The organism is uncultured Kocuria sp. (assembly GCF_947500125.1).
GTDB lineage: Bacteria > Actinomycetota > Actinomycetes > Actinomycetales > Micrococcaceae > Kocuria.
On sequence record NZ_CANMRA010000002.1, the window covers coordinates 225,401 to 273,463 of the forward strand.

General features: G+C 73.6%; 39 protein-coding genes and 3 tRNA genes (1 of these 42 running past the window's edge). 26 read left to right on the plus strand and 16 right to left on the minus strand.

All coding sequences use genetic code 11. The features are described from left to right. Positions 1-84 carry the 5' portion of a lipopolysaccharide biosynthesis protein gene (locus tag Q0817_RS02325; protein WP_298583461.1) on the minus strand. It extends 1,374 nt beyond the left edge of the window, so only the first 84 of its 1,458 coding nucleotides appear in the window; the start codon lies at positions 82-84; its stop codon lies beyond the left edge, outside the window. A 107-nt stretch (positions 85-191) separates the two neighbouring features. Between Q0817_RS02325 and Q0817_RS02330 the strand changes: the two genes are divergently transcribed. From Q0817_RS02330 to Q0817_RS02350, 5 genes are all read left to right on the plus strand, one after another. Next, positions 192-314, plus strand: coding sequence for a hypothetical protein (locus Q0817_RS02330; protein ID WP_298583462.1), 123 nt, complete (start codon positions 192-194; stop codon positions 312-314). 11 nt (positions 315-325) lie between these two features. Beyond that, positions 326-1,426 (plus strand): glycosyltransferase, encoded by a 1,101-nt coding sequence (locus tag Q0817_RS02335; RefSeq protein ID WP_298583464.1) that lies wholly within the window; start codon positions 326-328, stop codon positions 1,424-1,426. A gap of 62 nt (positions 1,427-1,488) precedes the next feature. Continuing rightward, positions 1,489-1,577: transfer RNA gene (locus tag Q0817_RS02340), tRNA-Ser, on the plus strand. Positions 1,578-1,769: 192 nt separating this feature from the next. Further along, positions 1,770-2,189, plus strand: coding sequence for a spore germination protein GerW family protein (locus Q0817_RS02345; protein ID WP_298583467.1), 420 nt, complete (start codon positions 1,770-1,772; stop codon positions 2,187-2,189). 50 nt (positions 2,190-2,239) lie between these two features. After that, entirely contained in the window at positions 2,240-2,650 is a 411-nt protein-coding gene (locus Q0817_RS02350) for a phage holin family protein (protein ID WP_298583468.1), read from the plus strand. Positions 2,651-2,663: 13 nt separating this feature from the next. Here the strand turns inward: Q0817_RS02350 and Q0817_RS02355 are convergent, their stop codons facing one another. Further along, positions 2,664-4,781 (minus strand): prolyl oligopeptidase family protein, encoded by a 2,118-nt coding sequence (locus Q0817_RS02355; protein ID WP_298583470.1) that lies wholly within the window; start codon positions 4,779-4,781, stop codon positions 2,664-2,666. Positions 4,782-4,863: 82 nt separating this feature from the next. On the opposite strand from Q0817_RS02355, the gene Q0817_RS02360 reads away from it, so the two are divergent. Beyond that, positions 4,864-6,834, plus strand: a complete 1,971-nt coding sequence (locus Q0817_RS02360; RefSeq protein ID WP_298583472.1) for an FAD/NAD(P)-binding domain-containing protein — start codon at positions 4,864-4,866, stop codon at positions 6,832-6,834. 69 nt (positions 6,835-6,903) lie between these two features. On the opposite strand, the gene Q0817_RS02365 is transcribed toward Q0817_RS02360, so the two are convergent. Beyond that, positions 6,904-6,991, minus strand: a tRNA-Ser gene (locus tag Q0817_RS02365). Between the two features lie 95 nt (positions 6,992-7,086). Here Q0817_RS02365 and Q0817_RS02370 point away from each other — a divergent pair. The 4 genes from Q0817_RS02370 to Q0817_RS02385 all read left to right on the plus strand — a co-directional run bounded on the left by Q0817_RS02370 (position 7,087) and on the right by Q0817_RS02385 (position 10,640). Next, on the plus strand, positions 7,087-8,520 hold the full coding sequence (locus Q0817_RS02370) for a deoxyribodipyrimidine photo-lyase (RefSeq protein ID WP_298583474.1): 1,434 nt from the start codon (positions 7,087-7,089) through the stop codon (positions 8,518-8,520). A 136-nt stretch (positions 8,521-8,656) separates the two neighbouring features. After that, positions 8,657-9,640: an NAD(P)H-quinone oxidoreductase gene (locus tag Q0817_RS02375; protein ID WP_298583476.1), complete on the plus strand. Its 984-nt coding sequence runs from the start codon at positions 8,657-8,659 to the stop codon at positions 9,638-9,640. A 151-nt stretch (positions 9,641-9,791) separates the two neighbouring features. Further along, positions 9,792-10,256, plus strand: a complete 465-nt coding sequence (locus Q0817_RS02380) for a hypothetical protein (protein ID WP_298583478.1) — start codon at positions 9,792-9,794, stop codon at positions 10,254-10,256. 63 nt (positions 10,257-10,319) lie between these two features. Then, a complete protein-coding gene (locus Q0817_RS02385; protein ID WP_298583480.1) occupies positions 10,320-10,640 on the plus strand; it encodes a hypothetical protein in 321 nt (106 codons plus the stop codon). 25 nt (positions 10,641-10,665) lie between these two features. Here the strand turns inward: Q0817_RS02385 and Q0817_RS02390 are convergent, their stop codons facing one another. The 5 genes from Q0817_RS02390 to Q0817_RS02410 all read right to left on the minus strand — a co-directional run bounded on the left by Q0817_RS02390 (position 10,666) and on the right by Q0817_RS02410 (position 15,289). Further along, positions 10,666-11,256, minus strand: coding sequence for a glycosyltransferase family 2 protein (locus tag Q0817_RS02390; RefSeq protein ID WP_298583482.1), 591 nt, complete (start codon positions 11,254-11,256; stop codon positions 10,666-10,668). 243 nt (positions 11,257-11,499) lie between these two features. Next, complete coding sequence (locus tag Q0817_RS02395) at positions 11,500-11,931, minus strand: ATP-binding protein (protein ID WP_298583484.1); 432 nt, start codon at positions 11,929-11,931, stop codon at positions 11,500-11,502. Further along, the gene (locus Q0817_RS02400) at positions 11,924-12,256 is read right to left on the minus strand and encodes an STAS domain-containing protein (RefSeq protein ID WP_298583486.1); all 333 of its coding nucleotides are present in this window, start codon (positions 12,254-12,256) and stop codon (positions 11,924-11,926) included. The genes Q0817_RS02395 and Q0817_RS02400 overlap by 8 nt, the downstream gene beginning before the upstream one ends. Further along, positions 12,240-14,195, minus strand: coding sequence for a glycosyltransferase family 2 protein (locus Q0817_RS02405; protein WP_298583488.1), 1,956 nt, complete (start codon positions 14,193-14,195; stop codon positions 12,240-12,242). Before Q0817_RS02405 ends, Q0817_RS02400 begins: the two co-directional genes overlap by 17 nt. Then, positions 14,192-15,289: a PP2C family protein-serine/threonine phosphatase gene (locus Q0817_RS02410; protein WP_298583490.1), complete on the minus strand. Its 1,098-nt coding sequence runs from the start codon at positions 15,287-15,289 to the stop codon at positions 14,192-14,194. The genes Q0817_RS02405 and Q0817_RS02410 overlap by 4 nt, the downstream gene beginning before the upstream one ends. A gap of 79 nt (positions 15,290-15,368) precedes the next feature. On the opposite strand from Q0817_RS02410, the gene Q0817_RS02415 reads away from it, so the two are divergent. Continuing rightward, complete coding sequence (locus Q0817_RS02415) at positions 15,369-17,186, plus strand: cell wall metabolism sensor histidine kinase WalK (RefSeq protein ID WP_298583492.1); 1,818 nt, start codon at positions 15,369-15,371, stop codon at positions 17,184-17,186. A gap of 761 nt (positions 17,187-17,947) precedes the next feature. Here the strand turns inward: Q0817_RS02415 and Q0817_RS02420 are convergent. Beyond that, positions 17,948-18,922, minus strand: a complete 975-nt coding sequence (locus tag Q0817_RS02420) for a hypothetical protein (protein ID WP_298583493.1) — start codon at positions 18,920-18,922, stop codon at positions 17,948-17,950. A gap of 199 nt (positions 18,923-19,121) precedes the next feature. Continuing rightward, positions 19,122-19,197, minus strand: a tRNA-Thr gene (locus tag Q0817_RS02425). Between the two features lie 221 nt (positions 19,198-19,418). Here Q0817_RS02425 and Q0817_RS02430 point away from each other — a divergent pair. Then, positions 19,419-20,138 (plus strand): HAD-IA family hydrolase, encoded by a 720-nt coding sequence (locus Q0817_RS02430; RefSeq protein ID WP_298583495.1) that lies wholly within the window; start codon positions 19,419-19,421, stop codon positions 20,136-20,138. A gap of 66 nt (positions 20,139-20,204) precedes the next feature. On the opposite strand, the gene Q0817_RS02435 is transcribed toward Q0817_RS02430, so the two are convergent. Genes Q0817_RS02435 through tmk form a run of 3 tightly spaced genes read right to left on the minus strand, consistent with a single transcriptional unit; the run spans position 20,205 to position 23,686 of the window. After that, positions 20,205-21,794 (minus strand): alpha/beta hydrolase, encoded by a 1,590-nt coding sequence (locus Q0817_RS02435; RefSeq protein WP_298583497.1) that lies wholly within the window; start codon positions 21,792-21,794, stop codon positions 20,205-20,207. A 36-nt stretch (positions 21,795-21,830) separates the two neighbouring features. Continuing rightward, entirely contained in the window at positions 21,831-22,970 is a 1,140-nt protein-coding gene (locus Q0817_RS02440; RefSeq protein ID WP_298583499.1) for a DNA polymerase III subunit delta', read from the minus strand. Further along, positions 22,967-23,686: a dTMP kinase gene (gene tmk, locus Q0817_RS02445; RefSeq protein WP_298583500.1), complete on the minus strand. Its 720-nt coding sequence runs from the start codon at positions 23,684-23,686 to the stop codon at positions 22,967-22,969. The genes Q0817_RS02440 and tmk overlap by 4 nt, the downstream gene beginning before the upstream one ends. Before the next feature lie 82 nt (positions 23,687-23,768). On the opposite strand from tmk, the gene Q0817_RS02450 reads away from it, so the two are divergent. The 3 genes from Q0817_RS02450 (at position 23,769) to Q0817_RS02460 (ending at position 26,112) form a co-directional block, all read left to right on the plus strand. Next, positions 23,769-24,938 carry a PLP-dependent aspartate aminotransferase family protein gene (locus Q0817_RS02450; RefSeq protein ID WP_298583502.1) on the plus strand — a complete coding sequence of 390 codons (1,170 nt, stop codon included), beginning with the start codon at positions 23,769-23,771 and terminating at the stop codon, positions 24,936-24,938. A gap of 10 nt (positions 24,939-24,948) precedes the next feature. Next, entirely contained in the window at positions 24,949-25,260 is a 312-nt protein-coding gene (locus Q0817_RS02455) for a DUF2516 family protein (RefSeq protein ID WP_298583504.1), read from the plus strand. 93 nt (positions 25,261-25,353) lie between these two features. Beyond that, positions 25,354-26,112: a phosphoglyceromutase gene (locus Q0817_RS02460; protein ID WP_298583505.1), complete on the plus strand. Its 759-nt coding sequence runs from the start codon at positions 25,354-25,356 to the stop codon at positions 26,110-26,112. Between the two features lie 109 nt (positions 26,113-26,221). On the opposite strand, the gene phoU is transcribed toward Q0817_RS02460, so the two are convergent. Then, the gene (gene phoU / locus Q0817_RS02465; RefSeq protein ID WP_298583507.1) at positions 26,222-26,920 is read right to left on the minus strand and encodes a phosphate signaling complex protein PhoU; all 699 of its coding nucleotides are present in this window, start codon (positions 26,918-26,920) and stop codon (positions 26,222-26,224) included. Positions 26,921-27,140: 220 nt separating this feature from the next. Between phoU and Q0817_RS02470 the strand changes: the two genes are divergently transcribed. Continuing rightward, entirely contained in the window at positions 27,141-28,409 is a 1,269-nt protein-coding gene (locus Q0817_RS02470) for a cell wall metabolism sensor histidine kinase WalK (RefSeq protein ID WP_298583509.1), read from the plus strand. After that, complete coding sequence (locus Q0817_RS02475; RefSeq protein WP_298583510.1) at positions 28,406-29,086, plus strand: response regulator transcription factor; 681 nt, start codon at positions 28,406-28,408, stop codon at positions 29,084-29,086. Before Q0817_RS02470 ends, Q0817_RS02475 begins: the two co-directional genes overlap by 4 nt. Before the next feature lie 85 nt (positions 29,087-29,171). Here the strand turns inward: Q0817_RS02475 and Q0817_RS02480 are convergent, their stop codons facing one another. Then, positions 29,172-29,720 (minus strand): hypothetical protein, encoded by a 549-nt coding sequence (locus tag Q0817_RS02480; RefSeq protein WP_298583513.1) that lies wholly within the window; start codon positions 29,718-29,720, stop codon positions 29,172-29,174. A 155-nt stretch (positions 29,721-29,875) separates the two neighbouring features. On the opposite strand from Q0817_RS02480, the gene Q0817_RS02485 reads away from it, so the two are divergent. From Q0817_RS02485 to glgX, 6 genes are read left to right on the plus strand one after another with little or no spacing between them, the layout of a single operon-like run. Then, on the plus strand, positions 29,876-30,358 hold the full coding sequence (locus Q0817_RS02485) for a CarD family transcriptional regulator (protein ID WP_017831963.1): 483 nt from the start codon (positions 29,876-29,878) through the stop codon (positions 30,356-30,358). A gap of 7 nt (positions 30,359-30,365) precedes the next feature. After that, the gene (ispD, locus tag Q0817_RS02490; RefSeq protein WP_298583524.1) at positions 30,366-31,205 is read left to right on the plus strand and encodes a 2-C-methyl-D-erythritol 4-phosphate cytidylyltransferase; all 840 of its coding nucleotides are present in this window, start codon (positions 30,366-30,368) and stop codon (positions 31,203-31,205) included. Positions 31,206-31,209: 4 nt separating this feature from the next. Then, entirely contained in the window at positions 31,210-31,701 is a 492-nt protein-coding gene (gene ispF, locus Q0817_RS02495; RefSeq protein ID WP_298583526.1) for a 2-C-methyl-D-erythritol 2,4-cyclodiphosphate synthase, read from the plus strand. A 35-nt stretch (positions 31,702-31,736) separates the two neighbouring features. Beyond that, on the plus strand, positions 31,737-33,167 hold the full coding sequence (gene cysS, locus Q0817_RS02500; protein WP_298583528.1) for a cysteine--tRNA ligase: 1,431 nt from the start codon (positions 31,737-31,739) through the stop codon (positions 33,165-33,167). A 35-nt stretch (positions 33,168-33,202) separates the two neighbouring features. Then, positions 33,203-34,180, plus strand: coding sequence for a 23S rRNA (guanosine(2251)-2'-O)-methyltransferase RlmB (gene rlmB / locus Q0817_RS02505; RefSeq protein WP_298583530.1), 978 nt, complete (start codon positions 33,203-33,205; stop codon positions 34,178-34,180). Next, positions 34,167-36,386 carry a glycogen debranching protein GlgX gene (gene glgX / locus Q0817_RS02510; protein ID WP_298583532.1) on the plus strand — a complete coding sequence of 740 codons (2,220 nt, stop codon included), beginning with the start codon at positions 34,167-34,169 and terminating at the stop codon, positions 36,384-36,386. Before rlmB ends, glgX begins: the two co-directional genes overlap by 14 nt. Positions 36,387-36,479: 93 nt before the next feature. Here the strand turns inward: glgX and glgP are convergent, their stop codons facing one another. Further along, positions 36,480-39,077 carry an alpha-glucan family phosphorylase gene (gene glgP / locus Q0817_RS02515; RefSeq protein WP_298583533.1) on the minus strand — a complete coding sequence of 866 codons (2,598 nt, stop codon included), beginning with the start codon at positions 39,075-39,077 and terminating at the stop codon, positions 36,480-36,482. Positions 39,078-39,232: 155 nt separating this feature from the next. On the opposite strand from glgP, the gene Q0817_RS02520 reads away from it, so the two are divergent. The 3 genes from Q0817_RS02520 (at position 39,233) to glgB (ending at position 47,559) form a co-directional block, all read left to right on the plus strand. After that, a complete protein-coding gene (locus Q0817_RS02520; RefSeq protein ID WP_298583535.1) occupies positions 39,233-41,689 on the plus strand; it encodes an alpha-1,4-glucan--maltose-1-phosphate maltosyltransferase in 2,457 nt (818 codons plus the stop codon). Positions 41,690-41,797: 108 nt separating this feature from the next. Then, complete coding sequence (treS, locus tag Q0817_RS02525; RefSeq protein WP_298583537.1) at positions 41,798-43,567, plus strand: maltose alpha-D-glucosyltransferase; 1,770 nt, start codon at positions 41,798-41,800, stop codon at positions 43,565-43,567. Positions 43,568-43,620: 53 nt separating this feature from the next. Then, positions 43,621-47,559, plus strand: a complete 3,939-nt coding sequence (glgB, locus tag Q0817_RS02530) for a 1,4-alpha-glucan branching protein GlgB (protein WP_298583538.1) — start codon at positions 43,621-43,623, stop codon at positions 47,557-47,559. Positions 47,560-48,063: the final 504 nt, after the last annotated feature.

Genomic DNA, 48,063 nt, shown 5'->3' on the forward strand with positions numbered 1-48,063 from the left:
GGTCAGCGCGAAGGCCGACCCCAGGGGGTTGTCGGTGTTCGCGTGGTTGGGCGGCGGGAAGAGGATCGAGCGCAGCCGGGACATCAGGCGGCCGACCCGGGGGCTGGGCTGGTCATCGCGCCCGAGTCTACTCGCGCCCCGGCGCCCTCCCGGGACGTCCGGGGGCGCGGCCCCGCCGCTAGGCTGGCCCCATGATCGCCGCCCCCACCTCGTTCAGCACCCGGTCCAGCGCCGGGTTCACGACCGCGTTCGGCGCCGCCCCGCGCACCGCGCCCGACGACGCCTCCGGCCGCCCCGGCGCGGGACGGGGCTGATCGCCGTGCGCGTGCTCGTCGTCAGCACCTGGTACCCGTCCGCGGAACGGCCCGGGGAGACGCCGTTCGTCCCCCGGCACGTGCGCGCCGCCGCCCGTCACCACGACGTCCGGGTGCTGCACGTGCGGCTGCTGCGCACGGGGCGGCCCGTCCAGGAGCAGTGGGACGGGGTGCCCGTGCTCCGGCTCCCCTTCCACCCCCTGCACCCGGCCACCGTGCTGCGGGCGGGCGCCGCGGTCCGCCGCCACCTGACCGGTGCCGACGTCCTGCACACCATGCCCTTCTCGGCCGCGCTCGTCTGCCTGCCCTTCGCGGGCCGCCGCCCGTGGGTGCACACGGAGCACTGGAACGGCGTGCTCACCCCCGAGCAGAACGGTCCCGTGTGGCGGCGCCTCGCCGGGCTCCGCCGGATCCTGCGCGTGCCCGACCGCGTCACCGGCGTGAGCACCATGATGTGCGACGTGCTGCGCCGCTTCGCCCCGGCCGAGAAGGTCGAGCGGATCGGCAACGTGGTCGACCACGCCGAGCACGTCACGGCCCCGCCGCGGGAGCCCACCCTCGAGCTCGTCGCGGTCGGCGCCCTGCGCGCCATCAAGGACCCCCTCCTGGCGGTCGACACCGTGGCGTGGCTGCGCGACGCCGGCCACGACGTCCGCCTCACCTGGTGCGGCACCGGCGGCCTCGAGCAGGACGTCCGGGACCGTGTGCGGGAGCGGGGGATCGAGGAGCGCGTGCGGCTCCTGGGCGACGTCGGCGCGGACGAGGTGCAGCGGCGCCTGGCCGCCGCCGACGTGTTCCTGCTGCCCAGCCGTTCCGAGACGTTCTGCGTGGCGGCGGCCGAGGCCCTCGCCGCGGGGCGGCCGGTGGTCATGGGCGCCCTCGGCGGGCAGGCGGACTTCGTCCACCCCCGCAACGGGCGCCTCGTGGCCGAGCGCACCCCCGAGGCCTTCGGCCGTGCCGTGCTCGGCGTCGTGGCGGATCCGGGCCTGCTCGGCCCGGAGGCCATGGCGGAGGAGATCCGCTCTCGCTACGGGGCCGCGCGGATCGCCGCGGACCTCGACCGGCTCTACCGGAGCGTGGCCGCCGGCCGGCGCGGGCGCCGTCGGCTTTGACCCCGTGCCCGGTCCTCCCTTAAGCTGGCCTGTGTTGTCCACCGGCGTGGTGGGCCACGGATGGAGACGTGCCAGAGCGGCCGAATGGACTTCACTGCTAATGAAGGGTCGGGGTTAAACTCGACCGGGGGTTCAAATCCCCCCGTCTCCGCGCTCACGATGTCCCAGGACGTCGGAAACACCCCGGACCGGACGGTCCGGGGTGTTTCGCGTTCCGGAGGGCCCGACCCGCAGCCGGAGCCCGGTGCCGCCCGTCATCTACGCCGGCTCCGGTGACCGCGGACGGGCGGCTGCCTAGACTGGGGCCAGCGCGCCGCCGGCGCCCGAGCGCAGGGGGAAGACCATGTCCGAGCAGCAGCAGCCCACCGTCCCGTCCGGCCCGCCCTCCGGGGGGACCGCCCCGCTGTGGGACTCCGGCGCTCCCGACCGCTCCGTGCTGGAACGGGCCCTCGACGCGGTGACGGTGCGCCGGGTGTTCGGCGAGGCCTACGACCTCGACGGCGCCACGATCGTGCCCGTGGCCCACGTCCGGGGCTGGGGCGGCGGAGGTGGCGGCGCCGGCGAGCAGCACGGCGAGTCCGGCAGCGGCTCCGGCCTGGGCTACGGGGTCAACGCCGGCCCGGCCGGGGTGTACGTGCTCCGGGACGGCGCCGTGACGTGGCAGCCGGCCGTCGAGCCGGTCCGGATCGCGCTGCCCGTGGGCCTGGCCTTCGTCGCGGCCCTCGGCGCGGTCGGCTGGGCCGTCGCGACGCGCCGCTCCTGAACCCCGGCCCGCCCTGTCGCCGTGCCCCCGCGGCCTGACAGGATGGGACCATGTCCTTCCTGCTCCGCGTCCTCGTCAACGCGCTCGCCATCTGGGTGGCCGCCTGGATCCTGCCCGGGATGCAGCTCACGGCCGACCCGTCGGTCGTCTCGGCCGTCGGGGGCGAGACCGCGGCGTCGGTCCTGGCCTACCTGTTCATCGGGCTGGTCTTCGGCGTCGTGAACGCGATCGTGCGGCCCGTGCTGACGATCCTGTCCCTGCCGATCACCTGCCTGACGCTGGGCCTGTTCGCCATCGTGGTCAACGCGGCGATGCTGTGGCTGACCTCCTGGCTGAGCTCCTTCACGCCGCTGCGGCTCGAGATCGACTCCTTCCTCTGGACGGCGGTGCTCGCCACCCTGATCATCGGGGTGGTCTCCATCGTGATGGGCTGGATCGTCCCCGACCGCGAGAAGGGCTGAGCCGCGCCGGGGCTCAGCCCCGGTGCAGCGCCGTCCACAGGAACTCGTGGGAGAGCGCGTGCAGGCGGGCGGCCTGCTTGTTGTCGCCCGCGCCCGCGTGCCCGCCCTCGGTGGCCTCGTAGAACCACACGTCCTCGTAGCCCATCGCGAGCATCCGCGCCGCCGCCTTGCGCGCCTGGACGGGACCCACGCGGTCGTCGCTCGTGGCGGTCCAGAACAGGACCGCCGGGTAGTCCCGTCCCTCCTCCAGGAGGTGGTACGGCGAGAACGTGCGGACGGACTCCCACTGCTCGGGGTCGTCCGGGTCGCCGTACTCCGCGATCCACGAGTAGCCCGCCGACAGCTTCGTGTAGCGGCGCATGTCCAGCAGGGGCACCCCGCAGGAGACCGCGCCGAACAGCTCGGGGTACGTGGTGAGCATGTTGCCCACGAGCAGCCCGCCGTTGGAGCCGCCCGAGCACGCGAGCGTCGACCGGGAGCACACCCCGCGGGCCTGCAGGTCCGCCGCGACGGCCGCGAAGTCCTCGTACGCCCGGTGCCGCTCCCCCCGCAGCGCGGCCCGGTGCCACGCCGGACCGTACTCCCCGCCGCCGCGGATGTTGGCGAGGACGTAGACCCCGGAGCGCCCGGCGTCGTCGGTGCGGGTCAGCCAGGACCGCCCGAGGGCCCCGGAGTAGGCGGGGGTCCGGGAGACCTCGAAGCCCCCGTAGCCGGAGAGCAGGGTGGGGTTCCTCCCGTCGAGGACCAGGTCCGAGGGGCCCACCTGGAAGTAGGGCACGCGGGTGCCGTCCGCGGAGACCGCGAAGTGCTGCTCGACCGACAGCCCGGCCGCGTCGAAGAACGCCGGCGCGGTCCTCGCCACGCGGGGCGGGGCCGTCGCCCCGCCGTCGGCCGGGACGGTGCCGCGGGAGACGGTGGTGGGGGTGAGGAAGCCGGTGGCCACGAGCCAGTAGTCGTTGCCCGCCTCCGGGTCCTCGTCGTCGACGGCGTAGGCGTCCACGCTGGACAGCGCCGGCGCCCCGGGGAGCTCGGCGGAGGTCCACGGGCCCGGCTCGGCGACCCGCACCACCGAGGAGACGTCCCGCAGCAGGTTGAGGACCAGCCGGTCGGCCGTCCAGGACCAGGACTGCAGGGAGGTGCGCTCGTCCGGGACGAACACGGCGGTCACGGAGCGGTCCCCGGCCAGGAACGCCTCGAGCTCGGCCGCCAGCAGGGACCCGGCCGGGTGCACGGCGCCGTCCAGCTCCAGCTCCTCCTGCGGGCGCAGCAGCAGCCACTGCCGGTGCAGGTCCACCGTCACCGAGTCGGGGACGTCGACGTGCACGAGTTCCCCGTCCCGCAGCAGGTAGGTGCGGGACGCGAAGAAGTCCACGACGTCCACGGCCACGTCCCGGACGAAGCCCGGGGTGTGGTCGCGCACGAGCACCGCCTGCACGTGGTCCTCGGCGACCTCGAACGCCTGCCGCGCCGCGGCCAGGTCCCGGCCGCGGCGCAGGACGCGGACCGTGCGGGGATAGGAGGACGTGGTCATCGAGCCGGGACCGAAGTCGGTGCCCACGTGCACGGTGTCGGCGTCCACCCACGTCACGCTCGACTTCGCCGTAGGGACGTCGAAGCCGCCGGGCACGAACCGGCGCTCGTCGAGGTCGAACTCGCGCACGCGCTTCGCGTCGCCGCCGTCGGGGGAGAGGCTCAGCAGCACCCGCCGGTGCCGGCCGCCGGTGTACTGCGGGCGCAGCAGCCGGGCCCCGCCCCAGACCCAGTCGACGCCCTCCGCGGCGGCCAGCGCGTCGACGTCGAGCAGGACCTCCCACTCAGTGTCCTCGCTCAGCCAGGACTCCCACGTGGTGCGGCGGAAGACGCCGCGCGGGTGCTCGGCGTCGCGCCAGAAGTTGTAGTAGTGCGGCCCGTGCTTGGAGACCATGGGGATCCGCTCGGTCGAGTCCATGACCGCCAGCACGTCGGCCTCGAGACGGCGCAGCCGCGGGCCCTCGAGCGCCGCCAGGGTGCGCGCGTTCTGCCCGGCGACCCACTCCAGGGGCGCGTCCCCCGTGATCTCCTCGAGCCACAGGTTCTCGTCGTGCGGCTGCTCGGCGGTCGGGCGGGCGGCGGTCTGCGCGGTCTCGGTCATGACCGCCATCGTAGGCGCAGCCTCGTGCCCGTGCCCGTGGCCCGGCGCGCGGGGCGATGTGCGGGTCGATATCCTGGGGGCCATGAGCGCAACGGGCAGGCCAGGCGGCGAACGACGGGTCACGGTGATCGGGGCGGGCCCCCGCGGGCTGTCGGTGGTGGAGCGCCTCGTAGCGCGCGCGGCGGCCTCGGGCACCCGGGTGCGCGTCGACGTCGTCGACCCCTTCCCGCCCGGGCCGGGGCACGTGTGGCGCACCAACCAGTCCCCGCTGTACCTCATGAACACGCCCTCGGTGTTCCCCACGGTGATCGCCGACGACGGCGTGCTGCCCGTGGATCCGCTCGAGCCGCTGCGGAACATGAGCTTCGAGCACTGGCGGCTCGCCGCCGTGGCGGGGACCATCGCCGTGGACCCCGACGACGCCGCGCACCTGACCCGGATGACGCCGCAGTCCTATCCCTCCCGGCGGATGTACGGCGTCTACCTCGCCTGGGTCTTCCGCGCGCTGCAGGACGCCCTCCCGGCCTCGGTGCAGCTGGTCGTGCACCGGGCGGAGGCCGTGGGCGTGCACGTGCGGGAGCAGGCCCGGCACCGCTACGACGTGGAGATCAGCGGCGGGCAGAACCTCCCGGCGGACGCCGTGGTGCTCGCCCTGGGCCACCTCGACGCCGATCTGCGCCCGGACCAGCGGGAGCTGGTGGACGGCGCCGCCGAGCTCGGGCTGACCTACTGGCCGCCCGCGGTGCCCGCCGACGTGCACTGGGAGGACCTGCCCGCCGGGCGCACCGTGCTGGTGCGCGGCATGGGCCTGAATTTCTGCGACGTCCTGGCCCAGGTCACGGAGGGCCGCGGCGGGATCTACACCCAGGAGGGGGAGCGCTACGTCTACCACCCGTCCGGACGGGAGCCCGTGATCGTGGCGGGCTCCCGGCGCGGCGCCCCGTACCGCTCCAAGGCGGTGCTCGAGGGCTACTACGCGTCCTCCCTCGTCACCCGGTTCTTCACCCTCGACACCGTGCGGGCGCTCGCGGCGCGGACGGAGGGACCGCTGTCCTTCGAGACGGACCTCTACCCGCTGATCCGCAAGGACGCCCAGTGGAACTACTACACCGTCCTGGCGCGGACCGCCCCGGACGCCTTCGAGACCGACCCGCAGGAGTTCCTGGCGCGCCTCGACGCCGTGCTCGGCAGCGAGGACGACCACCCCGAGGGGCCGTGGACGTCCCGGGCGGAACGGCTCATCGCGTCCGCGGTGGTCCCGGGCCGGCAGCTCAACGCCATCCGGCTCGCCCGCCCGTTCGAGGGGATCAGCTTCGGCTCCCACGACGAGTACGCGGCGGCCGTGGTGCACCACCTGGACCGGGACGTGCACGGCGCGCTGGCCGGTGAGGACGACCCGCTGCAGATGGCGGTCGCCTCCCTCAACGCCGCTCGCACCGTGCTCAAGGCCGTGCTCGCGGACCTCGGGATCAGCGACCCGTCCTGGACCGACGAGCTGCGGCGCACGTTCGAGCCGTTCGTGGAGGGCCTCGCCTCCGGCCCGCCGGTGCTGCGGACCCAGCAGCTGGCGGCGCTGGCGCGGGCCGGTGTGGTGCGCTTCCTGGGCCCGGACCCGCAGTTCCTCGTGGACGAGGAGGAGGGCCGGTTCGTGGCGAGCTCCCCCTGGGTCAAGGACGAGCCCTTCCGTGCCGAGCACCTCGTGGAGGCCATGTCCCCGCCCAACGACGTCCGGCGCAACATCTCCCCGCTGCTGTCCGCGATGCACCGGGAGGGCCTGGCGCGGGTCCGGGCGATGGAGACCCGGGACGGCGTGGCGACCGTGCCCGGCGGCGGGCTGGACGTGACCCGCCCTCCGTACCGGGCCGTGCGCGTCGACGGCGGCGTCGAGCCCGGCGTGCTCGTGCTCGGCCTGCAGCTCTCGGCCGTCCAGTGGGGCGTGGCGATCGCCGCGGAGGCCGGCGCGTCCGCGGAACTGGGCGCCCGGACCCTGGCGGACGCCGACCGCATCGCCGAGGCGGTGCTGGACGCGCACCCCGCCCCCGCCGCGTCCTGAGACCTGCGGCCCCGGGCCGGGACGCGCGGAGACCCCCACCGGCTGGTGCGGCGGGGGCCTCGGGCGGGGCGGAAGGTAAGGGATTCGAACCCTTGGTACGGGGTCACCGCACACCGGTTTTCAAGACCGGCTCCTTAGGCCGCTCGGACAACCTTCCCCGCACTCGTCCGGTCCCCGGCGGGGCGGCGGAGCGCGCCGCCCATTCTTCCACGGCGCCTGGAACGCCGCCAAAGCCCCGGCTAGGGTGAGCGCGTGGACGCACCCGAGAGCCCGGACCGCGGGACGACGACGATCGTGTGGTTCCGGGACGATCTGCGCGTCACGGACCACCCCGCCCTCGACGCCGCGTGCCGGCGCGGCGCGGTGGTCGCCCTCTACGTCCTGGACGAGGAGTCCGAGGGGGTCCGGCCCCTCGGCGCGGCCGCGAAGTGGTGGCTGGACGGGTCCCTGCGGTCCCTGCGGGAGTCCCTCGGGGAGCTGGGCATCCCCCTCGTGCTCCGCCGCGGCGCCGCGGCGGAGGTGCTCCCCGAGGTCCTCGAGCGCACGGAGGCGGGTGGCGTCACGTGGAACCGCCGCTACGGCGGGCCCGAGCTCGCCGTGGACGCCGGGGTGAAGCAGTGGTGCGCCGCGCACGGGGTGGAGGCGCACTCGTTCCAGGCCGCGCTGCTGCACGAGCCGTGGACCCTGCGCACCGGGGCCGGGGGCCCGTACAAGGTGTTCACCCCGTTCTGGAAGGCGCTGCGGACGCTGGAGATCCGGCAGCCGCTGCCCGTGCCCGGCGCGGGCCGGGGCGCGTCCGCCGGGGTCGGGGCGATCGCCGGCGCCGAGGACCTGGACGACTGGGCCCTGCCGTCCGCGGAGCACGCGGCCGGGCTGGCCGCGACGTGGACGCCCGGGGAGGCCACCGCGTGGGAGCGGCTGGACGACTTCCTGGACCGCGTGGAGGACTACGCCGAGGGGCACGACCGGCCCGACCGGGACGGCACGAGCCGGCTCTCCCCGCACCTGCGGTGGGGCGAGATCAGCCCGTTCGCGGTGTGGGACGCGGCCGTCCGGCACCGGTCCGAGCGTGGGAGCAGCCCGGGGCTGGAGCAGTTCCTGGCCGAGCTGGGGTGGCGGGAGTTCAACTGGCACCTGCTCCACCAGGTGCCGGACCTGCACGTGCGCCACGTCCGCCCGGCCTTCGACGCGTTCCCGTGGCGGGACCCGGCGGAGGCGGCCGCCGACGTCCGGGCCTGGCAGGAGGGACGCACCGGCTTCCCGCTCGTGGACGCGGGCATGCGGCAGCTGCGGGCCACGGGGTGGATGCACAACCGGGTCCGGATGGTCGCCGGGTCCCTGCTCACCAAGAACCTGCTGGTCGACTGGCGGGCCGGGGAGCAGTGGTTCTGGGAGACGCTCGTGGACGCCGAGCCCGCGTGCGGTCCCGGGAACTGGCAGTGGGTCGCCGGCTCCGGCGCGGACGCGAGCCCGTTCTTCCGGATCTTCAACCCGCTGACCCAGGGCCGGAAGTTCGACCCCGACGCCCGCTACATCCGCCGCTGGGTCCCGGAGCTGGCCGGCGACGAGGGCGTGGACCCGCACGAGCCCGGTCTGCTCGGCCCGTCGGTGGGCTACCCGGAGCCGATCGTGGACCTGCCGGCCAGCCGCGGCCGGGCCCTGGACGCCTACGCCTCGATCCGCTGAGCGCCCCGATCCGCTGCACGAGGCGGAGCGCCGAGCGCGGCGGAGCGCTGTTCGCCACGGGCCGACGCCGGGTGACCGGGTCCCCGCCCCGCGACACAATGGGAGCGCACGTCGTCCCCGACCGGAAGGCCCCACCATGCGCGCAGTGCTCGACACCACCCCCGGCGGACCGGAGGTCCTCACCGTCGCCGAGGTCCCCGCCCCGGAGCTCACGCCCGACGGCGTGCGGATCCGGGTCCGCGCCGCCGGGATCAACCGGGCCGACGTCATGCAGCGGCAGGGCAAGTACCCGGTCCCGCCCGGCGCGTCGGACGTCTTCGGCCTCGAGGTCTCGGGCACGGTGCAGGAGCTCGGCCCCGAGGTGCCCGCCGGCGCCGGGTTCGCGCTCGGGGACGAGGTCGTCGCCCTCCTGGACTCCGGCGGCTACGCCGAGGAGGTCGTGGTCCCGGCCGGTCAGGTCCTGCCGGCGCCCGCCGGGGTGGACCTCGCGGCCGCAGCCGGGCTGCCGGAGGTGTGCGCCACGGTGTTCTCCAACGTCTTCATGGCCGCCGCCGCCCGCGAGGGCGAGACGATCCTGGTGCACGGCGGCACGGGCGGGATCGGCACCAACGCCATCCAGATGTGCCGCGCGCTGGGACTGCGCGTGCTCACCACGGTCGGCAGCCCCGAGAAGGCCGACGCCGCACGGCAGCTCGGCGCGGAGCCGATCGACTACCGGCAGGAGGATTTCGTGGAGCGCGTGCGGGAGCTCACGGACGGACGCGGCGCCGACATCGTGCTCGACGTCGTGGGCGGGTCCTACCTCGGGCGCAACCTGGACGCGCTGGCCACCAACGGGCGCATCGCGGTCATCGCCACCCAGGGCGGGCGGACGGGGGAGCTGGACCTCGGCAAGCTCATGGCCAAGCGGGCCGCCGTGATCGGCACCACGCTGCGCCCGCGGCCCGTCGCGGAGAAGACCCGGATCATGGCCGCCGTGCGGGAGCACGTGTGGCCGCACGTCGAGTCCGGAGCCGTCCGCCCGGTCCTCGACCGCACCTTCCCCCTGGACGAGGTCGCCCGGGCCCACGAGTACTTCGACTCCGGAACGCACATCGGCAAGGTCCTCCTCGTCCCCTGAGTGCACCCCGGCCCGGCAGCGCACCCCGGCCCGGGGCCGGCCGGCCACCCCGGCCCCGGGCCGTCGTCGTGGCCGGGCCGCCGTCCCCGTGCGCGCGGGAGGCGGACCGCAGCGCCGTAGGATGGACTGTCCCCTCTCGAAAGGACCGCCCGTGGCATTCCTGCGCGACTACCGCGCCGCTCGCCGTGACGAGGCCGAGCTCGGTCTGGGCGTGTGGCGCCGCGCCCACGACCGGTTCCGCCGGGGTCTGGACCGTTTCCACCAGATCCTCGAGACCCTCCCGGACAAGTCGCTCGCGCAGTCCGTGGTGCCCACCGCCAACGCGCTCGCCGATCTGCTGCCGGAGGTGCGCGCCGTGTGCGCCGCGGCGCAGCGCACGGCGCCGAGCCGCAGCTACGACATCCCGGCCTCCCCGGGCGGCTACCTCAACGACGTCCACCGTGAGCTCTCCCGTGCCGGCAACGCGATGGCCCAGGCCGCGGAGGCCCTCACCATGGCCCGGTTCATGCGCGCCGACGACGAGACCGCGGCCCACCGGCTGGACGCGGTCGTCCGCCGGTCCGAGGCGGTGCGGGAGCACGTGGAGCGCGCGGGGGAGCTGCTGCAGCGCGGCTGAACCCGCCGCCCGCCGCCCGCTGCGGGGTGGACCCGACAGCCTGCTGATGGTTTGATGGGCGGCATGAACGCTTCCGGTTTCGACTACCGCGCGGCCGACGGCGAGTTCGACGCCCGCTGGTCCCGCTCGCGCCTCGGCTGGCCCGGCCGCGGGGGGCCCGGCCGCTTCGGTCCCGGCTACGACCTGCCCGGCCGCCGGGGCGGGGCGTCCGGACGCCGTTCCGGCTTCCGGATGCTCCCCTTCCCCGGCTGGTCCACCCGGACCCGCCGCGGCACCGACGTCACGGTGGGCGGATGTTGCCTGCCCCTGCCGATCGGATGCCTGACCACGACGGTCCTGGCGGGCGCGGCGGCCGTCGTCGTGGGCCGCGCCGTCCGCGACTGAGCGGCACGGCGGGGCCGGCGGCGGCTCACGCGGCCGCCGGCTCCGCCCGGACGACCCCGACCGGCACGGGCGCGATGTGCTCGACCGGGACGGGGGCGTCCTCCTCGGCCTCCACCGGCGGGCAGAGGCGCCAGCCGACGGCCTCGAGGTCCAGGGCCAGGCGCATCTGGCCGGTCACGGGCCCCTCGTCGCAGTAGCGGCCGAACGACCGGTGGACGTCCTCGAGGGCCCGCCAGCGGATCAGGGCCGCGGCGCCGCCGACGGCGGTGGACCGGGCGGAGACGGCCCCCACGTTGCGGTCCCGGAGGGCCGCCAGGGCGCGGGCCAGGAAGCCCGGCGGCAGCCGGACCCCCGGGTCGACGAGCAGCACCAGGTCGTCCGGCTCCATCCGGACGGTGCTCAGGGCCTGGTTCAGCGCCCCGGCCCGGTGGTGACGGTTGTCGACGGTGAGCAGGACCTCGGCGCCGGCGTGCAGCGCGACCTCGACGGTGGCGTCGGTGGAGTCGTCCGACATCACCAGGATGCGCTCCGGCGGACGGGTCTGGCGGTGGAGGGAGGTGACCGCGTGCTGGACGCGCGACGCCTCGTCGTGGGCGGGAATGATCGCGGCGATCATGACGACGTCTCCCGGTGTGCTCGGCGTGCGCCCCGCCCCTGATGTCCCCCCGCGGCGAGGCGCTGAACCGGTCCCTGATCGAGTGTTCTCGGTGACAACGTGAGCCCCCTGACGTGTTGTCCTGGACCAAAGTCTAGGCACCACGACCGACAGTTCACATCCGCAAATCAGGGGACGTCCGCCCCGGCAGGACGGGGTGTCCGGGGCTCCCGCGGCGGCTCCGGAGGAACCGCCGCGGGAGCGCTAGGCCTCGTCCCGGCCGCACTCCCGGCACAGCTTCCAGACGTTCGTGTCGCCGTGGCGCTCGAACACCACCCGGCTGACCAGAGCCTGGATCAGGGCGAGCCCGCGCCCGGACTCGTGGTGCTCCTGCGCCATCGGTCCGGTGAGGTCCACGTGCGCCGGCGCGGCACCGATCTCGTAGATCCTCGCCTCCAGCCGCTGCGGGTCCGCGGCCAGCTCCACCGCGAGCTCGATCGGCTCCTCCGCGGCGGGCACCGCGTGGACCACCACGTTGCCGGCCGCCTCCACGACCGCGAGCGTGAAGGCCATCCGGTCGGAATCGGGCACGAACCCGGCCTCGGCCCACAGCGCGTCCAGGTCCTCGTGCAGGGCGTCCACCGTCCGGGCGTCGGCCGGGCCCCGGCGCGAGCGGCGGGACCCGGGCTCAGTCATCGGCGAAGGCCGCGTCGGCGGTGTCGTAGGGGTTCAGGACACGGTGCATGCTGGTGAGCTCGAGGACCATGCGCACCTGGGGGCGGACGTTCGCGATCCGCAGGTCGCCGCCGGCCTGGCGCGCCAGCTTGAGGCACCCGATGAGGGCGCCCAGGCCGGAGGAGTCCATGAACTCGGTCCCGCCGAGGTCGATCACCACGTGGTTGCTGCCCTCGTCGACGACCTTCGACACGACCTCCCGGAGCCGGGGCGCTCCCACCATGTTGAGCCGTCCGGTACCCGTGATGTGGGCGTACCTCGGCTTCTGCTCAACCGTGAACTGCATCGGCACTCCTCTCCTCGGGCTCGAAGCCCGGATATCTCGCGGCGGTGACGAGCACGCTCAGCACCACCAGGTCGAAGGCGACCCAGGCCACGTTGACCAGGGTTCCCACCGGTTCGTTCAGCCCCGCCGCCAGCCGGACGGTCCCCACCACGAGGGCCGCGGCCAGCAGCCCCATCACCACCAGCTGCGGTCTGATGAGGTGCCAGGCGGGACCGGCGTCCTGCCGCACCTTGGGCGTGACCGCGAAGCCGAGGGGCCGGCCGAACCACACGTTGCGCGCGGCCGTGGTGCACGCCCTGATCCAGATGGGGAACAGGGCCAGGCTGTACTGCTGGCCCCGCCAGGTGGGGATGCCCCGGCCCACCACCAGGAACAGCAGCTGGTTCACCACCATGAACGGGATGAACCGGACGAAGAAGTCCCAGCTGAGGCTCGTGACCGGCAGGATGCCCAGGACCAGGTACACGATCGGGGCGGCGAAGTAGACGACGGCCGCGAAGCCGCTCAGGTAGCTCCACATCGTGGCGAAGTACATGAGCCGCTGCCCCCAGCCGAGCCGGCGCTGCAGCAGCGGGTTCTCCCGGAGCAGGACCTGCACCGTGCCCTGCGCCCAGCGCAGGCGCTGGGTGAGCATGGTCTTCAGGTCCTCGGGAGCCAGTCCGTGGGCGAGGATCTCGTGGTGGTAGACGCTGCGCCAGCCCAGGCCGTGCAGGCGCATCGCGGTGGCCATGTCCTCGGTGACCGAGATCGTCGCCAGCGGCATCACCGGCTGGGCCTCGCCGGGCCGGTCCACGGAGACGGCCTCGAGCACCTCCCGCACCGGCTCCACGGCGGCCAGCGGGGAGAGGTCGCGGCGGGACATCCGGTCCACGGCGGAGGCGAGCTCGTCCGGCCACACCATGCCGTCCTCGGGGGGCAGCTCCAGGGCGGCGATCGAGGCGAGGTCGGCCTCGATCTGCGAGAAGTCGCGGGTGACCGTCCGCCGGGCCGCCGCGTCCACCTCCCGCTGCAGCCGGTAGGTCAGCTCGGTCAGGGGGGCCCCGGCCTTCAGCTCGGCGCGGGCCCGCTCGGTGGCGGCCTCGACGTCGTCGAGCATCCCGGCGACGACGGGGTTCGCGGCCTCCGGGGACCGTCGCGCCTTCCGCAGGGCCGCCCGCGTGCGGGCGAGGGCGTCCTTGACGTCGTGCTCGACCTCGCGGACGTACCCGGAGAGCCCGAGCTGCATGAGCGCCTCGCGGCGCAGGATCGCGTTGGAGCCGCAGAAGAAGGCGGCGTTCCAGCCGTCCTTGCCCTGCTGGATGGGACCGTAGAACAGGGGGGCCTGGCTGCCGAGCGGGTCGTGGCGGGGCACGTTGACGAACCACTGCGGCGTCTGGACGAGCGCCACCTTCCGGTCGTTGAACCAGCCCAGGGTGCGGTCCAGGATCCCCGGGTCCGGGACCTGGTCGGCGTCGAGGATCAGGAGGAACTCGCCCTGGGTCGTCATCAGGGCGTTGTTGAGGTTGCCGGCCTTGGCGTGGCGCGGCCGGTCGGCCCAGTCCTCGCTGCGCGTCAGGTAGCCCAGTCCGTGCTCGGCGGCGAGCGCCTCCAGCTCGGGTCGGGCCCCGTCGTCGAGGATCCACGTGCTGTGCGGGTGACGGATCGCCTGCGCCGCCAGGGCGGTGCCCATCACGAGGTCGAGGGGCTCGTCGTAGGTGGTGATGAAGACGTCGACCGTGGCGCCCGGGGGCGGGGCGCCGGCCTTGCCGCGGCGCCTCAGCCGCCACACGGTGAGCCCGAAGAGCGAGACGTCGATGAGGCTGTACGTCTCGGCGAGCACGAGGGGCACGGCGATCCACCACGCGGACCAGTTCAGCGACTCGAGCCAGCGCCAGGCGATGTAGTTGACCCCGAGCAGGAGGGTCAGGACGACCAGCAGCCGGACGAGGAAGCGGTTCACGGGGCGGCCCGGCGCCGGACGACCACGGCGGTGACGTCGTCGGAGAGGGCGTCCCCGCTGGCCAGGTCGAGGACCGCGGTGCAGACGGCCTGGGCGTCCTCGTGCCGGGAGACCACGTCCGCGACCGCCCGCACGGCGTCGTCGACGTCCTCGTAGGCGTCGAGGAGGCCGTCGCTGACGACGACGAGCGCGTCGCCGGGCGCGAGCACGATCCGGCCGGGCACCCACCGGGTCCCGGGCACCGCCCCCACCGGGGGGCCTCCCGGGCGCAGCCGGTCGATCCCGTCCGCGCGCACGTGCAGCCCCAGCCCGTGGCCCGCGTCGACGTACTCCACGACCCCGCCGGCCGTGGCCAGGCGGGCGTGGAAGAGCGTGACGAAGGAGTCGGAGTGGGCGAGGTCGTGCTCGAGGTGCCGGCACGTGTCGCGGAAGGCCTGGTCCATGTCCGGCTGCCCGGCCGCGGAGCGCAGCACGGCGCGCACGGTGGCGGCGATGAGCGCGGCGCCCATGCCCTTGCCCATGGCGTCGGCCAGCGAGACCTGGAGCCCGCCCTCGGTCGTGTACCAGTCGAAGAAGTCCCCGCCCACGCTGCGGGAGGGCCGGCACGCGCCGGCCACGTCGTAGCCGGGCACGGACGGTGCGGCGGCGGGCAGCAGGCTGCGCTGGACCTCGGCCGCGCGGCGCAGCTCCTCGGCGTCGGCCTGCTCGGCCCGGGCGCGCGGCCGGCGGAACATCGCCTCGATCCGGGCCTGCAGCTCGCGGGGGCTGAACGGCTTGCTGATGTAGTCGTCCGCCCCGAGCTCGAGACCCTCCAGCCGGTCGATCTCCCCCGGGCGGGCCGTGACCATGAGCAGGTAGGCGTCGGAGAACTGCCGGACCCGCCGGCAGACCTCCAGCCCGTCGAGGTCCGGGAGGTTGAGGTCCAGGGTGATGAGGTCGGCGCCGTGGCGGCGCACGGCCTCGAGGCCCTCGAGGCCGGTCGCGGCGGTCGTCACGGCGAAGCCGCGCATGCCGATGGTCTGGGCGAGGAGGTTGCGGATGTCGTCGTGGTCTTCGATCACGACGGCACGGCGACCCTGGGGGGAGGGGGTCATGAACTCATTAAGCCGCTATTCTTTGCAATTGTCATCCCGACCCCCCGAGGGTGACGCACCCTGTCGGAAGAGATTTCCCGTGGACCGTCTGCTCACCGTCCTCTCCCTCGACCGGATCAGCTTCCACGAGCTGTCGATGCGCTCGCGCGTGCTCCTCAGCCAGCTCCCGCTCTTCGTCACGACCGTGGTGCTCGTCGCCGGGATCTGGGTCGTGCACGAGCCGCTGCGGGACGATCTGCGGGTGCAGCTGGCCCTGGCGCTCACGATCGCGCTGACGGCCCTGTGCGTGCTGGTGCCGTGGGACCGGCTGCCGGACGGGGCGTTCCTGGCCGTGCCGGTCCTGGACTTCGTCCCCATCACCCTGCTGCGGGAGGGCACCCTGAGCACGGTGACCGGGGTGGGCATCATGGCGGCGTTCCCCGTCATCTGGTTCACCGGCTCGGGGCGGCTGCCCCGGGCGTCCGCACCACTGGGGTTCCTGCTGACCCTCGCCATGGTCTGGGTCCCGCTCGCCGTGCCACCCCGGCCGCTGAGCGCGCAGCTGCTGACGGCACCGCTGCTGATCCCGTTCATGCTGCTGGGCATCGGGCTCACCGTCCAGGTGCTGTCGAACAGCATGGAGCGCCAGAACTCCGAGCTCGGGGCCAAGGACGCCGAGCTGCGCCGGCTGCTGGCCGTGACCGCGCGGCGCGAGCGGCTGCTGAACACCGTCCTGGACACGGTGGACGTGGGCGTGCTGGCGATCGACGAGCACGGCCACGACATCCTCATGAACCGGCGCCAGCACCGCATCCACGAGGTGTCCCTGCCCGAGGGGATGCGGGACGGCGCCGAGGCGGACCTGCGCCTCTACGCGGACGGGGCCGGGACGCCGCTGCCGGTGGACCGGCGTCCCGCCCTCCGGGCCATCCGCGGCGAGTCCTTCTCCGACGTCCTGGTGTGGGCGGGGACGCCTCCCGTGCAGCGGGTCCTCTCGGTGTCCGCCCGGGTGCTCCGGGACGAGGACGGGGGGACCGAGGGCTCCGTCCTGTCCTTCAACGACGTGACCGAGCTGGTGGCCGCCCTGCAGGCCAAGGACGACTTCCTGGCCGGCGTCTCCCACGAGTTGCGCACGCCCCTGACGTCGATCCGCGGCTACACGGAGCTCCTGGCCATGGACGGCCGGCTCCCCGGGCACGTCCGCTCCGGACTGGAGGTCGTCGAGCGCAACGCGGACCAGCTGCTCGTCCTGGTCGAGGACCTCCTCCGCACGGCCGGCCCCGGGCTGGAGCTGCAGCAGGCGGAGGCCGACCTCGTCCAGGTCGTCCAGCAGTCCGTCGCGGCCGCCGGGCTCCGCGCGGCCGGGGCGGGGGTGGAGCTGCGGGTCGACGCCCCGCCCCGCCTCGTCCTGCCCTGCGACCCCGTGCGCCTGGGCCAGGTGCTCGACAACCTGCTCTCCAACGCCATCAAGTACTCCCCGGACGGCGGACCGGTGACGGTCCGGGTGGTCCCGGCCGGGGCCACCGTGCGGGTGCAGGTCGCCGACCGCGGCATGGGGATGCGCCCGGAGGACGCCGAGAACGTGTTCGGCCGGTTCTTCCGCAGTCGCAACGCCCGGATGAGCGCGATCCCGGGGCTGGGCCTGGGGCTGGCGGTCGTGCGCGAGATCGTCGAGCGCCACGGCGGCACGGTCCGGTGCGAGAGCGCGCCGGGGCAGGGGACGGTCTTCACCCTCACCCTCCCCGCGGCCGGACCGGCCGGCGCGGAGCACGGCGCGCGGGCGGACCGGGCGGGCTCACCGGCTGTACTCGAGCCGGATCGAGTCGTCGTCGGGCAGCACCAGGACCGTGCTGCCGGCGACGGTCCAGTGCTCGGGCAGGAGGAAGTACCGGCCGCCGCGCAGCGTGAGCAGCCGTAGCCCGTCGTAGCGGTGGAGCGGGTCCTCGGGGGCGCCCAGTTGCTCCGCACCGACCCGGGGGAGGCCCACGTGCAGGGGCTCCTGGCTGTAGACGACCGTCCGCGGCATCGACTCCAGCTCGTGCTCCAGGTCGTGGGCCATGGCCCTGCCCGTCTCCTCGGCCACGGACGACGTGCCCCAGAACACCAGGAGGGCGACCACGGACACCAGCGCGGCGGCGCCCAGGAGCTGCCCCCGCGGTGCGGTGGGCGCCCCGCCGCGGGCCGTGACCCGCTGTCGGAGACCCGCGGCCCACGCGGCGCCCAGGACGCACAGCGCCATGGCGAAGGGGAGGATCCAGGCCTCCCTGCTCTCCCGAACGGCGCGCTCCAGGAACCACCCGGCCACGGCCAGCCCGACGAAGAACCACGTCCCCCGGCGCGCCAACCGGGCCACCGGGGCGCTCCCGGACCGGCGCACACGGGCATCGGCGTGCTCCCGGATCCTGCGGTCCGCCCACACCCCGACGAGGACGGCCACGGCGATCCAGAAGAGCTGGACGTACAGGGAGCTGATGCTCAGCAGCAGGTAGTCCTGGGTGGTGTAGCCGAAGAGGTTCACGTCCAGGCCCATCTCCCGGGCCTGGGCACCGGCGCGGACCCAGCCGTAGTGGAGGAGCAGGGCCGTGAGCAGGCTCGCCGACACGCCCAGCTGCGAGACCGCCTGGAGCAGCCGCGTCCAGGGCGGGGACGGGGCCGGCCCCTGTTCCGCCACCGTGGCCCCTACGGGGTGGGCGACGGAGCCGGGGCGTCCGCCGGAGCCGGGGCTCCCGTCGCGGTCGGAGCGGTCCCGGGAACCGGGGCGCCCGTCGGAGCCGGGGCGGCCGTCGGCGGCGGGCTGGGACAGGCGGCCGCCGGGACCTGGTACACCAGGTACGCCAGACCGCTGACGGGCCAGTCCGCGTCCGAGACGGACACCGGGACGTAGCCGGTCACGTCGGAGGGAGGGGCGCGGAAGAACAGGCTCCCGTTGCCCTGCTGCACCGGCACCTCCGTGGCCCCCACCGTCACCGCGCGGATGCCCTCGGGCGGCACCCACTCGAGATTGCCCTGCAGGAAGACGGGGGCGCCCCCGCAGGTCGAGACGGGGATCTCCAGGCCCTCCGTCCCCGGTGCCAGGGGCGAGACGAGGCTCTCCAGGACGAGGGGGCAGGCCGTGCCGTCGGGGACCCGGAGGTCGGGGACCGTCTCCGGTGTCCGGCGGTGGAACTCGACCAGCCGCCGCAGGCCCGCCACGGTCTCCTCCTCCCAGCAGCTCGCGGGTGCCGGAGCGGCGGCCAGGGCCTCCTCGCCCTGCCGCCACAGCTCGGGGTCGTTGGTCGTGGCGGCCTCGCACAGGACGGCGCCGGCTCGCGGAATGGGCTGGGCCCAGGACGCGAGCAGCTGCTCGTCGCCGCAGTCGCCGTCCTTCAGGGGGTCGTACCAGAGCGGGGTGCCCTCCCCGGTGGGCCCCATGCGCAGCCAGGTCAGGATGCGCGACACCGGGGGATCGCCGGAGTCGCTCGGGTCCGGCGTCGCCGAGCCCGGCGGGACGGCGGAGCCCGACGGGGCCGCCGAGTCCGACGGGGCCCGGGAGTCCGCGGAGGTCGGGGCGGGCTCGCCCGGGGGAGGGGCGGGGGAGGGGCTGCAGGCCGGCACGGCCAGTGCCGCTCCGGCCAGGACGAGCGTGCAGAGCCGCTGTCGGGAACGGAGTTGCATGCTGCACCGCCAAAGTCGTCCGTGGTGGCCGATCGCCCGGGTTGGCCTCAGCGTACGGCGGCTTCCAGGCGGCAAACAGGGCTGTGACCAGGGGTGACGCGACTGTGACGACCGGTGCGCGACGTCCGTCGTGGACGGCGGGGCGCCGGGGCGACGCGAAAGGCTCCGGACCCAGTGGGTCCGGAGCCTCGTCTCGTGGTGGAGCCTCCTGTCGGAATCGAACCGACGACCTTTTCATTACGAGTGAAACGCTCTACCGACTGAGCTAAGGAGGCGTGCACGCGGCCGTCCGGGACGGCCTCAGTGCAGGTGAAACTGTAGCAGAGAGCGCCGGGGCGTCCCCAATCGGAGCGGCCGGGCGCCGTGCGGGAGTTCCCCGGGAGTTCACCGGCTCTTCGGCCGCTCGGCCTTACCGGCCCGGAGGACCGGGGCGCAGCATGGACGGACACGACGACGGGGCGGGCCGCTGCGGTCCGCCCGGAACAGGAGCGGCCCCGTGCGCACCCCGGACAGCGGCATCGCGCCGGACCTCGAGCTGGCCTTCCTGGACATGTCCGGGACCGTGTTCCACGACAACGGGATCATGGAGCGGGCCTTCGAGCGCACCGTGACGGGTCTCGGCGTCGACCCGGGTTCGGAGCGGTTCCGGCAGATGCTCCACCACGTCCGGGGCACGCTGGGCCAGTCGAAGGCCGGGGTGCTCGAGCAGCTGTTCGCGACCGACCCCGAGCAGGCGCGGCGGGCCGTCCGGGACTTCGAGCGCCACCTCGACGAGCTGCTGGCCACCGAGGGGGTCACCCCCGTGGAGGGCGCGGAGGAGGCCGTCACGGCGCTGCGCGAGGCCGGCCTGCGGGTGTGCCTGGCCACCGGCTACGACCGGCACAGCCTCAACACGCTCCTCGAGCAGCTCGGCTGGACGGGTCTCGCCGACCTCAGTCTGTGTCCCTCGGACGCGGGGCGCGGACGGCCCTGGCCGGACATGGTGCTCACCGCCGTGCTGGCCCTGGACCTCGGCGATGTCCGCCGGGTCATGGTGGTGGGGGACACGGCCGCGGACGTGCAGGCCGGGCTGCGGGCCGGCTCCGCGGCGGTGGTCGGCGTCCGCACGGGCGCGCACGACGCCGCGTCCCTGCGCGCGGCAGGCGCCCACGTGGTGGTCGACTCGGTCCGCGATCTCCCCGGCCTCGTCCGGGCGCCGGTGCCGCGGCGGAGCTGACGCCCGCCGCGCCCCGGTGGGGCGAGGGCGCGGCACGTGCGCCGGTGTGACGCCGGCCGGCCGGGCTCAGGAGCAGGTCGTCCCCGGTGCGGGGAGCTCGCCCTCGAGCAGGTAGGCGTCGACGGCCTCCTGCACGCAGCGGCTGCCGGCCGTGTAGGCGGTGTGACCGTAGCTGTCGTAGGTCAGCAGCCGGGCGTCGTCGAGCTGCTCCACGAGGGCCTCGGACCAGTGGTAGGGGGTTGCGGGGTCGTGCGTGGTGCCCACGACGAGGACGGGATCGGCGCCCTCGGCGTCGAGCGGTTCCTCGAGGCCGGCCGGCTCGGCGGGCCATCCCTGGCACGCGGCGTCGCCGTAGCCCAGGTACGGGCCGAACGTCGGCGAGACCCGCTCGAGCTCCTCCTGGTGCTGAGCCATCTGCTCCTCCGTGACCGTCCCCTCGGGCCGGTCGAGGCAGTTGACGGCCGTGAACGCCACGGTGGTGTTGCTCGTGTACCGGCCCTCGGCGTTGCGCCCGTGCGTGAGGTCCGACTGGGCGAGCAGCGCCGAGAAGTCGCCGTCGAAGGCGTCGCCCAGGGACTCGTTGAGCGCCTCGTAGGTGGTGGTCGCGTAGAGCGGGCCCAGGATGCCCTCGACCACGTTGGTGGCGGTGACCCGCCGGCCGTCCGCGGCGGTCACGGTCCCCTCCTCGACCGAGGCGATGAGCTCCTGGATCCGGGTCATCGCCTCGTCCACGGAGACGTCGGCCAGCACGCAGTCCGGATTCTCGAACTGGCACTGCTGCACCCAGTGGCGCAGGTTGTCCTCGAAGCCCTCGGCCTGGTCCGCGGTGGCCTCCATGTCGCTGAGGGTGGGGTCCACCCCGCCGTCGAGCACGAGCCGCCCGACCCGGTCGGGGAACAGCTCGGCGTACACCGCGCCCAGGAGCGTGCCGTAGGAGAAGCCCAGGTAGGTCATCCGCTCGTCACCGAGGACGGCCCGGAGCACGTCCATGTCCCGGGCGGCGCTCACGGTGTCCATCTCGGCCACGAGCTCGCCGGAGTCCTGCACGCACGCGGCGCCGAGCCGCTCGTACTCCTCCCGGATCTGCGCGGCCGGCTGCTCCTGGGGGTCGAACATCGGTTCGGCGCGCCACGCGTCCAGCTCCGCGTCCTCGAGGCACTCGATCCCCTCGGAGCGGCTCACGCCGCGCGGGTCGAAGCCCACGACGTCGTAGGCCTCGCGCACGTCGCCGGTGACCGTGTACTGCGCGTAGAGCATCGCGTCCACCCCGGAGGCGCCGGGACCGCCCGGGTTGAGGAGCAGGCTGCCGCGGGCGTCCCCGCGGGCGGGCAGGCGCGACATCACCACGGTGGTCGTCCCGCCGGCCGGGTCGGCGTAGTCGAGGGGCACCTCGACGTCGGCGCACTGCAGGTCGTCCTGCGCGCCGTTCGTCTCCACCTCGAACTCGCAGTCCTCCCAGGCGACCGTCTGCGTGTAGTAGCGCTGCAGCTCCTCGGTGGTGCCCTCGACGACGGCGCCGGTGGCGCCCCCGGAGGTCGGCTCTCCCGTGGCGCCGGCGCCGAGGGAGGAGCAGCCGCTCAGGAGCAGACCGGCCGCGGTCAGCGCGGCCGTGGCGGGCAGGAGAGCGCGGTGCGAGGGGGCGGCACGGCGGATCATGGGGCTCCTCGGGGGTGGGGGGATGCGGGAGGGGGGTCAGAGCAGGGAGACGGCCATGGCCTCGAAGGCCAGCTGCGCGCTGACGTTGGTGCGGATCCGGTCCCGGGTCCGGCTGATCACGTCGATGCGGTGCAGCGTCCGCTCGGGGGTCGCGTTGGACGCGTGGTCCTGCAGCTGCTGGGCCAGGTGCTCGTTGACCAGGGCGGAGCCCGTGCGCAGCTGGAGGGTCAGGACGTCGCGGTAGAAGGTGGTGAGGTCGATGAGGAAGCGGTCGAGGGTGTCCGTCTGGATCCGCCGTGACCTGCGCTTCTGGTCGGCCTCGAGCCGGTTGAGGGCGCCGCGGATGGCCGGCGGCACCCGCCCGGACTCCGGTGCGCCCAGGGCCACGAGCAGCTGCTTGCGCTCCGCCTCGTTGCGGGACTCGGCGTCCGCCTGGGACTCCTCCACGGCGATCCTGTACAGCCGGTCGGCCGCCCGCACGGCGTCCGGCACCCCGGAGAGCTTCAGCGGCATGGAGACGACCTCCTGCCGCCGGGTGCGGGCGTCGTCGTAGAGGGCGAGCCGCTTGGCGATGCCCACGTGGGACTGCGCCAGCCGGGCGCTCTCCTCCGCGCGCTGCCGCGGCACCCCGTGCCGGCGGATCAGCAGCTCGGCCACGTCCTCCACGGCGGGCACCTTCAGCGTGGCCGGACGGCAGCGCGAGCGGATGGTCACGAGCACGTCCATCGGGCTCGGCGCGCACAGCAGCCAGATCGTGTTGGGCGGGGGCTCCTCGATGGCCTTGAGCATCACGTTGGAGGTGCGCTCCACCATCCGGTCGGCGTCCTCGATCACCATGACGCGCCAGCGGCCCACCGAGGGCCGGTCCTGGGCGCGGACCACGAGCTCCCGGGCCTCCTCGATGGTGATCTGTGGGTTCTCGGTGACGAAATGGGTGAGGTCCGCGTGGGAGCTGGCCAGGACCGTGCGGCACGCGTGGCAGTGCCCGCAGCCGCGTTCGGCGGGGTCCTCCTGCTCGCACAGCAGCGCCGCGGCGAACGCGAGGGCCGCGTTGGAGCGCCCCGAGCCGGGCGGACCGGTGAACAGCCAGGCGTGGGTGGGCCGGTCCTCCTGCGCGGCGCGCCGCAGCTGCGCGACCACGGCGTCCTGGCCCAGCAGCTGGTCCCACACGCTCACGCGCCCACCTCCGCGGCCCGGACGGACCGGGGGAGCGCGGCGAGGCGGGCGCGCACGGCGGCCGCGATCTCCGCCGCCGGCCGGGTGGCGTCGAGCACCAGGTAGCGATCCGGCGCCCTCCCGGCGAGCTCGAGGAACGCCTCCCGGTTCGCGTCGTGGAAGGTGTCGGGCTCCGTCTCCAGGCGGTCGCCCGGGGTGCCGTCGCGGTTCTCCCGGCGGGCGCGCCCCGTCCCGGCCGGGACGTCGAGCAGCACGGTGAGGTCCGGGACGAGCCCGGCCGTGGCCCACGCGTTGAGCTCCGTCACCCGGTCCACCCCGAGGCCGCGCCCGGCGCCCTGGTAGGCGGCGGACGAGTCGGCGAACCGGTCGCAGACCACGGTCCGCCCGGCGGCGAGCGCGGGACGGATGAGCTGGGCGACGTGGGCGGCGCGGGCCGCAGCGAACAGCAGGGCCTCGGCGCGGGCGTCGACGGGCCCGTGCGCCGGGTCCAGGACGAGGTCGCGCACCGTCTCGCCCAGCGGGGTGCCCCCGGGCTCCCGGGTGCGCACGGTGTCGTGCCCCTCGGCCCGCAGGGCCTCCACGAGCCGGCCGACCTGCGTGGACTTCCCGGCGCCGTCCCCGCCCTCGAACACGACGAAGAGCCCGCGCCCGGACGGCGCGGGAGCGGATTCCGCGGCGGAGGCGGGCGGCGGGGCGGGGGCCGGTCGGGTGGTCACGGTCCCAGCCTAGCCACCCGTGGGGACAGCGCCTCCCGATCGCGCGCGGGCTGGGGACGCCGCGGCCCGATAGCCTGGGACCATGACTGCGCGCTCCGAGATCCCGCCCGCCCACGGCCCCGCCGCCCTCCGCCCGGACACCGTGCTGGTCTCCGGCGGACGGCCCGCACCGGAGCACGACGCGCCGGTCGGCCCGTCCATCGTCCTGACCTCCACCTACCGGGGCTCGGGCGACCTCGACGGCCAGGACCGCACCTACGGGCGCTTCAGCAACCCCACGTGGGAGGACGTCGAGGACGTGCTGGCGCGGCTCGAGCAGGCGCGGCTCCCCGGGCTGCTCTACGCCTCGGGCCTGGCCGCCGTCGCGTCGGTGCTCTCGCTCGTCCCCGCGGGCGGGTGCCTGGTGCTGCCCCGGCACAGCTACCAGGGCTCCCTGGCCCTGGCCGCGGACCTCGAGTCCCGGGGGATGCTCACCGTGCACACCGTGGACGTCACGGACACCGCGGAGGTCGTGGACGCCCTGGACACCGCCGACCTGCTCTGGCTCGAGAGCCCCACCAACCCCATGCTGGAGGTCGCCGACCTCCCGGCCCTGCTCGCGGCGGCCCGCGAGCGCGGCGTGCTCACGTGCGTGGACAACACCTTCGCCACCCCGCTCCTGCAGCGCCCGCTCGAGCACGGCGCCGACGTCGTGGTGCACTCCGTGACCAAGTACCTGGCGGGGCACTCCGACGTCGTCCTGGGCGCGGCCGTCACCTCCGACCCGGCCCTGCGGGCCCGGCTGCAGGGGCACCGCTCCCTGCACGGCGCGATCCCGGGCCCGTTCGAGGCGTGGCTGGCGCTGCGCGGGATGCGCACGCTGGCGCTGCGGGTCGAGCGCTCCGAGGCCACCGCCGGCGAGCTCGCCCGCCGCCTCCAGGGGCACCCGGCCGTGCGCGAGGTGCGCTATCCGGGCCTGCCCGGGGACCCCGGCCACGAGCGGGCCGCCGCGCAGATGGACGGCTTCGGGTCCATCGTGGCGATCGTCCCCGCCGGGGACGTCGCCGCCGTCGAGACCGCCGTGGACGCGCTGCGCGTGTGGACCCCCGCCACGTCGCTCGGCGGGGTGGAGTCCCTGATCGAGCGGCGGCGCCGGCACCACGAGGAGCCGCACAGCGTCCCGGAGACGCTGCTGCGCCTGTCGGTGGGCATCGAGAACGTCGAGGACCTCTGGGAGGACCTCGACCGCGCCCTGTCCGCGATCGACCGGTAGGCTGAGCCCCGTGCAGAATGTCTGGGTCTTCTACATCGTCAATGCGATCGACTTCGCCCTCGCGCTGGTCGCAGCCGGCCTCGCCGTCTGGGCGTTCGTGGACTGCCTCACCAAGGCTCCAGCCCAGTTCCAGCGTGCCTTCAAACGGACGAAGGGGTTCTGGCTCGCGCTGACCGGAGGCGCCGCCGTGTTCTCCGCCCTCGGCCTGCTGGGCGGTGGATCCCTGCTGATCGCACTCATCGTGGCGACCGTGGCCGGCGTCTACCTCGCGGACGTCCGGCCGGCCGTGGGCCTGGAGCCCAAGGGGCCCAGCTCCTGGTGAGACCGCCGCGGCCGCCTGCCGCGGCCCGGCACACCCGAATCCGCCGGGGCGTGCGTCCGTCGCGCGCTCCCGGCCCGATGGAAGAATGAGGCCATGGCTACCGAATCAGCACCGCACAAGCTCGTCCTGCTCCGGCACGGACAGTCCGACTGGAACGAGAAGAACCTGTTCACCGGGTGGGTGGACGTGGACCTGACCGAGAAGGGGCGGGAGGAAGCCGTCCGCGGCGGTGAGCTGCTCGTCGAGAAGGGGATCGCCCCGGACGTCCTGCACACCTCGCTGCTGCGCCGGGCGATCACCACCGCCCACCTCGCGCTGGACCGGGCGGACCGGCACTGGATCCCCGTGAAGCGTTCGTGGCGGCTCAACGAGCGCCACTACGGCGCGCTCCAGGGCAAGGACAAGACGCAGGTCCGCGAGGAGTACGGCGACGAGCAGTTCATGACCTGGCGCCGCTCCTTCGACGTCCCGCCGCCCGAGCTGGACGACTCCGACCGGTACTCCCAGGCCGGGGACCCCCGCTACGCCGACGTCGAGAACGCGCCCCGCACCGAGTGCCTCAAGGACGTCCTCGACCGCTTCATGCCCTACTGGGAGCAGGAGATCGTCCCCGACCTGCAGGCCGGGCACACCGTGATCGTCGCCGCGCACGGCAACTCCCTGCGCGCGCTCGTGAAGCACCTCGACGGCATCTCCGACGACGACATCGCGGCCCTGAACATCCCCACGGGCATCCCGCTCTACTACGAGCTCGACGAGGACTTCCGCCCGCTCGTGGCCGGCGGCGAGTACCTCGACCCCGAGGCCGCCGCGAGCTCGATCCAGGCGGTTGCCAACCAGGGGAAGAAGTAGTCCCGGACGGCTCCCACGGCACGAGCAGAGGGGCCGGGCCCACCGCAACGGTGGGCCCGGCCCCTCTGCTCGTGCCCGGACGCGGGTCAGCCCTCGCCCGGGCGGGGGCTCACTCGCCCCCGTCGCGGCCCACGTGGCCGTGGCCGGTCGGGCGGTCGGAGCTCGCCGGGACCCAGTCGCCGGTCACGAGGTAGGAGACCTTGCGGGTCACCGACACCCCGTGGTCCCCGATGCGCTCGAGGTAGCGGGAGCACAGGGTGACGTCCACGGCGGTGGGCACCGAGCAGTCCCAGCTCGGCGCGGCGAGCGCGTCGAAGACGGACTGGTGCAGCTTGTTGACCTCGCCCTTGAGCGAGTAGATGTCGTCGGCGAGGGAGAGGTCGCGCGTCTGGAGCACCTGGATGACCCGGTCCACGATCTGCAGGTCGAGGTCGAACATCCGCGTGAACGTCTCCACGAGCGGCTCGGGGATGACCGGCTCCGGGTAGCGCAGGCGCACGGCCTGGGCCAGGTGCCGGGCGAGGTCGCCGGCACGCTCCAGGGAGGCGCTCATCCGCAGCGCCCCCACGATCATCCGCAGGTCCGAGGCCACGGGGCTCTGCAGCGCGAGGATGTCGATCGAGCGCTCGTCGAGGTCGTTCTGCAGGAAGTCGATCCGGGCGTCGTTGGAGATGACCTCCTCGGCGAGCTGGATGTCCGCGTCGAGGAGCGCGTCCTTGGCGCGGGCGAGGGCCTCGCGCACCAGGGTCGCGATCTGGATGAGCTCCTCACCGACCTGGTGGAGTTCTGCCTGGAAAACCTTGCGCACGGATGCGTCCTTTCGAGATGCGGCGACGTCCGCGGCAGCCGCGGCCGGGGTGCGGCGCGGAGCGGGACGGATGACGTGGGGGCCGGGTGCGAGCACACCCGCCGCCACCGTCACAGCCAGGAGTGAACTTTCGCTCATCTTAGGATGAACGTTCGTTGAACCTGTAGCTCGTGACGTCCGGCGCGGGGTCCCCGCGCCTCCGAGTGCCTAAGCTGGATCCGTGAGTCCAACTGCCATCGCCGTCGCCGCGGGTCTGCTCGGCTTCGCCCTGGGGGTGAGCGGCCTGATCGCCCTGCGGGTCAGCGGCCGCGGCCGCCGCGCCCGCGCCGACGTGCAGGAGCCCACGCTGCCCGACGGCACCGCCGACGTGCTCGCGGTGATCGGCCGGGCCTACGTGGTCGTGGACGGGGTCGACGGCGTCGTGCGCGCCTCCCCGGCCGCCTACGCCTTCGGCCTGGTCCGCGGGCACACCGTGGTGCACGAGCAGATGCTCGAGATGATCCGCCGGGCCCGGCGCAGCGGCGTGATCGAGGAGCGGCGGGTCGAGCTGACCCGCGGTCCGTTCCAGACGGGGGCGGTGGTGCTCGACGTCCGGGTGGCCCCCATCGCGGGGGAGTACATCCTGCTGCTCGCCGACGACCAGACGGAGATCGTCCGGGCGCAGTCGATCCGCAACGACTTCGTCGCCAACGTCTCGCACGAACTGAAGACCCCCGTGGGGGCGATCGGGCTGCTCGCCGAGGCGATCGAGGACGCGGCCGAGGACGAAGAGGCCGTGCGCCGCTTCGCCCAGCGCCTGCACAAGGAGTCCGCCCGGCTGACCGCCCTGGTCCAGGACATCATCGAGCTGTCCCGCCTGCAGGGCGCGGACGTGGTCACCGAGGGCCGGCCCGTGGACCTCAACCAGGTGATCGCCGACGCCGTGGACCGCATCCGGTTCCCGGCCGAGAACAAGGGCATCGAGATCGCAGTGGGCGGGCGCGTCACCCGGCCGGTCTTCGGCGACCCCGACCTGCTCGTCACGGCGCTGCGCAACCTCATCGACAACGCCGTGCACTACTCCTCGGAGGGCACCCGCGTGGGCGTCGGCGTCCGGGAGCGGGACGGGATGGCCCAGATCTCGGTGACCGACCAGGGCCCGGGCATCCCGGAGGACGAGCAGGACCGGATCTTCGAGCGCTTCTACCGGGTGGACGCGGCCCGCTCCCGCCGGACGGGCGGGACCGGGCTGGGCCTGAGCATCGTCAAGCACGTCATGTCGCAGCACGGCGGCGAGGCCACCCTGTGGTCTCAGCCGGGCCGCGGGTCCACCTTCACCCTCAGCATCCCCCAGATCGAGGGCGCCGACGAGACCGGGGAGGCCGCGCAGCCGGCTCCCGGCGCGGCCGCCCGACCGGTGCCGGAACCGGCACCACCCCGCCCAGTGGCATCGACCCCACGGCCCGCCGCCCCCGCGGCGCGCGCCGGGAGCACGGAGGACCGACAGTGACCCGCATCCTGATCGTCGAGGACGAGGAGTCCCTCAGCGACCCGCTCTCCTACCTGCTGGGGAAGGAGGGGTTCGAGGTGGAGGTCGTCGACAACGGCGTGGACGCCGTGGCGGAGTTCGACCGGTCCGGGGCCGACCTGGTGCTGCTGGACCTCATGCTCCCGGGGCTGTCCGGCACCGAGGTGTGCCGGCAGGTGCGGCAGCGCTCCTCCGTGCCGATCATCATGCTCACGGCCAAGGACGCCGAGATCGACAAGGTGGTGGGCCTCGAGCTCGGCGCCGACGACTACGTCACCAAGCCGTACTCGTCCCGGGAGCTCGTGGCCCGGATCCGTGCGGTCCTGCGCCGGCAGGGGGAGCCCGAGGAGCTCGTCTCGGCGACCGTGCAGGCCGGGCCCGTGCGGATGGACATCGAGCGGCACGTGGTCAGCGTGCACGGCGAGCGGGTGGCCATGCCGCTCAAGGAGTTCGAGCTGCTGGAGATGCTGCTGCGCAACGCCGGGCGGGTGCTGACCCGCGGGCAGCTCATCGACCGGGTGTGGGGCTCGGACTACGTGGGGGACACCAAGACCCTCGACGTCCACGTCAAGCGTCTGCGCGCCAAGATCGAGCCCGACCCCTCCGCCCCGCGGCACCTCGTGACGGTGCGGGGACTGGGCTACAAGTTCGAGGGCTGAGCCCGCGCACCGCGGACGGAGCGGGCCCGGAACCCCCGAGGGGTTCCGGGCCCTGTCGTCCGAGCGCGCGTGCCGGGGAGAGGCGTCAGTGACCGCCCGCCTCGCCCACCATCTCGTCCTGGGGCACGGGCGTGTTGGAGGGGTTCGCGGGGGTGGAGGGCGCGCCGCCGGGAACGAACTCGGCGTAGCGCTCGAAGGTGTGGTCCAGCACCGGGACCCGCTCGGTGAGGGACTCCCCGCCCGTGCTGAACTCGGTCTCCACCATGAGACCCGGCTCGGCCCCGGCACGGTCCACGATGACCGGGTCCGCCTCCTCCAGCGACACGGAGCCGTTGGCAGGGATCTGCACCTCGGCGGTGGCGCCGTCGACGTCCATCGACAGCGTGACGTCCTCGTCGCCGTCGTTGTCCAGGGTGCCCAGCACGCGGCCCTCGGCGTCGGCGGCGGTGGCCACGATCAGCACGTTGGACAGCTTGACGTCGCCCACCTGCTCCACGATGCCGTCCGCGGGGGAGTAGGTCATGGTCGTGGCCGGCGGGTTGATGTAGGCGCATCCGGCGGTGGACAGCAGGGCGGCCGCGGCGGCGGCACTCAGGCCTGCGCGCTGCAGCAACTTGGGGGCGGCGATCTTCACGGCGCGTACTCCTCGGGAGCTCAGGACGATGTCCCGGCCAGCTTATCCGTTTGCCGACGGTTCGTCCGCATCGGACGGGTCCGGGGGGCCGCCCGCCCCGGATCGGCGAATCCTACACCGTGTTAGAATGGAAGTTCTGAAAGGGGTATTTCCATATGGTTTTTGAGGTTGGCGAGACGGTTGTCTACCCGCACCACGGCGCGGCGACCATCGAGGAGATCAAGACCCGCACCGTCAAGGGCGAAGAGAAGATGTATCTCAAGCTCAAGGTGACCCAGGGGGATCTGGTGATCGAGGTACCCGCGGAGAACGTCGACCTGGTGGGCGTGCGCGACGTCGTCGACGAGGACGGGCTCAAGAAGGTCATCTCGGTCCTGCAGGCGAAGGACACCGAGGAGGCCAGCAACTGGTCCCGGCGCTACAAGGCCAACCTCGAGAAGCTCGCCTCGGGCGACGTGCTCAAGGTCGCGGAGGTCGTGCGCGATCTCTGGCGCCGCGACCGGGACCGCGGGCTCTCGGCGGGGGAGAAGCGGATGCTGACGAAGGCCCGCCAGATCCTCACCTCCGAGCTGGCGCTCGCCAAGAAGATCGACGAGGAAGAGGCCGAGAAGCGCCTCGACGACATCCTGGCGTCCTGACCGGCCCGTGACCGGGAACGCACCACGGTCCAGCACGGCGAACCCGCCCTCCCCGGAGGGCGGGTTCGCCGTCGTCGTCGTGGCGGCGGGCTCCGGCACCCGGCTCGGGCACGGCATCCCCAAGGCCCTGGTGGCCCTCGGCGGCCGCCCTCTGCTGGCGCACGCGCTGCGGGGCATCCGGGAGGCGGGCCTGACCGGGCCCGTGCTGGTGACCGTCCCCGCCGGGGACGTCGAGCTCTCCGCGACCGCCCGGGCGCACGGCGCGCGGCCCGTGACCGGCGGCGCCTCCCGGGCGGAGTCCGTGCGGGAGGCACTGGCAGAGCTCGAGCGGACCGAGCCGGCCTGCACGGCGGTGCTCGTCCACGACGCCGCGCGCTGCCTCACCCCGCCCGAGGTCTTCCGCGCCGTCGTGGACCGGCTGCGCGCCGGAGCGCGCGCCGTGGTCCCCGTGCTGCCCGTCGCGGACACGATGCGGCGGGTCGACGACGCCGGCCGGTCCCTCGGCACCGTGGACCGCACGGTGCTGCGCGCGGTGCAGACGCCGCAGGGCTTCGACCTCGCCCTGCTGCGGACGGTGAACCGCGCCGACGTCGCGGCCGGCACGGACCCGGAGTCCGTCACCGACGACGCCTCCCTCGTGGAGGCCCACGCCCCGGGGACCGCGGTGCTGACGGTGCCCGGCCACGAGCACGCCTTCAAGATCACCCGCCCGCTCGACCTGGTGCTGGCCGAGGCCGTCCTGCGCGGGCGCGCGCCGGGCACGGCGGGGACGGTGCCCGTCACCGCCACTGCCCCCGCACCCACCTCCGCGCCCGCCCCCTCCCTTCCCGACCCCGAGGAGCGCTGAACCCGTGATCCTGCCCCGCACCGGCATCGCCGTGGACGTCCACGCCTTCGGGCCCGAGGGCACGCCCCTGTGGGTCGCCGGGCTCGAGTGGCCGGGGGAGCGCGGGCTCGCCGGGCACTCGGACGGGGACGTCGTGGCCCATGCCGCGGCCGACGCCCTGTTCTCGGCCTCGGGCACGGGGGACCTGGGCGCCAACTTCGGCGTCGACCGCCCGGAGCTCGAGGGCGCGTCCGGGACGCGCATCCTCGCGGAGGCGGCCCGGATCGTGCGGGAGGCCGGCTTCGAGATCGGCAACGTCGCGGTGCAGCTGATCGGGAACCGGCCGCGGTTCGCGCCGCGGCGCGCCGAGGCCGAGGCCGTGCTCACCGCCGCGGCCGGCGCGCCCGTCACCGTCAGCGCCACGACCTCCGACCACCTCGGGCTCACCGGCCGCGGCGAGGGCCTCGCGGCCGTGGCCACCGCCCTGGTCGTCCCCGCGGGCGCGGGCGGGGCCTGACCGGCGCGCCACCGCCCGCCCTTATGATGGGCCGTGTGACTCTGCGCTTCTACGACACCGCCACCGCGACCGTGCGGGACTTCGAGCCCGCCCACCCCGGCGAGGCCCGTCTGTACTACTGCGGCGCCACCGTCCAGGGCATGCCGCACATCGGCCACGTCCGCTCGGCCCTGGTCTTCGACCAGCTCGCCCGGTGGCTGGCCCACCGCGGCTACCGGGTGACCACGGTGCGCAACGTCACCGACATCGACGACAAGATCCTCGCGAACTCGGCCGCGTCCTTCGCCCCCGGCTACGACGGCGATCACCCCCGGGAGCCGTGGTGGGCGCTCGCCTACCGGTTCGAGCAGGCGTTCAACGCCGCCTACGACGCCATCGGCGTCGACCGGCCCACCTACGAGCCGCGCGCCACGGGCCACGTGCCCGAGATGCACGCCCTGATCCGCACCCTGGTCGACGCCGGGCACGCCTACCCGGCGCCGGACGGCTCCGGGGACGTCTACTTCGACGTCCGCTCCTGGGCGCGCTACGGCGAGCTCACCCACCAGTCGGTCGACGACATGCAGGACGCCCCCGACGCCGACCCCCGCGGCAAGCGGGACCCCCGCGACTTCGCCCTGTGGAAGGGGCACAAGCCCGGCGAGCCCGAGACCGCCCGGTGGGACTCGCCCTGGGGCGCCGGCCGCCCCGGCTGGCACCTCGAGTGCTCCGCCATGGCCGCGAAGTACCTCGGCGAGCACTTCGACATCCACGGCGGCGGTCTGGACCTGCGCTTCCCCCACCACGAGAACGAGCTCGCCCAGTCGACGGCGGCCGGGCAGCGGTTCGCGACCCTCTGGCTGCACAACGGGCTCGTCACCTACGCGGGCGAGAAGATGTCCAAGTCGATCGGCAACACCGTCTCCCCGGCGGACATGCTCGCCGAGGCCCGGCCGCTGGCCGTGCGCTACTACCTCGGCCAGGCCCACTACCGGTCCGTGCTGGACTACCGGCCCACCTCCCTCGCCGAGGCCACGGCCGCGGTCGAGCGGGTGGAGTCCTTCCTGCGTGCCGCCCGGGACGCCGGGGCCGACCTCCAGGACCCGGCCGGCGATGTGCCGCCGGCCTTCGGCGACGCCATGGACGACGACCTCAACGTGCCGCAGGCCCTCGCCGTCCTGCACGAGACCGTCCGCGCCGGCAACACCGCGCTCGCCGACGGACGGGACGCCGCCGCGCCCGCCCGGGCGGTGCGCGCCATGACCGACGTGCTCGGGCTGACCGGGCTCATGGACCTCGGGGGCGCCGCGGGCAACGCGGCCGAGCACACGGCCCTCGACACCCTCGTGCACTCGCTGCTGGCCCAGCGCGACCGGGCCCGCGCCGCCAAGGACTGGGCCCGGGCCGACGCCATCCGGGACGAGCTCGCCGCGGCCGGCGTCGCGGTGCGCGACGCCGCCGGCGGATCCACCTGGTCCGTGGCCTGACCGGGCCGCACCACCCCGACCGAACAGAGGAACCCATGCCAACCCCCAAGCAGCGTCCCGGCGCGATCCGCAAGAACAAGAAGGGCCCGCTGGTCGGCACCGGCGGCCACGGCCGCAAGGCCCTCGAGGGCCGGGGCCCCACCCCCAAGGCCGAGGACCGCCCGTACCACAAGGCGCACAAGATGAAGAAGGCCGCCGAGCGCCGCCAGAGCACGGGCGGCCGCGCCCCGGCACGCTCCCGCGGCAAGGTCCAGGAGGACCTCGTCACCGGGCGGAACTCGGTGCTCGAGGCGCTGCGCGCGGACATCCCCGCCAAGGCCCTCCACGCGGCGAGCAAGATCGACGTCGACGACCGCGTGCGCGAGATCCTGCAGATCTGCGCCGAGCGCGGGATCACGATCCTCGAGGCCTCGAAGGGGGAGCTCGACCGGCTCACCAGCGACGCCGTGCACCAGGGCGTGGCCCTCCAGGTGCCGGCCTACGAGTACCAGGACGCCGTGGAGACCGCCCGCACGCTGATGACCCAGTGGGAGAAGCGGCACATCCGCCGTCCCCCGCTGATGGTCGCCCTCGACGGGATCACCGACCCCCGCAACCTCGGCGCCATCATCCGCAGCGTCTCCGCGTTCTCCGGCAACGCCGTGATCGTGCCCGAGCGCCGGTCCGTGGGGGTCACGGCCTCCGCCTGGAAGACCAGCGCCGGTGCCGCGGCCCGGGTGCCCGTCACGAAGGCCGCCAACCTCAACCGCACGCTCGAGGAGCTCAAGGCCATGGGCTACTTCGTCGTCGGCCTCGACGGCGGCGGCGACGTCGACCTGCCCGGCCTCGAGCTGGCCACCGAGCCCCTCGTCATCGTGGTCGGCTCGGAGGGCAAGGGCCTGTCCCGGCTGGTCACCGAGAACTGCGACCAGATCGTCTCCATCCCCATCGACTCCACGATGGAGTCGCTCAACGCCTCGATGGCGGTGGGCATCACCCTGTACGAGGTGTCGCGACGCCGTGCTGGTTCCTGAGCCCCGGCGGCAGGACACCGGTCGGCCGTACGTCTCCCACCCCTACCCCCTCGGGGTCCACCCCTCGCACGAGCGCGACGGCAGCGCGAACGTGGCCGTCTACGCCCCGGGGATCCCCGACCTGGACATCGTCTTCCGGCTGCCCGGCGGCCGCTGGCAGCGGCGACGGCTCACCGGGCGCACCGGCGGCGTGCACCACGGGACGATCCCGCCGGCCGAGCAGCAGCGGCTCTCGGAGACGGGCTTCGACTACCTGCGGCACCGGGACGAGGCCCCGGCCCTGCCCGCGGGCACCGAGTACGGCTTCGTCGCCGCCGACTCGCCCGTCGCCGCCCGCCACCGCTCCCCGGACCCGGCCGACCGGCAGATCCTGCTCGACCCCTACGGCAAGGGACTGCGCCGCGTCGCCCCGCCGCCGGGGGTCGAGGATCCCGGCCCCGACGCCTACGGGGGGCGGTACGTCTCCGTGGTCGTCCAGCAGGACTTCGACTGGGACGAGGACCGCAGTCCCGCCACCCCGTGGCGGGACACCGTCGTCTACGAGGCGCACGTCAAGGGCCTGACCGCCCTCCACCCGGACGTCCCGGAGCACCTCCGGGGCACGTACGCGGGCCTCGCGCACCCCGCGATGACCGAGTACCTCACGTCGCTGGGCGTCACGGCCGTCGAGCTCCTGCCCGTGCACGCCCACCTGGACGAGCCCCACCTCACGGACCTCGGCCTGAGCAACTACTGGGGCTACAACACGCTGGGCTTCTTCGCCCCGCACGCCGGCTACGCGACCGAGGCCGCCCGTGCCCGCGGGCCGCAGGGCGTGCTCGACGAGTTCAAGGCCATGGTCCGGGAGCTGCACCGCGCGGGGCTCGAGGTCTACCTCGACGTCGTCTACAACCACACCGCCGAGGCCGGCCAGGACGAACCCGCCTACTGCTGGCGGGGGCTCGGCGACGAGGCCTACTACCGCCACGGCGAGGACGGCCGCTACGTGGACGTCACCGGGTGCGGCAACTCCGTGAACTTCGGCAACCCGCGGGTGGTGCAGATGGCGCTGGACTCCCTGCGCTACTGGGTGGAGCGCTGCCACGTGGACGGCTTCCGCTTCGACCTCGCCCCCGAACTGGCCCGGGACGAGCGCCACCGCTTCACCCGCAACCACCCCTTCCTCGTGGCCGTCGGCGCGGACCCCGCCCTGTTCGGGACGAAGCTGATCGCCGAGCCCTGGGACGTGGGCATGGGCGGATGGCAGACCGGTCACTTCCCCGAGGGGTGGGCCGACTGGAACGACCGCTTCCGGGACACCGTCCGCGACTTCTGGCTCACCGGTCCGCGCAGCATGAGCCTGGGCGGGGACGGCGGCAACGCCGCGCGGCTCGCCGGGGCGCTCGCCGGCTCCTCGGACATGTTCGCCGCGTCCGGGCGCAGCGCCCTGGCGTCCGTGAACTTCGTGACCGCCCACGACGGCTTCACCCTGGCGGACCTCGTCTCCTACGACAACAAGCACAACCAGGACAACCTGGAGAAGAACCGGGACGGGACCAACGACAACCACTCGTGGAACCACGGCGTGGAGGGCCCGGCGCGCGACGTCCGGATCCGGGCGGACCGGGCGCAGACGGCGCGCAACGTCATGGCCACTCTGCTCTTCTCCCAGGGCGTGCCCATGATCACGGCGGGGGACGAGTTCGGCCGCACCCAGCGCGGGAACAACAACGCGTACTGCCAGGACAACGAGCTGTCCTGGGTGGACTGGCGGCTCACCCCGGCGGACCGCGCCATGCTCGCGGCCACCCGCTCCCTGGTCGGCGTGCGCGGGGAGTTCCTGGCGGGGCAGCCGTCCCACTTCCCGACCCGCCCCGACGAGGTGATGATGCACTGGTTCGGCCCGGACGGGTCGGCCATGACCGCCACCGGCTGGCAGACCCCCGGGGCCCGGACCATCCAGGTGCTGATCGGATCCCGGGGCGGCCGGGTGGCGGGGCTCATGGTGGTCAACGGCGCGAGCGCCGACATGGCGATCACCTTCCCGCACCTCGCGGACCTGCTGCGGCCGGAGGAGGACGGGCACCCCCTCGAGAAGGCCGACGGCGTCTACTCCCTGGTGCACAGCACGGCCTCGGTGCTGCACGGGCGCTACGGCACGCGCTACCGGCCGGGCCAGGCGCAGGGCGTCCCCGCCAGCTCGGTCACCCTGTTCCGGGTGCTCTGAGCCGCGGAGGCCCACCACGCGGGAGGGGCCGCACCCCGACGACGCGGGGTGTGGCCCCTCCAGCGCTCCGCGCGGTGCCGCGTCGCCGGCGGCTCAGGCGTTGGCGACCAGGCCCAGCTCCGCCTTGTCGGCGAGCTCGGGGTGGGTCGGCAGCACCCGGACGGTGTAGCCGAACGGACCCGAGCGGTCCACGGTGATCGTCCCGCAGAACTTGTGCCGGCCGCCGCCCAGGTCGCCGACGGGGCTCAGTCCCGCGTACTTGCGCTCGTGGATGTGGTCCGTCTCCGAGACCCGGCCGTAGCCGATCTCCGCGCACACGTCGTCGGGGCTCAGCGAGCCGAGCGACACGTAGGCGCACACCGTGAGCTCGTCGCCGATCTGCGGCTCCTGGGCCACGCCCTCGGTGTCGACGTGCTCGACCGACACCTGGCCCCACGCCTGGCGCACGCGTCCCACCCACCGGGACTTCGCCCGGGCGGCCGCGTGGCCGTCCAGCGCGGCCCGGCGGCCGGCGACGGCGGCCGGGACGTAGAGCTTGCGCACGTAGTCCTCGACCATGCGCTTGGCGGAGACCTGCGGGCCCAGGGTCGCCAGGGTGTGCTTGACCATGGCCAGCCACTGGTGCGGCACGCCGTCGGTGTTCGGGTCCGAGCCCTCCGCGGTCTCACCGTAGAACCGCGGGGCCACGTGGTTCTCGATGAGCTCGTAGAGCGCGGCGGCCTCGATGTCGTCGCGCTCGTCCGGGTGCGCGCCCTCGTCGGCGGTCGGGATGGCCCAGCCGTTCTGGCCGTCGTACATCTCGTCCCACCAGCCGTCGAGCACCGAGAGGTTCAGCCCGCCGTTGAGGGCGGCCTTCATCCCGGACGTGCCGCACGCCTCGAGCGGGCGCAGCGGGTTGTTCAGCCACACGTCGCAGCCGGGGAACAGCGTCCGGGCCATCGCGATGTCGTAGTTGGGGAGGAACACGATGCGGTGGCGCACCTCCGGGTCGTCCGTGAAGCGGACGAGGTCCTGGATCAGGCGCTTGCCCTGCTCGTCGGCGGGGTGGGACTTCCCCGCGACCACGAGCTGCACCGGGTGCTCCGGGTCCAGCAGGATCCGCTTGAGCCGCTGCGGGTCCCGCAGCATGAGCGTGAGCCGCTTGTAGGTGGGCACCCGGCGGGCGAAGCCGATCGTGAGCACTCCCGGGTCGAGGACCGTGTCGGTCCAGCCCAGTTCGGCGTCCGCGAGACCGCGCTTCTTCCACGACGCCCGCAGCCGGGCCCGGACGTCCTCCACCAGGCGGGCGCGCAGCTCCCGGCGGACGGACCACAGCTCGGCGTCGTCGGCGTTGTAGATCCGGCGCCACCGGGCGGCCCGGTTCAAGTCCGAGCCCATCGGGTCGAGCGCCAGCTCCGCCATGCGCGGGTCGATCCACGTCATCACGTGGACACCGTTGGTGATCGAGCCGATCGGCACCTCGTCGACGTCGAAGCCCGGCCACAGCCCCTGGAACATCCCCCGGGAGACCACGCCGTGCAGCTTGGCCACCCCGTTGGCGCGCTGGGCCAGGCGCAGGCCCATGACCGCCATGTTGAACTTGGACCGGTCGCCGCCGTCGTAGTCCTCGGCGCCCAGGGACAGGACCTTGGCCGTGGGCACGGACGGGGCCAGACCCGCGTTGAGGAAGTGCTCGATCTGCGCCTGCTCGAACCGGTCGATGCCCGCCGGCACCGGGGTGTGCGTCGTGAACACGGTGGCCGCGCGCACCGCCGTCAGGGCCTCGTCCCAGGTCATGGGTTCGGTCCCGTCCGCGGGGTCCATGAGCTCCGCGATCCGCTCGACGCCCAGGAACCCCGCGTGGCCCTCGTTGCAGTGGAAGACCTCCGGGGCGGGCGCCCCGGTCAGCCGGGAGAAAGCCCGCAGCGCACGGATCCCGCCCATCCCGAGGAGCAGCTCCTGCTGGAGCCGGTGGTCGCCGCCGCCGCCGTAGAGGCGGTCCGTGACGTTGCGGGCGTGGTCGTCGTTGTCCGGGATGTCGGAGTCGAGCAGCAGCAGCGGGACGCGGCCGACGTCGGCCCGCCAGATGTGGGCGGACAGGCTGCGGCCGTTGGGCAGGGGCAGGGTGATCCGGGCGGGGCTCCCGTCCTCCTCCCGCAGCAGCGTCAGCGGCATGCCGTCCGGGTCGAGCACCGGGTAGGACTCCTGCTGCCACGCGTCGCGGGACAGGGACTGCTTGAAGTAGCCGTGCTGGTAGAACAGGCCGACCCCCACCACCGGCACACCGAGGTCCGAGGCGCTCTTGAGGTGGTCGCCGGCGAGGATCCCCAGCCCGCCCGAGTACTGGGGGAGCACGGAGGTGACGCCGTACTCCGCGGAGAAGTAGGCGATGGCCCTCGGGGCGTCCTCCGACTGGGTCCTCTGGTACCACAGGTCGTCCGTGAGGTACTGCTCCAGGTCGGCGTCCAGCTCCTCGATCCGGCGCACGGTGGCCGGGTCCTGGGCGATCTGCTGGATCTCCTCGCGGGTGAGGGAGCCGAGGAGCTTGACGGGGTCCCCGTGCACCGCCTCCCAGGCCTGGGGGTTCAGATCCGCGAACAGCTGTTCGGTGGGCCGGTGCCAGGACCAGCGAAGGTTCCTCGCAAGTCGGCTCAGAGGGGCGATGGACTCCGGCAGCACGGTGCGCACGGTGAATCTACGGATTGCCTTCACGCCGTCAGACTACCGGTGCCGCGGCGCCGGACGGAGGCGCCACGGCCCATGCGTCCCCCGGCGCGCCGGGGGACGCATGGCGCGGGGACACCGGGACGACGACACCGTCCCACGGTTCGACAGCGGGCTTAACGATCGCCGGGTTTGTCGCTAACGTGGTCCAGGTGAGCCAAGCCAACACGCCGCCCCCGTCCGACCCGGCCCAGAGCCCGGCCGGCGCGCCCGCCCCCGACCTCTCGACGACGCCCGCCGTTCCCGGCGCCGAGACCGGTGCCGCCGCCGCGGCCCCGGCCGAGCAGCCCGCGAAGAAGGCGCCGGCCCGGCGCAGGGCCTCCACCGCCCGGAAGGCCGCGGACGCGGAGGTGACGGCGCCCGTGGCCGACGAGCCCGGCGTCGCCGTCGTCCCCGCCGAGGAGCCCCGGCCCCGTGCCCGGCGGACCTCGACCACCAAGACCGCGACCACCAAGGCCGCGACCGCGAAGGCGCCGGCCGCCCGGACCGGCACGACGAGGACGACCACCGCCAAGAAGGCCACCACGCCGCGGAAGGCGACGACTCCGCGCCGGAAGGCCGCCGGCTCGGCCTTCTCCCGCGAGGACCTCGTCTACGGCCGGATCCCGGTCGTCGGCGTGAGCCCCGTGGTCGAGGACGGCCGCTTCCCGGCCAAGGCCGTGCCGGGCGAGTCGATCCGCGTGGGCGCCACCGTGTTCCGCGAGGGCCACGACGCCCTGGGCGTGACCGCGGTGCTGTACGACCCGCAGGGCACGGAGGCCGAGCGCGTGCCGATGCGCCTCACCACCCCCGGCACCGACCGCTACGAGGCCTGGCTGACGCCGAGCGCCGAGGGCGCCTGGACCTTCGCCGTCGAGGGCTGGGGCGACCTGTTCGAGACGTGGCGCCACGCCGCCGAGATCAAGGTGGGCGTGGGCCAGGACGTCGACCTCATGATGGCCGAGGGCGTCGTGCTCTTCGACCGCGCCGCCGCGGAGCCGGGCCGCCCGGACTCCGACGCCGAGCTGTTCCGCTCGGTCTCGCGCACGCTCGGCAACGGCGAACTGCCCGCCGAGCACCGGCTCGAGGCCGGCACCTCGGCCGAGGTCCTGGCCGTGGTCGCCGAGCGACCGGTGCGGGACCTCGTGACCGAGAGCCGCCGCTACCCGCTGAAGGTCGAGCGCACCGCCGCCGGCCGCGGGTCCTGGTACGAGTTCTTCCCCCGCTCCGAGGGCGCCGTCTTCGACGCCGAGTCCGGCACCTGGGCCTCCGGCACCTTCCGGACCGCCGCCGAGAGCCTCGACCGTGTCGCGGCCATGGGCTTCGACGTCATCTACCTGCCCCCGATCCACCCGATCGGCCACGCCCACCGCAAGGGCCCCAACAACACGCTGGTAGCCGGTCCGCAGGACCCGGGCTCCCCGTGGGCCATCGGCGCCCCCGAGGGCGGGCACGACGCGATCCACCCGGACCTGGGCTCGTTCGAGGACTTCGACGGCTTCGTCGCCCGCGCCGCCGATCTCGGCCTCGAGGTGGCCCTGGACCTCGCCCTGCAGGCCTCCCCGGACCACCCCTGGGTCACGGCGCACCCGGAGTGGTTCACGACCCGCGCCGACGGCTCCATCGCCTACGCGGAGAACCCGCCGAAGAAGTACCAGGACATCTACCCGATCAACTTCGACAACGACCCCGAGGGCCTGTCCCTCGAGGTGCTGCGGATCGTGGAGCTGTGGATCTCCCACGGGGTCAAGATCTTCCGCGTGGACAACCCGCACACCAAGCCCCTGTGGTTCTGGGAGTGGCTGATCGGCACCGTCAACGCCAAGCACCCCGACGTCGTGTTCCTGGCCGAGGCGTTCACGCGTCCCGCCATGATGCAGGGCCTCGCCCGGGTCGGCTTCCAGCAGTCCTACTCGTACTTCACCTGGCGCAACACCAAGAAGGAGATCGAGGAGTACCTGGAGGAGGTCAGCCACGAGACCTCGGCGGTGTACCGGCCGAACTTCTTCGTCAACACCCCCGACATCCTCACCGAGTACCTGCAGTTCGGCGGTCCCGCGGCCTTCAAGATCCGCGCCGTGCTGGCCGCCACCGGCTCCCCCCTGTGGGGCGTCTACGCCGGGTACGAGCTGTACGAGCACGTGGCCCGGGCAGGTGCGGAGGAGTACGTCGACAACGAGAAGTACGAGTACCGGCCCCGGGACTTCGCCGGCGCGGAGGAGCGCGGCGAGTCCCTGGCCCCGTACCTCACGCGGCTCAACGAGATCCGGCGCCGGCACGCCTCCCTGGGCGACCTGCAGAACCTCACGGTGCAGTCCACGTCCGACGACGCCCTGGTCGCCTACTCGAAGACGAAGACCGTGCGGCACGGGGGCTCGAGCTACAAGGACACGGTCGTCGTGGTCGTCAACGTGGACCCGCACGCGGTCCGCGAGGGCACCGTGTGGCTGGACCTGGAGTCCCTGGACCTGGACGACACGGACTTCAACGAGGACGGCAGCTTCTGGGTGGACGACCTGCTCAGCGGGAACTCCTGGAAGTGGGGCACGCACAACTACGTGCGGCTGGACCCGCACTACGACCCCGCGCACGTCCTGCACATCCGCCGCAACGTCAAGTAGGGGCTCCACCGCACCCCGCCGGGGCCCTCCAGGGCGCACTGCCCGGGAGGGCCCCTCCTCAAGCACCGAAGGCCTCCGACCCACCTGTCCGAAAGGCGGCACCCCCGCATGAGCCTCTCGCCGTACTCGCTCAACGCCCCCGGCATCTCCCACGACCCCGACTGGTTCCGCAAAGCGGTGTTCTACGAGGTGCTCGTCCGGGCGTTCTCCGACGCCAACGGTGACGGCTCCGGCGACTTCTCCGGCCTGATCGACAAGCTCGACTACCTGCAGTGGCTGGGCATCGACTGCCTCTGGCTGCCGCCGTTCTTCGAGTCCCCGCTGCGCGACGGCGGCTACGACATCTCGGACTACTACTCGGTGCTCGACGAGTTCGGCACGATCAGCGACTTCAAGCGGCTCGTGGCCGAGGCGCACGCCCGCGGCCTGCGGGTGATCATCGACCTCCCGCTCAACCACACGAGCGACCAGCACCCCTGGTTCCAGGCCTCCCGCGAGGACCCCGAGGGCCCCTACGGCGACTTCTACGTCTGGTCGGACACGGACGAGCTGTACCAGGACGCCCGGATCATCTTCGTGGACACCGAGGAGTCGAACTGGACGTTCGACCCGATCCGCCGCCAGTTCTTCTGGCACCGCTTCTTCTCCCACCAGCCGGACCTCAACTTCGAGAACCCCGCCGTGGTGGAGGCGGTGTACGACGTGGTGAAGTTCTGGCTCGACATGGGCATCGACGGGTTCCGGGCCGACGCGATCCCGTACCTGATCGAGGAGGAGGGCACCAACTGCGAGAACCTCCCCGGCACGCACGACTTCCTGGTCGGCCTGCGGCGCATGATCGACGAGCAGTACCCGGGTCGCGTGGTCGTCGCCGAGGCGAACCAGATGCCGCACGAGGTGGTGGAGTACTTCGGCAGCGAGGACAACCCCGAGTGCCACATGTGCTTCCACTTCCCGATCATGCCGCGGATCTTCTACGCGCTGCGGGACCAGAAGGCCGGCCCCATCGTGGAGACCATGCAGGAGACGCCCGACATCCCCCGCGGCACCCAGTGGGGCACGTTCCTGCGCAACCACGACGAGCTGACCCTCGAGATGGTGACCACCGAGGAGCGCCAGGCGATGCTCGGCTGGTACGCGCCCGACTCCCGGATGCGTGCCAACGTGGGCATCCGCCGCCGGCTGGCACCCCTGCTCGACAACTCCCGCGCCGAGATCGAGCTCATCCACGCGCTGCTGCTGTCCCTGCCCGGCAGCCCGTTCCTGTACTACGGGGACGAGATCGGGATGGGCGACAACATCTGGCTCGACGACCGCGACGCGTCCCGCACCCCGATGCAGTGGACCCCGGACCGCAACGCCGGGTTCTCCAAGGCTGACCCGGGCAAGCTCTACCTGCCCGTGGTCCAGTCGCTGGTCTACCACTACAACCAGGTCAACGTGGAGGCGCAGCTGGCGTCGTCGTCGTCCCTGCTGCACTGGATGCGCCAGATGCTCGCGGTGCGCAAGGCGCACCCGGCCTTCGGCCTCGGCTCCTACGTCAACGTGGAGACGGACCACGACTCCGTGCTCGCGTTCCTGCGCGTGCTCCCGGACGACGAGACCGAGGACGGGCGCGGCGAGACCGTGCTGTGCCTGTTCAACCTCGCCCACACCCCCGCGTTCGCGCGGATCCGGCTGCCGCAGTTCGCGGGCCGCGGGCTGCGCGAGCTCTTCGGCGGCGACCTGTTCGGCGAGGTGGACGAGGCCGGGGAGTACCGGATCACCCTCGGCAGCCAGGACTTCTTCTGGCTCCGCCTCCGGGCCGCTGCCCGCGACGACGGCACGCACCCCCAGACCACGGCCATGCCGATCATCACCGCGACCCCGACGTCCTGAGCGCGTCCCTGCGTCCGGCCACCTCCACGCCCGTCCCGGAAGGATCCGATCCCATGACCGACCAGCACCCCGACGAGCTCCTCGACCTCCTGCGCCGGTGGCTGCCGCGGCAGCGGTGGTTCCCCTTCGCGGACGGCGGTGCGGGCGTGGAACTGCGGGTCGTCGCCCAGCTCGCCCTGCCGGACCAGGACGGCGCCGGGGCGCGGATCCTGCTGCTGGAGGCCACCGAGGGGGCACGCACCGAGCTTCTCCAGGTGCCGCTGACCTTCCGCGCCGCACGCCTCGAGGGCGCCGAGCGATTCCTCGTCGGGGAGCTGGCACCGGCCGCGGCCGAGGACCCCGGAACGGACGGGGCCCCGGAGGAGGGCCCCCCGCCCCGCCGGGCTGCGCGCTTCCTCCGGGAGAGGGCCGCCCGCGCCGGTCGTGCCGTGGCGCACCGCACGGGTCTGCCGCTGCCCGGGGCGGAGGACGCCGTGGCCGGCCCCTGGGTCTACGACGGGGTCGGGGACCCCGTGTTCGTCGGCCCGGTCCTCCAGCTCATGCAGCGCGCGGAGTCGGTCAGCTCCGGCCCCCTGGGGCTGACCGTGACCGGTGCGCACGGCGACGCGCTGAGCGTCACGTACGCGGTCGACGCGCCCGAGCAGGTGCGCGTGATCTCCAGCGAGCAGTCGAACTCCTCGGTGATCCTCAGCCCGCCCGCGGGCCGGGCGGAGGCCGACACCGTGATCGTGAAGTTCTTCCGCGTGCTGGGGGAGGGCGACAACCCGGACGTCGAGGTGGGCCGCGAGCTCACCTCGCTGGGCTGTCCCGCGGTGCCGGGCACCTTCGGGTGGCTCGACGCCCGCTGGCGCACCGGCCTCACCACCGTGCACGGCCAGCTGGCCGTGGCCACCGAGTTCCTCGCCGGCTCCGCCGACGCCTGGGCGCGGGCCGTCGAGGCCGCGGAGCAGGGCGCGGACTTCTCCGAGGAGGCCCGGGAACTGGGCCGCACGACCGCGCGCGTGCACCGCGACCTGGGCCGTGCTTTCGGCGCGGAGGTGCCCGACGACGCCGCCCGTGCCCGTCTCTTGAACGACCTCGGAGGGCGCCTGCGCTGGGCCCGCACCGAGACCGGCTCCCTCTTCTCGGACCACGCGGCGGCCCTCGACCAGCTGATCACGTCCCTCGACGACGTGCCGGAGCTGCCCCCGCTGCAGCGCATCCACGGCGACTACCACCTGGGCCAGGTCCTGCAGACCGAGGACGGGCAGTTCAAGGTCCTGGACTTCGAGGGCGAGCCCCTGCGCGCCATCGAAGAGCGCACCCGGCCCGACGTCGCCCTGCGGGACGTCGTCGGCATGCTGCGGTCCTTCGACTACGCCGCCGCCTTCGGCGCCCGCGCCGGCGCGCAGGACGCGGAGGAGTGGGGCCGGCGCGCCGGCGACGCCTTCCTGGCGGGCTACGAGCAGGGCGCCGGGCACGCGGTGGACCGCGGCTCCCCCCTGTTCCTGGCGCTGTGGCTGGACAAGGCGCTGTACGAGGTCGTCTACGAGCAGCGCAACCGGCCCGACTGGGTGGAGGTTCCGGCCGCGGCGGTGCGCCGTTCACTGGAGGGCCTCCGGTCGCGTAGCGTGAACCCTGATACCGCCGGTGCGGACCCCGTGCCCGGCACCGACCACGACGACGACAGCTCCCGCTCCGCGCGGTACACCTCGGCGGAACCGGGAACGGAAATCGAGGACGCAGTGAGCGCCAGCACCCCGAAGGACCGATCCGACCCCGTCCAGAAGTCCCGCGCCGTCCCGGCCGGCCACGACGTGGCCCCCGCGGGACCGGTGCCCGTGGCCGAGCACCTGCTGGCCGCGGTGTCCGAGGGCCGGCACCACGACCCGCACGGCGTCCTGGGCGCCCACCTGAACCCGGACGGCAGCGTCACCGTGCGCACGCTGCGCCGGTTCGCGACCGCCGTGGCCGTCGTGACGCAGGACGGCACCTTCGAGCTCGAGCACGAGTGGGGCGGCATCTTCACGGGCGTGGTCCCCGCGCACGAGCCGGGGCGGATCCCCGACTACCGCGTGGACGTGACCTACCGGGACCTGGAGCCGCAGCGGATGGACGACCCGTACCGCTTCGGGCCGACCCTCGGCGAGCTGGACCTGCACCTCATCGGGGAGGGCCGCCACGAGACGCTGTGGACCGTCCTCGGCGCCCACGTGCGCCGCTATCCCTCGGCGATGGGCGACATCACCGGCGTGGCGTTCTCCGTGTGGGCGCCCAATGCCCAGGCGGTCCGGGTCATCGGCGACTTCAACGGGTGGGACGGCAGCGAGCACGCGATGCGCTCCCTCGGCTCCTCGGGCGTGTGGGAGATCTTCATCCCGGGCCTGGGCTCCGGGGCCACCTACAAGTTCCGGATCCTCGGCCGGGACGGCGGCTGGCGCGAGAAGGCGGACCCCATGGCGTTCGGGACCGAGGTGCCGCCGTCCACCGCGTCCCGCGTCTTCGAGTCCGACTACGAGTTCCAGGACGACGCCTGGATGGCGCGCCGGGCGACGACCGATCCGCACAACGCGCCCATGAGCGTCTACGAGCTGCACATCGGCTCGTGGCGCATGGGCCTCGGGTACAAGGACCTCGCGAAGGAGCTCGTCGAGTACCTCACCTGGCAGGGCTTCACCCACGTGGAGTTCATGCCCGTGGCCGAGCACCCGTTCGGCGGCTCCTGGGGCTACCAGGTGACGTCCTACTACGCGCCCTCCTCCCGCTTCGGCAGCCCGGACGAGTTCCGCTACCTCGTGGACAAGCTGCACCAGGCCGGCATCGGCGTGATCGTGGACTGGGTCCCGGGCCACTTCCCGAAGGACGAGTGGGCACTGGCCCGCTTCGACGGGGAACCCCTGTACGAGCACGCCGACCCCCGCCGCGGCGAGCACAAGGAGTGGGGGACGCTGATCCCCGACTACGGCCGCAACGAGGTCCGGAACTTCCTGGTGGCCAACGCCTCCTACTGGCTCGAGGAGTTCCACGTGGACGGTCTGCGCGTGGACGCGGTCGCGTCCATGCTCTACCTGGACTACTCGCGCAACGAGGGGGAGTGGGCGCCCAACGTCTTCGGCGGCCGCGAGAACCTCGAGGCCATCGCGTTCCTCAAGGAGGCCAACGCCACCGCCTACAAGCGCACCCCGGGGATCGTCATGATCGCCGAGGAGTCGACGTCCTACCCGGGCGTGACCCGGCCGACCGACGCGGACGGGCTGGGCTTCGGGCTCAAGTGGAACATGGGGTGGATGAACGACACCCTCGAGTACATGGCGGAGGACCCGGTCAACCGGTACTACCACCACAACAAGCTCACGTTCTCGCTGGTCTACGCGTTCTCGGAGAACTTTCTGCTCCCGATCTCCCACGACGAGGTCGTGTACGGCAAGGGCTCCCTGCTGCGCAAGATGCCGGGCGACCGGTGGCAGCAGCTCGCCAACGTCCGTGCGTACCTGGCCTTCATGTGGGCCCACCCCGGCAAGCAGCTGATCTTCATGGGCACGGAGTACGCCCAGGAGTCCGAGTGGTCCCAGGAGCACGGCCTGGACTGGTGGCTCTCCGAGACCCCGCCGCACAAGGGGGTGCAGGAGCTGGTCCGCACCCTCAACGGGATCTACCGCGAGACCCCGGCGCTGTACGAGCGGGACAACAACCCCGCCGGCTTCGAGTGGATCGACGCGGCCGATGCCGGGCGCAACACCCTGTCCTTCACCCGCTGGGACGAGCAGGGCAACCCGCTCGTGTGCGTGGCGAACTTCGCCGGCAACCCGCACGAGAACTTCCGGCTGGGTCTGCCGTGGGCCGGTGAGTGGGTCGAGGTGCTGAACACGGACTCCGAGCACTTCGGCGGGTCCGGCGTGGGCAACCTCGGCAAGGTCATCGCCACCGAGGGCGCCCACAACGGCAACCCCGCCTCGGTCGAGCTCACCGTTCCGCCGCTCGCGGTCCTGTACCTCAAGCCGGCCGAGCACTGAGCCGGCCCCGGCCGCACCCGAGGGGTGCGGACCGGACGCCACGGAAGGGCCCGGATCCTCGGATCCGGGCCCTTCCGCCGTTCCCGGCGCGGCCGGAGGGCCGGTTCGCGCGCGGCGGCAGCAGGGGCCGCGGACCCCGGTTTGCACGGGCCGCGGAAACGGAGTAACTTCTTCCAAGTCGTCGCGGCGAGGAACTCCTCCGGGAGAGCCACGGGACGGCATCCCACCCAGAACGGTCCGCGCCGGGCAACGAGCGAGTTGCACGGAACCGGGGAAGTGTTAGGGTGGGAGATTGTGAGCTTCGCCGGAAGGCGGCGCCGTCACGATCGGGTAACCAAGAGTTCACCTGAGATTGACCGGGGTCGACCGGAAGGGCTAAGGTTGCAGAGCACTCCGGCAGCAAGGTGTCAAGCGAGACACGCTGATCGGTCTGTTGTTTGAGAACTCAATAGTGTGCCATGTTTGTTGATACCGATTTTTTATTCGGTTGATGGGGTTGTCGTC

What these genes read in the sequence shown, in the direction of transcription:
- Q0817_RS02330 (WP_298583462.1), top strand. Translation starts at nt 192, where the DNA reads ATGATCGCCGCCCCCACCTCGTTCAGCACCCGGTCCAGCGCCGGGTTC.
- Q0817_RS02345 (WP_298583467.1), top strand. Translation starts at nt 1,770, where the DNA reads ATGTCCGAGCAGCAGCAGCCCACCGTCCCGTCCGGCCCGCCCTCCGGG.
- Q0817_RS02350 (WP_298583468.1), top strand. Translation starts at nt 2,240, where the DNA reads ATGTCCTTCCTGCTCCGCGTCCTCGTCAACGCGCTCGCCATCTGGGTG.
- Q0817_RS02355 (WP_298583470.1), bottom strand. Translation starts at nt 4,781, where the DNA reads ATGACCGAGACCGCGCAGACCGCCGCCCGCCCGACCGCCGAGCAGCCG.
- Q0817_RS02360 (WP_298583472.1), top strand. Translation starts at nt 4,864, where the DNA reads ATGAGCGCAACGGGCAGGCCAGGCGGCGAACGACGGGTCACGGTGATC.
- Q0817_RS02375 (WP_298583476.1), top strand. Translation starts at nt 8,657, where the DNA reads ATGCGCGCAGTGCTCGACACCACCCCCGGCGGACCGGAGGTCCTCACC.
- Q0817_RS02385 (WP_298583480.1), top strand. Translation starts at nt 10,320, where the DNA reads ATGAACGCTTCCGGTTTCGACTACCGCGCGGCCGACGGCGAGTTCGAC.
- Q0817_RS02390 (WP_298583482.1), bottom strand. Translation starts at nt 11,256, where the DNA reads ATGATCGCCGCGATCATTCCCGCCCACGACGAGGCGTCGCGCGTCCAG.
- Q0817_RS02395 (WP_298583484.1), bottom strand. Translation starts at nt 11,931, where the DNA reads ATGACTGAGCCCGGGTCCCGCCGCTCGCGCCGGGGCCCGGCCGACGCC.
- Q0817_RS02400 (WP_298583486.1), bottom strand. Translation starts at nt 12,256, where the DNA reads ATGCAGTTCACGGTTGAGCAGAAGCCGAGGTACGCCCACATCACGGGT.
- Q0817_RS02410 (WP_298583490.1), bottom strand. Translation starts at nt 15,289, where the DNA reads ATGACCCCCTCCCCCCAGGGTCGCCGTGCCGTCGTGATCGAAGACCAC.
- Q0817_RS02420 (WP_298583493.1), bottom strand. Translation starts at nt 18,922, where the DNA reads ATGCAACTCCGTTCCCGACAGCGGCTCTGCACGCTCGTCCTGGCCGGA.
- Q0817_RS02435 (WP_298583497.1), bottom strand. Translation starts at nt 21,794, where the DNA reads ATGATCCGCCGTGCCGCCCCCTCGCACCGCGCTCTCCTGCCCGCCACG.
- Q0817_RS02450 (WP_298583502.1), top strand. Translation starts at nt 23,769, where the DNA reads ATGACTGCGCGCTCCGAGATCCCGCCCGCCCACGGCCCCGCCGCCCTC.
- Q0817_RS02460 (WP_298583505.1), top strand. Translation starts at nt 25,354, where the DNA reads ATGGCTACCGAATCAGCACCGCACAAGCTCGTCCTGCTCCGGCACGGA.
- Q0817_RS02485 (WP_017831963.1), top strand. Translation starts at nt 29,876, where the DNA reads ATGGTTTTTGAGGTTGGCGAGACGGTTGTCTACCCGCACCACGGCGCG.
- rlmB (WP_298583530.1), top strand. Translation starts at nt 33,203, where the DNA reads ATGCCAACCCCCAAGCAGCGTCCCGGCGCGATCCGCAAGAACAAGAAG.
- treS (WP_298583537.1), top strand. Translation starts at nt 41,798, where the DNA reads ATGAGCCTCTCGCCGTACTCGCTCAACGCCCCCGGCATCTCCCACGAC.
- glgB (WP_298583538.1), top strand. Translation starts at nt 43,621, where the DNA reads ATGACCGACCAGCACCCCGACGAGCTCCTCGACCTCCTGCGCCGGTGG.